This window comes from Microbacterium sp. JB110, from assembly GCF_003335195.1.
Lineage (GTDB): Bacteria > Actinomycetota > Actinomycetes > Actinomycetales > Microbacteriaceae > Microbacterium.
The window spans coordinates 115,344-173,014 of the sequence record NZ_QPGM01000003.1; the positions used below are offsets into that span (position 1 = coordinate 115,344).

Annotated in this window: 44 protein-coding genes and 2 pseudogenes (2 of these 46 cut by a window edge); 28 read left to right on the forward strand and 18 right to left on the reverse strand. The window is 66.0% G+C overall.

From position 1 onward, the window contains the following. Positions 1-2,993: the 3' portion of a hypothetical protein gene (locus tag CIK77_RS06800; RefSeq protein ID WP_087056638.1), read on the forward strand. Its footprint begins 124 nt before the window's first position; only the last 2,993 of its 3,117 coding nucleotides appear in the window; its start codon lies off the left edge, out of view; it ends in the stop codon at positions 2,991-2,993. Between the two features lie 112 nt (positions 2,994-3,105). After that, positions 3,106-3,987, forward strand: coding sequence for a hypothetical protein (locus tag CIK77_RS06805; protein WP_212647536.1), 882 nt, complete (start codon positions 3,106-3,108; stop codon positions 3,985-3,987). A gap of 310 nt (positions 3,988-4,297) precedes the next feature. On the opposite strand, the gene CIK77_RS06810 is transcribed toward CIK77_RS06805, so the two are convergent. The 11 genes and pseudogenes from CIK77_RS06810 to CIK77_RS06855 form a co-directional block, all read right to left on the reverse strand. Beyond that, positions 4,298-5,686, reverse strand: a complete 1,389-nt coding sequence (locus CIK77_RS06810; protein ID WP_101601280.1) for an FtsX-like permease family protein — start codon at positions 5,684-5,686, stop codon at positions 4,298-4,300. Next, complete coding sequence (locus CIK77_RS06815) at positions 5,683-6,456, reverse strand: ABC transporter ATP-binding protein (RefSeq protein WP_087054289.1); 774 nt, start codon at positions 6,454-6,456, stop codon at positions 5,683-5,685. Before CIK77_RS06815 ends, CIK77_RS06810 begins: the two co-directional genes overlap by 4 nt. A 277-nt stretch (positions 6,457-6,733) precedes the next feature. Then, the gene (locus CIK77_RS06820; RefSeq protein ID WP_181861403.1) at positions 6,734-10,465 is read right to left on the reverse strand and encodes a YobI family P-loop NTPase; all 3,732 of its coding nucleotides are present in this window, start codon (positions 10,463-10,465) and stop codon (positions 6,734-6,736) included. A gap of 149 nt (positions 10,466-10,614) precedes the next feature. Then, positions 10,615-11,928 carry a recombinase family protein gene (locus CIK77_RS06825; RefSeq protein ID WP_087054459.1) on the reverse strand — a complete coding sequence of 438 codons (1,314 nt, stop codon included), beginning with the start codon at positions 11,926-11,928 and terminating at the stop codon, positions 10,615-10,617. A 54-nt stretch (positions 11,929-11,982) separates the two neighbouring features. Then, a complete protein-coding gene (locus CIK77_RS06830) occupies positions 11,983-12,423 on the reverse strand; it encodes a hypothetical protein (RefSeq protein WP_249268523.1) in 441 nt (146 codons plus the stop codon). Positions 12,424-12,610: 187 nt separating this feature from the next. After that, positions 12,611-13,420, reverse strand: a pseudogene (locus tag CIK77_RS18335) (recombinase family protein); the annotation flags it as partial. Positions 13,421-13,695: 275 nt separating this feature from the next. Beyond that, positions 13,696-14,538: a 3'-5' exonuclease gene (locus CIK77_RS06840; protein ID WP_249268521.1), complete on the reverse strand. Its 843-nt coding sequence runs from the start codon at positions 14,536-14,538 to the stop codon at positions 13,696-13,698. Between the two features lie 87 nt (positions 14,539-14,625). Continuing rightward, positions 14,626-14,907: pseudogene (locus tag CIK77_RS18340) on the reverse strand (UvrD-helicase domain-containing protein); the annotation flags it as partial. A 49-nt stretch (positions 14,908-14,956) separates the two neighbouring features. Continuing rightward, complete coding sequence (locus tag CIK77_RS06845; RefSeq protein ID WP_087054455.1) at positions 14,957-15,361, reverse strand: UvrD-helicase domain-containing protein; 405 nt, start codon at positions 15,359-15,361, stop codon at positions 14,957-14,959. Continuing rightward, positions 15,358-15,906 (reverse strand): hypothetical protein, encoded by a 549-nt coding sequence (locus CIK77_RS06850; RefSeq protein WP_087054454.1) that lies wholly within the window; start codon positions 15,904-15,906, stop codon positions 15,358-15,360. The genes CIK77_RS06845 and CIK77_RS06850 overlap by 4 nt, the downstream gene beginning before the upstream one ends. A gap of 18 nt (positions 15,907-15,924) precedes the next feature. Further along, the gene (locus CIK77_RS06855; protein WP_140403508.1) at positions 15,925-16,917 is read right to left on the reverse strand and encodes an ABC transporter substrate-binding protein; all 993 of its coding nucleotides are present in this window, start codon (positions 16,915-16,917) and stop codon (positions 15,925-15,927) included. A 145-nt stretch (positions 16,918-17,062) separates the two neighbouring features. Between CIK77_RS06855 and CIK77_RS06860 the strand changes: the two genes are divergently transcribed. From CIK77_RS06860 to CIK77_RS06870, 3 genes are read left to right on the forward strand one after another with little or no spacing between them, the layout of a single operon-like run. Then, positions 17,063-18,016, forward strand: a complete 954-nt coding sequence (locus tag CIK77_RS06860) for a FecCD family ABC transporter permease (RefSeq protein WP_258861458.1) — start codon at positions 17,063-17,065, stop codon at positions 18,014-18,016. 14 nt (positions 18,017-18,030) lie between these two features. Next, positions 18,031-19,044: a FecCD family ABC transporter permease gene (locus tag CIK77_RS06865; protein ID WP_147271145.1), complete on the forward strand. Its 1,014-nt coding sequence runs from the start codon at positions 18,031-18,033 to the stop codon at positions 19,042-19,044. After that, a complete protein-coding gene (locus CIK77_RS06870; RefSeq protein WP_087054450.1) occupies positions 19,041-19,820 on the forward strand; it encodes an ABC transporter ATP-binding protein in 780 nt (259 codons plus the stop codon). Before CIK77_RS06865 ends, CIK77_RS06870 begins: the two co-directional genes overlap by 4 nt. Here the strand turns inward: CIK77_RS06870 and CIK77_RS06875 are convergent. Both CIK77_RS06875 and CIK77_RS06880 read right to left on the reverse strand, forming a co-directional pair. Continuing rightward, positions 19,804-21,540, reverse strand: a complete 1,737-nt coding sequence (locus tag CIK77_RS06875; protein ID WP_087054449.1) for an ABC transporter ATP-binding protein — start codon at positions 21,538-21,540, stop codon at positions 19,804-19,806. The two genes, CIK77_RS06870 and CIK77_RS06875, sit on opposite strands and share 17 nt — an antisense overlap. Next, entirely contained in the window at positions 21,537-23,249 is a 1,713-nt protein-coding gene (locus CIK77_RS06880) for an ABC transporter ATP-binding protein/permease (RefSeq protein ID WP_170934095.1), read from the reverse strand. Before CIK77_RS06880 ends, CIK77_RS06875 begins: the two co-directional genes overlap by 4 nt. A 339-nt stretch (positions 23,250-23,588) precedes the next feature. Here CIK77_RS06880 and CIK77_RS06885 point away from each other — a divergent pair, with 339 nt between their 5' ends. Continuing rightward, positions 23,589-24,401 carry a hypothetical protein gene (locus tag CIK77_RS06885; protein WP_147271147.1) on the forward strand — a complete coding sequence of 271 codons (813 nt, stop codon included), beginning with the start codon at positions 23,589-23,591 and terminating at the stop codon, positions 24,399-24,401. Positions 24,402-24,546: 145 nt separating this feature from the next. Here CIK77_RS06885 and CIK77_RS06890 read toward each other — a convergent pair whose 3' ends face one another. After that, a complete protein-coding gene (locus CIK77_RS06890) occupies positions 24,547-25,608 on the reverse strand; it encodes a hypothetical protein (protein ID WP_087054446.1) in 1,062 nt (353 codons plus the stop codon). A 324-nt stretch (positions 25,609-25,932) separates the two neighbouring features. On the opposite strand from CIK77_RS06890, the gene CIK77_RS06895 reads away from it, so the two are divergent. Genes CIK77_RS06895 through CIK77_RS06905 form a run of 3 tightly spaced genes read left to right on the forward strand, consistent with a single transcriptional unit; the run spans position 25,933 to position 27,705 of the window. Further along, positions 25,933-26,634, forward strand: a complete 702-nt coding sequence (locus CIK77_RS06895; RefSeq protein ID WP_249268529.1) for a siderophore-interacting protein — start codon at positions 25,933-25,935, stop codon at positions 26,632-26,634. Then, positions 26,612-27,193, forward strand: coding sequence for an ECF transporter S component (locus CIK77_RS06900; protein ID WP_087054444.1), 582 nt, complete (start codon positions 26,612-26,614; stop codon positions 27,191-27,193). Before CIK77_RS06895 ends, CIK77_RS06900 begins: the two co-directional genes overlap by 23 nt. Beyond that, positions 27,190-27,705 carry a DUF3995 domain-containing protein gene (locus CIK77_RS06905; protein WP_087054443.1) on the forward strand — a complete coding sequence of 172 codons (516 nt, stop codon included), beginning with the start codon at positions 27,190-27,192 and terminating at the stop codon, positions 27,703-27,705. Before CIK77_RS06900 ends, CIK77_RS06905 begins: the two co-directional genes overlap by 4 nt. A gap of 370 nt (positions 27,706-28,075) precedes the next feature. On the opposite strand, the gene CIK77_RS06910 is transcribed toward CIK77_RS06905, so the two are convergent. Both CIK77_RS06910 and CIK77_RS06915 read right to left on the reverse strand, forming a co-directional pair. After that, entirely contained in the window at positions 28,076-28,339 is a 264-nt protein-coding gene (locus CIK77_RS06910) for a hypothetical protein (protein ID WP_140403505.1), read from the reverse strand. A gap of 31 nt (positions 28,340-28,370) precedes the next feature. Continuing rightward, positions 28,371-29,894: an FAD-dependent oxidoreductase gene (locus CIK77_RS06915; RefSeq protein WP_087054441.1), complete on the reverse strand. Its 1,524-nt coding sequence runs from the start codon at positions 29,892-29,894 to the stop codon at positions 28,371-28,373. Between the two features lie 84 nt (positions 29,895-29,978). Here CIK77_RS06915 and CIK77_RS06920 point away from each other — a divergent pair, with 84 nt between their 5' ends. The 4 genes from CIK77_RS06920 (at position 29,979) to CIK77_RS06935 (ending at position 35,790) form a co-directional block, all read left to right on the forward strand. Then, positions 29,979-30,590 (forward strand): TetR/AcrR family transcriptional regulator, encoded by a 612-nt coding sequence (locus tag CIK77_RS06920; protein ID WP_087054440.1) that lies wholly within the window; start codon positions 29,979-29,981, stop codon positions 30,588-30,590. Between the two features lie 162 nt (positions 30,591-30,752). After that, positions 30,753-31,439: a TetR/AcrR family transcriptional regulator C-terminal domain-containing protein gene (locus tag CIK77_RS06925; RefSeq protein WP_114347229.1), complete on the forward strand. Its 687-nt coding sequence runs from the start codon at positions 30,753-30,755 to the stop codon at positions 31,437-31,439. Then, positions 31,439-34,051, forward strand: coding sequence for an ABC transporter ATP-binding protein/permease (locus CIK77_RS06930; RefSeq protein WP_170934093.1), 2,613 nt, complete (start codon positions 31,439-31,441; stop codon positions 34,049-34,051). The genes CIK77_RS06925 and CIK77_RS06930 overlap by 1 nt, the downstream gene beginning before the upstream one ends. Continuing rightward, on the forward strand, positions 34,048-35,790 hold the full coding sequence (locus tag CIK77_RS06935; protein ID WP_087054438.1) for an ABC transporter ATP-binding protein: 1,743 nt from the start codon (positions 34,048-34,050) through the stop codon (positions 35,788-35,790). Before CIK77_RS06930 ends, CIK77_RS06935 begins: the two co-directional genes overlap by 4 nt. A gap of 276 nt (positions 35,791-36,066) precedes the next feature. Here CIK77_RS06935 and CIK77_RS06940 read toward each other — a convergent pair whose 3' ends face one another. Further along, positions 36,067-37,503, reverse strand: a complete 1,437-nt coding sequence (locus CIK77_RS06940) for a DHA2 family efflux MFS transporter permease subunit (RefSeq protein WP_087054437.1) — start codon at positions 37,501-37,503, stop codon at positions 36,067-36,069. 55 nt (positions 37,504-37,558) lie between these two features. On the opposite strand from CIK77_RS06940, the gene CIK77_RS06945 reads away from it, so the two are divergent. Then, positions 37,559-38,347 (forward strand): helix-turn-helix transcriptional regulator, encoded by a 789-nt coding sequence (locus tag CIK77_RS06945; protein WP_087054475.1) that lies wholly within the window; start codon positions 37,559-37,561, stop codon positions 38,345-38,347. 160 nt (positions 38,348-38,507) lie between these two features. Here the strand turns inward: CIK77_RS06945 and CIK77_RS06950 are convergent, their stop codons facing one another. Next, positions 38,508-39,215: a TetR/AcrR family transcriptional regulator gene (locus CIK77_RS06950; protein ID WP_087054436.1), complete on the reverse strand. Its 708-nt coding sequence runs from the start codon at positions 39,213-39,215 to the stop codon at positions 38,508-38,510. A 164-nt stretch (positions 39,216-39,379) separates the two neighbouring features. Between CIK77_RS06950 and CIK77_RS06955 the strand changes: the two genes are divergently transcribed. The 14 genes from CIK77_RS06955 to CIK77_RS07025 all read left to right on the forward strand — a co-directional run. Then, positions 39,380-41,185, forward strand: a complete 1,806-nt coding sequence (locus CIK77_RS06955) for an ABC transporter ATP-binding protein (RefSeq protein ID WP_249268519.1) — start codon at positions 39,380-39,382, stop codon at positions 41,183-41,185. Beyond that, positions 41,182-42,915: an ABC transporter ATP-binding protein gene (locus tag CIK77_RS06960; RefSeq protein WP_087054435.1), complete on the forward strand. Its 1,734-nt coding sequence runs from the start codon at positions 41,182-41,184 to the stop codon at positions 42,913-42,915. The genes CIK77_RS06955 and CIK77_RS06960 overlap by 4 nt, the downstream gene beginning before the upstream one ends. A gap of 28 nt (positions 42,916-42,943) precedes the next feature. Then, positions 42,944-43,597 (forward strand): MptD family putative ECF transporter S component, encoded by a 654-nt coding sequence (locus CIK77_RS06965; RefSeq protein WP_087054434.1) that lies wholly within the window; start codon positions 42,944-42,946, stop codon positions 43,595-43,597. Continuing rightward, positions 43,594-44,226 (forward strand): MptD family putative ECF transporter S component, encoded by a 633-nt coding sequence (locus tag CIK77_RS06970; RefSeq protein ID WP_087054433.1) that lies wholly within the window; start codon positions 43,594-43,596, stop codon positions 44,224-44,226. The genes CIK77_RS06965 and CIK77_RS06970 overlap by 4 nt, the downstream gene beginning before the upstream one ends. Further along, positions 44,219-44,962: an energy-coupling factor transporter transmembrane component T family protein gene (locus CIK77_RS06975; RefSeq protein ID WP_258861453.1), complete on the forward strand. Its 744-nt coding sequence runs from the start codon at positions 44,219-44,221 to the stop codon at positions 44,960-44,962. Before CIK77_RS06970 ends, CIK77_RS06975 begins: the two co-directional genes overlap by 8 nt. Next, positions 44,959-46,449, forward strand: a complete 1,491-nt coding sequence (locus tag CIK77_RS06980; protein WP_087054431.1) for an ATP-binding cassette domain-containing protein — start codon at positions 44,959-44,961, stop codon at positions 46,447-46,449. Before CIK77_RS06975 ends, CIK77_RS06980 begins: the two co-directional genes overlap by 4 nt. Further along, the gene (locus CIK77_RS06985; RefSeq protein ID WP_087054430.1) at positions 46,446-47,699 is read left to right on the forward strand and encodes an MFS transporter; all 1,254 of its coding nucleotides are present in this window, start codon (positions 46,446-46,448) and stop codon (positions 47,697-47,699) included. Before CIK77_RS06980 ends, CIK77_RS06985 begins: the two co-directional genes overlap by 4 nt. A gap of 760 nt (positions 47,700-48,459) precedes the next feature. After that, complete coding sequence (locus CIK77_RS06995) at positions 48,460-49,674, forward strand: MFS transporter (RefSeq protein WP_170934092.1); 1,215 nt, start codon at positions 48,460-48,462, stop codon at positions 49,672-49,674. Positions 49,675-50,158: 484 nt separating this feature from the next. Next, on the forward strand, positions 50,159-50,593 hold the full coding sequence (locus CIK77_RS07000; protein WP_087054427.1) for a hypothetical protein: 435 nt from the start codon (positions 50,159-50,161) through the stop codon (positions 50,591-50,593). A 121-nt stretch (positions 50,594-50,714) separates the two neighbouring features. Beyond that, positions 50,715-53,681 (forward strand): choice-of-anchor M domain-containing protein, encoded by a 2,967-nt coding sequence (locus tag CIK77_RS07005; protein ID WP_087054426.1) that lies wholly within the window; start codon positions 50,715-50,717, stop codon positions 53,679-53,681. Between the two features lie 85 nt (positions 53,682-53,766). Continuing rightward, a complete protein-coding gene (locus CIK77_RS07010) occupies positions 53,767-55,353 on the forward strand; it encodes an anchored repeat ABC transporter, substrate-binding protein (RefSeq protein WP_249268518.1) in 1,587 nt (528 codons plus the stop codon). Further along, positions 55,350-56,327, forward strand: a complete 978-nt coding sequence (locus CIK77_RS07015) for a choice-of-anchor M domain-containing protein (protein WP_087054425.1) — start codon at positions 55,350-55,352, stop codon at positions 56,325-56,327. The genes CIK77_RS07010 and CIK77_RS07015 overlap by 4 nt, the downstream gene beginning before the upstream one ends. Next, positions 56,324-57,070: an anchored repeat-type ABC transporter ATP-binding subunit gene (locus CIK77_RS07020; RefSeq protein ID WP_087054424.1), complete on the forward strand. Its 747-nt coding sequence runs from the start codon at positions 56,324-56,326 to the stop codon at positions 57,068-57,070. The genes CIK77_RS07015 and CIK77_RS07020 overlap by 4 nt, the downstream gene beginning before the upstream one ends. Further along, positions 57,070-57,671 carry the 5' portion of an anchored repeat-type ABC transporter permease subunit gene (locus CIK77_RS07025; RefSeq protein ID WP_087054423.1) on the forward strand. Its footprint extends 355 nt past the window's final position, so the window shows 602 of its 957 coding nt (coding positions 1-602); its start codon is at positions 57,070-57,072; its stop codon lies off the right edge, out of view. Before CIK77_RS07020 ends, CIK77_RS07025 begins: the two co-directional genes overlap by 1 nt.

The following is a 57,671-nucleotide window of genomic DNA, read 5'->3' on the forward strand; positions in this document are numbered from 1 at the left end:
ACCTGCTTCCCGCGACCGGACCTGTGAGCGCAGGCGGTGACCAGGGTCGTGATGCCGAGAGCTTCTGGTCGAACATCGCGAACGAGGTCCCGGCGACATCGGTGCACGCCGCCACCGTGTCGGGCGAGCGCGTGGTTCTCGCCTGCACCATCCAGAAGACCGACATCCCGTCCAAGATCCGCTCCGACCTCAACAGCATCACGGGTCAAGGAACTCCCGTGGAGCGCGTCCTGTACTTCACGGTGGCGTCCGTGCCCGTTGCAAAACGGCACGAGCTCATCGCGCAAGCAAGGACGGACCGCGACGTCGAGCTCGAGATCTTCGACGGCCTGGCCCTCGCCGAACATCTCGCCGACCCGGACCTCTTCTGGATCGCGGCAGAATATCTGAAGCTACCGGCCTCACTGGCTCCCGAACGCGCCGACGAAGACGACCCCCTGCCGGACTGGTACGTCCGCGACCGCGACTACTGGCGGGCGCGGACAGAACCCGGGCGGACGATGGGCGACCTCGTGAGCCTGCGGGACGTCCTGCGCCACGCCACGTATCACGACCAAGCGCGCGGCGACTTGGGGGACTGGATCGCAAAGATGCGCGAGTTTCTCACCGGAGACGGGCCGGCCGAGGTCAAAATGCGAGCGCGATACGAGATCGCGGTGGCGACTCTCCGCGGCACCGGGGAGCTTCACGGGGCTGACCCGCTTGTCCGCGAGTTCTTCCAGTCCATCACTGGCATCGAGGATGATCTGCCGCTTCTTGAGGACGCGAGCGTCCTACTCCAGTACGGATATGGGTCTCGTCTCCGCGGACACACCAGCATCACCATGTCCGAGCTCGACGGCTACTACGAGACGCTGCGAGCACACGTTCAGACAGCGATAGCTGCCAGTCCCTACCCAAACGCGAAAGCACTGCTTCTCGCCATCGATGTGCGCCTCGCGTTCTTCCAGGCATACCCGGACGACCTCCCTGAACGGATCGAGGGGTTGCGTGATCCTCGTGACACTCTTCGGCTTGTTCTTGACGCCTATGACGCCGACGAGACCGTGCCCGCGCAGACAACCGCGCTTCCGCTTCGGGACCGCGACGGAGGCATGACCACACTCGGCGCACTCCTCGATACGTTGGCATCCGCTCCGCTGTTCCCGATCGAGCACACAGCAGAACTGTTCGAGATGCTCACCCTCTCCCTCGCCGACCACCCCGACTACGCAGCACTTCGCGATCGTCTCGACGAAGCGGTCGCCCGAGTCGGAGGGGACGCGAGTAAGGCAGAGCGTGCCCATGCCCGCGTGATCACCTTCGTCGGCGCCAACCAATTGCTCCGCGCTCTGGCAGAAGTGCACGAGGCGAAGATCGGATGGCGCCACGGCGAGACCATCGAGGACAGCATCCCCATGATGCTGCTCGCCGCTTCCATCTACGAGCATCTCGGTCTGTTCTTCGCAGCGAAACTGCACGCTGCCGCCGCCGCAGTAGCCGCCAACGGTGCTCAACAAACCGACGTACGTCGCTTCGTGCCACAGGCCATCGCCGCCGCGGCCATCAACGACTTCAAAGCGGGCAACTGGTGCTCGGCATCACGGCTCGTGCGCGTGACGATCCTTGCCCAGAACGCGTATGCAGAAGACCCCACGAACCTCGACCGGCATACCTACCTGGCCGACATACTTCAGCGGGAAGCATTCACCCTTCATGTCGCTCACAGGATCGCACCCGACTACGAAGCCTCGATTCGAGCAACAGCCCAAGAAATGGGCACCGAAACTCTGCTCGACGACCTGGCCTCCGAGCTCGCCAACGACGACTCCTGGACCATCGAGAACCTCGTTCGAGGGCTTGACCGACAGGGAGCTGGACGACCTTTCGCTGACGCTGGCGAGACCCGAGAAATGCACTGGACAGCTTTCGGCGCAACGTGGACCGTGCAGTGCCGAAATACGCGGCGCGACACACTCGCAGCGGAGCGCCTCATCTCCGGCATTCAGATCATCCAGGCGGAACTCGCCCTCGCCGATGCTGTCTGGCTCCCCGCACAAGTCCACGTCGAAGTGAAGACGGACCGAGATGAGAGACCGGCGGATGCCGAGAAGCTCGAGCGCATCCCTGATAACGACCTCAGCCGGTGGATTGTCCACCTTCAGCCAGGGGACAGTGTTCAGGAAGACCGTGCGCTCGTTGACCTTGTCACAGATGCTTCGCTGCTGCTCCTCGACAACTCCCTCCTCGACCGAGAGAAGTTCCTCGCCCTCGTCGACGACGCGTTCGCACGAGGCCTCGGGCACAAACTCTCAGGAGGACGACCCTACGACGAAGCAGCCGGCTTCCTCCGGGACGAAGACTACGAACGTATGGCGGCTCTTCCAGACGGACCACTCGGTGAGGGGATCGTGCGCGATGCGTTCCCCGAACACCCGGAACTTGCACTCCGAACCGATCTTTCGAAGTGGTACGACCACGATGAGACAGTCGCGAACATTGAGCGACGTTACGAGCGCATGATGCCGATCGGACGCGTGACCATTCCCCGGCTCGCCAGGACCGAGCCCACAGCCACCGTCCTCCACCAGCTCCGCGATGAGGGGTGGCTCGATTGGCAGCTGATGATGGCGATCACCAACATCATCGGCAACGCTCGCCCGGCCTGGGAGGGACTGCGAATCGCCGTCGACAGTCCGCCCGAAGCTCGAGCACGCGCGTCCGCGCTCCTACGGCGAGAGGAACTCGATACCGACCCTCAGCTCGGTAGCGACGCGTTCACGCGCGACAAGCTCCTTGCCGCCTTGGATTTCAGCGCCTTGCTCACACTTCCGTCCTATGGGCTACACCTGAACACCCCGACACCGAACGCAACGGCCGTACTGACCGTCCTCCGGGATCGATTCAACTTCGGGGTGGACGACGCGCAGCACGATGATCTCCTTGCGGTGCCGCCGGCGACGGGAACGCCACCCAGCGCGAGCGTGAGCCGGGGCTATGGAACGACCGATTGACTTCTCCCGCCAACGCCACATGCTGTGCGGAAGTTGCGGCCACCGGTGGGTTACCGACCTCAACTGGATCGATCGATGGGACCAGGCCCGTGAGAGGTGCCCAGGATGCGGTGTGACCTGCGAAGCGGAAGCCGCGCCGCGGGTCACCGTCGACCCGCATGATCTCGCCCTGAGCGATAGCAACGTCGCACAGCTCAACTGGTATCACACCAGCACTCAACCCGATTGGCCGACGCCCTACTTCGATCCCGCCGCGGAGTTGACCCAGGAGACTCGGCAGAGGATGGGCGGAGACAGTCATGTGATCCGGTGGGCCGAACGACAAAGAGCCAAGGCGCTGCATGTCGGCACCTATGAAGCAGCGATCCACAACATGCTCCGGCGAATCGACGATCAGGGCGATCGTGGCGCCCAGTTCTACCTCTACCGCGTGCGCCTCGTGCCCACCCTTTCCGTGCGGAAGGGTTGGCTCATCGACCCAAGTAACTTCGTCGGCGACGTCGTTCTCAACGAGGTCTGCTCACCGGGTACTGACGTCGCCCGCTACCTCAACTACCACGAGGACCCTGGAGCACTCTCGCTCGCGCTAGGCCGAACCGCAATCGACTCCACTCAGCGAGTTGCGATTCCATTGCCCTCTAAGGAGAAGCCTCCATGGGGGGTCGAAGCGATTGGCGAGCTCGACAGTGCGAGCGTGATCGCACCCGCTCCGACCGGATCCCGCCCGCTGGGAAGACGACGCATGCCCTCTCCTCGGACAAACAGAGCCCGCGAGCTCGCGGCATCCCTCGCCAGGGGGCTTCCAGTGAACTTGCGTTGGCAGTTCGAGTCAGCCGCGGTCTTTGGCGATGATCTCGTGCCCGCGGACTGGGCCTGCTACGTCCGTGGTGTAGTCGACCTCATTCTGGACCCCGCCCGAGTCTTGGGGGCGCTCGACGGCCAGCTCCTCCGTCAGCTTCGAGCTGGTCAAAGCGGCTCGGGAGAACACATCTAGCTAGCTGTCGGGGCCCTTCGCCAGTGCGGCATAAAGCCTGGTCAGACGATGTGTACCACCAAGAAGATGTAGGTGGGATTGCAGCGAATACCACATGCAATCTCTGACGCCACTACCGAGCATCAGCGACGGGGGAGTTGGACTGACCTCGACCCCATCGCGCCGCGATACCGGGGTGAGCGTTGTGCCGCATGAAATCAACGATCTAGGACATGTGACCTGTGGATAACTTCACCGCGATACCCTGACCTACAGGTTGCTTAGCGCTTTCGTTAGCACTTCTGGCGGCCGCACTGATTGCGTATGTGAGTTAATGGGCGAGGAGTGCGGGGATTGTGTGGCGTCGAGCCGTGAGTGCTGGGGTGATGGTCGCGATTCCGACGACGAGGAGTCCAGCGACGGCGACAAGACTAGAGATGCCGACCCCATACACCGGGGTGGCGGTGTCGCTGACCTGCATCAGTGCGGCCGTCGCGACGAGTCCGACCGCGCCGTAGACGAGTGCTCCGGTGAGGAACGCTGTGCCGACGTAGATGATGGTCTCGAAAGCTGCGCTGAGCGTCGTGGTAGCGAGGGTTCCGCCACCAGTTTCGATGAGCGCGTTGTTTCGGTCGCGGGTGCGTCCGGTCATGAAGATCACCGCTGCCGCGCCGAGCGCGGCGATCAGAAGTGCGGGGCCGATGATGGTGAAGATCGACGCATGGTTGATGGTCATGTTCTGGGTTCCGCCGCCTTCGAGCGTAGTTCCGGCGGTCATGAACAGCGTGTACAGGCTGCCGGTAAGGGCGATGCCGACCATGAGCGGGGTGACCGCTGCGGTGCTCTGCGTGAGGCGGTACCGGCATCCTGTGCGGGCGAGGAACCAGGCCGGTGACCAGGAGGCTGGGATGATCGCTGTCCAGGCGCGGAGGATGAGCGGGTAGACGAAGGGCCCGAGCGCGGCGATCAGGGCGGTGAGGGCGATGCTGAACAGTTGTGCCCCGCTGACGATGCCCGCGATGCCCATACTCCCATCAGGATCATCAGTCACCATCCTTGCGATCAGGGGGGCGGCGATCACGTTGATGCCGAGAATCACTGTGGCGAGCGTCGCCACTCCTACCCCGATCCAGCGCATCACGGCGAGGCGCGCGCGGGGCTCCTCGGGCTCTCTCACGGCTTCGATCGCGGGCACCCGTCCCGCGCGGAACGCACCGCGCAGTCCCGAGACGATCACGAGCGTCAGAGCAATCCCAACCGTCCATGCCACCGTGCTGGCACCGAACACAACGGGGAGGTTCCGCAGGGAAGCTTGCTGCCCAGCGAGGGAGAGGAACACTCCCGCCGTCAACCGTCCAAGGATCAGCCCGGCACCCGTACCGGTGAGGGCGAGCAGGCAAAGCTGGATCAGCACGACCAAGGTCACTTGACGCGGGAGGATTCCAGCCAGTTGCAGAAGCGCGTAGCCGCGCCTGCCCGAACTGATCGCAAGATTCGTCGTCGCTCCGGTGACCGCGACTGCGGCAAGCACCGTGAACAGGATCGTGCCCTGCGTCATCGACACCAGCGAATCACCATCGGCTGGGCTGAGGGTCGCCGCCGTCTCAAACTGGGATATGACAGCGGACAGCACCATCGTCGCCACGGCGATCATGAGAAGACCGCCGATCCAGAGTCTCCATTCCCGCACGAGTTCCTTGGCGGCGACGATCGCGATCATGCGGCCAGCGATTCCTCTCCTGCGGCGCGCACCGCGTCCAGCACTGCCTGCGCGCTCGGCTTATGAAGCTCCGCGTGGATGGAACCATCGCGCAGCACGAGCACCCGATCGGCGCGTGCGGCCGCTTCGAGGTCATGCGTGACCAGTACCACGCTGCGCGCTCCGGAAGCTGTCTCGCGCAACAGGGAAAGCACTTGCGCCCCGGTCGTAGTATCGAGCGCCCCGGTCGGCTCGTCAGCGAACACGAGCGAAGCGCCTGACGCGAGCACCCGTGCGATAGCGACACGCTGCTGCTGACCGCCAGAGAGCTTGCTCGGCAAGAACCCGGCTCGCTCCGTGAGCCCGACCGCGTCAACTGCGGCGCTTGCATCGGCTGCCGCGCCCCGCTTACGAGCGATCCGTGCAGGAAGTGCCGCGTTCTCCATCGCGGTGAGCGACGGCACCAGATTGTAGGACTGGAAGATGAACCCCACACGATCCCGACGCATCTTCGCCAAAGCGTTTCGGCTCAGCGCCGCGATGCTCTGCCCGAACATACTCACCCCGCCAGCCGATGCCGGTTCCAGCCCTGCCAGGCAGTACAGCAGCGTGGACTTCCCCGAACCTGATGGCCCCACGATCGCGACCATCTCACCGGGGTTCACTTGGAGCGATACGTTGCGCAGCACCGCCACGGGCGGCTGCCCCTTCACCGTCTCAAACGTCTTCTCAAGATTCACGCACGCGACCAGCGGCGATGCATCGGATGCATTCGGAACAGGAAGGCTCATACAGCAATCTAAGCCCATCCTTACCCGCGCCCGCTGAAAGCCCTCACGATTCTCCAGACAGCCCCCGCTTCCAACTACGGAAACCCCTACCCCCTCAAGCGATCAACCGGCTCACCCCGCTTGCACCCCTAACCCCTTCTGTTCTTCTGACTGCACGCAGGTTACGGCCGTAGAGATGGGCTTGCATCGAGGGGTGAAATTCCTGGTCAGGGTGGAGATCCTGGAGTGAAAATGTAGGTGGCATTGCAGCGAATACCACATGGGAAATCTGACGCCACTATGCCGGTGCAGAATCGTCACGTTTCTTGGGTGGGTGCCGTCGCCAGACCCGGGTAAAATCGTCCACACGCTTCCATGATGTGACAGCGCCAGCTCCGTCAGTCTCGAGTTTCTGGAGTGCGGTCTCGAAGTCGGGATCGGCTGGGAGGTCGACGACCGTGGTTCCGCGCTCGAGCAGGTCGCGATAGGGGCTCGGGAGTTGTTGAATGTACTCCACGAGCTCATCAGTCCCACACTCAGACGCGCTCAGGTTGAGCATCGCAGCCTTCAGCGGCGTCGCAACGCCGCTCTGCTGGACAAGCTGAGCTGTGTCGTGAGGCAGCGGCGTCGAGGTTGTGGTTGCCCACTCTGCGGCTGCTTCGAGGACTTCGTCGGTGGCGTTCTGCGGGGCCTGGGGCAGTCCGTTGACGATCAGCGTTTTGATCCCGTCTTTGACGTGATCATCGCGCAGGAAGAGAGCCAGGACCGCTGGCGTGAGAGTGAGCTGCGTGAAGTAGTTTTCCGCGTCCGTCGAGCTGATGATGAAGGCTACTTGTGCTCCCTGGGACTTACTCAGTGCGGCGAACGTGTCGGGGTCATCCACGAGCAGTCCAGCTTGCATCAGACCTGAAATGAGTTCTGGTTCTCGTGCAGAGATTTTGCTGATCGCGAGGGGTGCGCGTGTGATCGACTTGGCTAGGTTCACGCGGCTGGCTACGGTGAGCTTCTTGACGTTCAGGAGCTGGGACGCAAGCAGATCTTGTTGCTCAGCGCTCGCATCACTCGCGTCGATAGACGGTTGAGCTTCCAAGAAGTCGACCAGTGCTTCGTCGATGGTGCATGCCGCGATGTATGCGTTGACGTTGGAGAAGTTGAGCGCGAAACGCTGGGCTCGAGCGAGCAACGTCTTGAGGCTGTCGGGGACGGCCGTGAGGTCTTGGACTTTGGCGCCCTTGGGAAGACGGGTGAGCAGTTGCATCGACTCTCCCGGTTCGGATGCCTCGACGGCTGTCATGATCTCGATGAGGGAGTCCATATTGCGGAGGCTTGGCTCAGACGGATTCGTGCCGTCGAGCGCGGCGAGGTACTCGTCGAAGTGCGCCAGGACGTGATCGGATACGTCGTGTCCTGCTTCGAAGACCTTGTCGATGCCGATCTCGTCAGTTCCGTCAAGGACGATTCGAAGGTTTTCTTCGGTGACTCGGTATTGACGTGCCGCAATGATTTCTTGGAGTGCTGTGCGGGACAGGTCTCGAAGCGACGGTAGTCGGACTCCAAGATGTTGGAGGACTTCGACGGTCCGAGTAGGTTCACGGGCGTCGTCGGTGAGGCTTTGGATCTTGTTGTAGTTGGCGGCGATGCGCTCGCGCACGGGTTCCGGTACTGGATATTCGGTGGCGAGATCGACTCCGTCAAGCGCCGCGATCGCGAGCCGTGTGATTTCATCTTTGGCCTGTTCAGAAATGAACACGAATACCTCATCCCACAAGGGGGCGAGGCGTTCGAAGAGCTGCTCTTGATGCTTACCTTCTGCGATGTATGCCTCGATGAATTCAGCACCGGATGGTCGGACCCACGAAAGGAGCTTCAGGTTGCGTTCGAGCCGCGTGTCGGAAGATTGGAGGAGCGTGTCGTACACGGCGATGTTGAAGAGACCGGTCGAGTTGAAGACTCCTGGGCCTCCTTCGCGCAGGACGGCTCCAACTTCTTCAGGTTTCAGTGGGTAGCGGTACGAGGGCTGTTCAGCGCGTACATGCTGGATGAGGAAGCTCATCGCGTCCGCGGAGGCCACCTGGCCATGGAACTCGGACATGTAGAGGTGGTAGTTGCGATCGATGTGTCCGTCAAGGATGAGATCCTCGAGGAGGGGGTCGGCTAGTGCCTCGACGTACGTCGTCCGGAAGTCAACTTCCGTCTTGTCCTTGCGGTGCAATTCTCGTCTTGGATCGGTGAGGGCGTGGAAGTCCGCGGAGCGAAGCCACTGCTGGAGACCCCGAAGGCGCTGCAATTCCGCGGTGTGCGCTGCCCGCTTCTGGACAGACCAACGTTCCGGCACCATTGTTCCTAGCTCGGCTCGCAACCCGGCGGCATCAATCTTGAATACTTCGGTTGAAGAGGCCAACACTTCGACAACAGCTCCCTTGTCGACGACGCTTTCCCAGAATGCCGAGGTGCTGATCTCGGTGGTCGCTTGAACCTTGCCATTGATGAGGAACCGGAGACTCTGCGGCTGATGGTTGAGTCGGGGCAGCCAGCGTTCGGCGAGTGTCTGGAGTGCTGTCCCGAGCTGTTCCGCACGGGCGACGGTCTCGGCGACTGGATCAGCCTGTGTTTCAACGGTGGCAATCTCGTCGGCTACTTCTGCCAAACCCTCGTCGATGATCTCGCGAGAGACTCGATAGAGGCGATCGAGGGAGCTGTCTCCCACACGTATGAGTTCGAAGTCAGTGAGGCGTGTGTTCTTGAACGCGACCATCGCGAACAGCTTGCTCGGAGTGAGCCCGCGAAGCTTCTTCGGAACAAGGACGCGCGTCTGAAATACGCGGTACTCGTTGATGATATTCAACAGCAACCGCATGTCCGTGACATGTTTGGCGACGATGCTAAGCACTTCGATCGACACGGAAGAATCGACCTTCTTCATCTCCTTCACCAGAAGGTCGCGCGAGTTCTGATGGGTGATGAACGGAACGATCGGGACGACGAGATCGAAGAATTTGGTGCGCTGCGTCGGCGGATTGGATAGCAAGCTGTGCGCTTGCCAGACCCCGGACTTCTCTGCCGGGTCAGGCTGAGCTGGTTCCTTCTTCTGTGGGGGTCCAGCCGGTGGTGAAGGTGTCTTGGTCAGGTCTTCGAAGATGCTGTCCCGTACGGCGTAGATGAAGTGGACTGGGCGTCGATGCAGCTGCCGTGATGTGTTGAGGATGGTGTTGAGCGCTCGCAGAGAACCGTAGATGGCTGGATTTTCGAATCTGTCGAGGTCTTCGATGATGAGGATCGTCCGTCGGGTTTTTTCGAAGAAGTAAACGATCTCGTCAAGGTATTTGTCGAAGAACGATCCGTCCTCTCCCACACTGTCCGTTTTCAGGCTGACGGATGCCGAGGCTGTGCCCAGTTTGTCGACGCGGACACGGTTGTGGAGCACCGCTTGAAGAGCGAGGGCGAGGATCGCCACGCCGGCACCGATTGCGAGCAAAAGCAACGGTCGCTCGCTTTCTCGCTCAGGTGGGAGATCCAGCGGGGTGCCGAGGCCCGTGAGCCAAAGAACCCCGGCCGCGACCGCGCCGATCACCGCCGAGACGAGGACGGTCCGCCAGAGCGGGAGTCGGCTGATGCGACGGAATCGTGACCCGGGTAGCTTGCTCGTTCGTTCGCGGTAGAGGAGCTGCTTGACGATTTCCTTCTGGATCAGGTTGTTGGTCTCGTCTTCCTTGGCATCAGCTTGCACGCCGATGTCGCTGAGTGAGGAGAGGGAGATCTCGACGACTCTTCGCGGAAGCTCTGCACGGACCGAAGCGAGAACACTGCTCTTCCCGCTGCCGTAGCTGCCGGTCAAAGCGATGTTCCACACGTTGCGGCGACGCTTCCGGTCACGAAGGAGCGCGACGAGTTCCGTGCTGTACAGATCGTGCTGCTCTGCGACTGGTTCGGGAGTGAGCGCCCGAAGGCCTAGAGGTTGCGATGCTCGTGTCTGCCAGAACTGCCACCAGCGCTGCGGCTTCTCCCCCTCGGCAGTTTTTTCGACCGGCACTACTCCTCCTTTGGACGTGAGGCAGCACGGTGCGTGGTCGACAGTCTCCAGATTCCTTGAGGAATTGAGCCAGATCCTGGCCTCATGTTTGATGTTATCGGCAGGCACAGACATCGCCGTGCGCGACCGCATGGCTGGGCTACCAGGGCTCAGCTATGCAGTCGCATCCTTACTCGGGATGCAGGGTCGCCGGTCGTCGTCGGCGGGCACACCTCGAGGCGCGCCACATGAGTGTCGATGAGGGTTCGCTGCCGCGGCGTGGACAACCGCGCAAATGGTGCCGACATGTACATGTCGCGTGCTCGAACACGAAGGTGCCGGGTAAGTTCGGCGCTGGCGGAGACGAGCACGTCGATGCACGGCTTCCTCGCTTCGAGGAGCGCGTCCCGGGAAATCTCAGCTCTTGCGTACTGGCGTGCAAGATGACGTAAGTTCTCGCGGCCATTTTGGAGCCTGTCGAGTACGTCTTCCGGTCCCAGGCGGGGCGCTGTCAGAGACACAGGCTTCCTCATCTCCACCATGACGGCGTTCCGGACATACGCGTCGAGGCTTGCCTGGCGGATACGAACCGAGCGGCACGATGTTGGGTTGGGGAGGCATCGATAGATGCGGATCCCACGGTAGGTCGTGGCGCTGACGAGTCGGTTGCCGCAGACCCCGCAGCGGGCGATCGCGCTCAGAAGGGCCGCCGAGGAGCGGGTGGCATCTCGTCGGGGTGCAATCTGGATGGCACGGATGAGCGCGGACTCTTCAGGGGTCATCACGCGCTCCCATCTGCTCTCGTGGATGTCGTTGTGGTGGTGAAGGCGGCGGCTGTGCAGGATGGAGGCGATGGTCGTGCTGTTCCATCGGGCACCGCCGGCAGGGGCTGGGGTGCCGGTGAGGTCGCGAGCGATCGCGGAGACGGAGAGTCCGGTGAGGTAGTCCTCCGCGATGCGTCGAAGAACGGGTCCCTGCTCGGAGTGGAGGCGGCCATCGTCCAGGTAGCCGTAGTGGGCGCCGCCGTGCAGCAAACCGCGCTGTGCACGTTGGTGTTGGGCGCGGGCGACACGGGCACCTTTGTGGGCGGATTCGTAGTTCGCGAACGCGACGAGCTGCCGGGCGAAGAGGCGTCCTTCGTGAGCGTTGAGGTCGAAGGAGCCGCCCCGCGCTGATTCGATCCGAACCGGACGCGTATCGAGTAGATCGAGGAGTTGTTCGAGTTCGTTGGGGCGTCGGTAGAGCCGGTCGATGTGCCAGACGATGACCGTCGCGGGTACGTGATGGAGGTGTCCGAGGAGTTCTTGGTACGCGGGTCTTCGTCGGTCCTGGTAGGCGGAGACGGCTTCGTCGACGTACTCCAGGACGCGGGTGTATCCGAGACGGTGGGCGAGGGCATGGCAGTCGGCACGTTGCTGCTGGATGGAGGCGTGCTCGCTGGTTCGGTTCACGGAGATGCGGAGGTAGATCAGCGCGGTAGACATCCACTGTGTCTGTCACACCCTCACCCTCCCGACGGGCATATGCCAGGCGGTCGACTATTTGCGGTAGGTGATCTTTACGCGGGTGGGGTCAAAGCGGCGGCCACGCTTCCCGGGAAGGATGCGGAGCCGCCGGATGAGCGCGGTGATGACGTCGCGGCGTTCCGGAACGGTCAGGTGCTCCCACCAGGTGGTGAGGGCTGACTGGTCACCGATCGGGGCGTCGTACAGCAGGGGCGCGTCCGTGAGGGCGCTGAGTTTCCGGCCGACGGTGAGGAGGAGCTGTTCGGCGGCGAGGATTCCTGCGCCGGCCTCGGAGGCGCCGACCACGCGAGTGCGGACGTCATCGCGGAGGTCAGCGATGCGCCCATTGATCGCGACGACCTGCCCCAGCAACGCCGTCACGGTCTCGTCTCCTGCACCAGCATGAGGATGTGCGAGACGGTGCAGGACGCGTTCGGTGACGAGAGCATCGAGCTTGGCGGCATCGATGCTCAACCCGCCGCGTTCTGGCCGAGAAGGGTCCTTCCGGCATGTGTATCGCAGTGTTCCCGCCGCGTCGGGTTTTCTCGTGTGTCCGGCGATAGTTAGCCCGGCATCGCAGATCCCGCACCGCGCAATACCCCCCCAGCAGCGTCGGCACCGCGGGAGTGGTTCTGCGGCGTGCGGGGTCGGCGAGGATCTCCCGGATGCGAGCCGTCTCGGACGGGGCGATGATCGCCGTCCAGTTCCCGGGACCGAGGATCTCCCTCCCGGTCGCAGGATCAGAACGGGTGTCGGGAGAGTAGGCGCGTTGCCCCGAGATGCGCGCCGAAGTGAGGATGCTGCGCACTGTGTACGGGTACCAGATACCCGCTGTGCCTTCGCCGGCGTGCTGGGGTGGAATGCGTGACGTGTTCAACCATCGGGTGATCGAGCGCAACGATTCCCCGCCGAGAAACCGGTCGGCCATCTCCCGGATCACTACAGCCTCTGCCGGGACGAGGGCACCTCCGGGGCCGTACCCGTAACGGGCGGGACCATGCCATGCCCCCTGTTCGGCGAGACGCTGGTTGGCACGTTTGACCCGGTCGGATTTGTGCCCGGACTCGTACGCGGCGATCGCGACGAGCTGGCGGGCCATGAGGCGGCCCTCGTGCGTGTTCAGATCGAACCCGCCACCTTGAACAGTCTCGATCCGCACCGGGTTCTGCTCGACCAGGTCGATCATGTTCTCCAGCTCCCGTGGCTGCCGGTACAAGCGGTCCACATGCCACACGATGACGACCGTGACCCCGGTGCGGACATGCGATACCAGGCTGTCGTATCCAGGACGGCGGCCCCCATCGAACGCGGAGATGTCGTTGTCGATGAAGACCAGTGGATCCTCATACCCGAGCTGTGTGGCAAGAGCGAGGCAGTCCTCCTGCTGGCGTTGCACGCCGGCACGCTCACCCGCACGATCCTGCGAGATCCGCAGATACACCGCCGCGCCGGCTGCCGTCGCTTCTCGCATGAAACCCGCCCGCTCTCTCTCGGTGAGATCGTGTTATCGATCACCGTCGAATGGATCCACGACTGTGTGGACACCGTGGATGGGGCAGACAAACGAGATACGGACACCGTCCTTCGCTGTCTCGAACGGGACAGGCTCGCAGTCACGGCCGCACTCGGCGCAGGTTCGGTACTCCTCTGCTGCGTCTGGAACGAACACGACTCTTCCTTTCGACGGGTGCGGTGCTTCAATTCTCCCGGGTGGCATGGCTTCCGTCGAAAGCCTCGGTCTGTGCGCTAGGTCGTGGGCCGTAGGAACCCGGAAACATGGCGGGTCAACCCTTGCGGATCCATGTTGAGCCCGGTGCGGAGGGAGTCTCCCCAAGGGCTGGGAGTTGTGTTGTAGGGCTTGCCCTTCTTGGAGATGAGTGTTTCCGCACGGCTGATCACCACGCCATGCTTCGCGCGAGAGATCATGACGAGGAGCACACGCTTCTCTTCCTCGAGAGCCGCTTTTCCTCGGGCGAGGAAGCTGGGTACATTGCCCTTCTCTACGCCGGGGATGAAGACCCAGTCGAACTGTTGGCCCTTTCCCGTGTGAGCGTTTAGAAGATGGACACCATGTGTGATCGCTTCGTTAGCGTCGTCCCGTATCCGGAACTGTGCCAACGCCGCCGAGATCGAGCCTGCCTGCTCGGCGAGCTCCTCAAGTTGGGCGAGGGCATCGCGGATGTCTGATGCCGTATCGACGTCACTGGCGCCGACGGACTCAATGAGTTCCTTCTCCAACTCTGGACGCTTCGGAGCTCCGCCAAGCCGGGAGACTCCATTGGCGATGAGGTCGATGATCTGCGGGTTATCGACGGCGAGATCCCAGCATGTGCAGGGAGTACCGGATGACGCGAACTCCTCATCAACTGGTTTGCGTCGCCAACCGCTGCGACAGATGACCCCGATGGTCGAAGTCGGGTCTCGTCCAAGGATCGCTTGAGTCGTTTCGTGGATAAAGGTAGCTTCGTCGACGCCACTGGCAAAGGTGCCGCCTGCGGCAGCGCCGCCTTCGTGCCATCGCTCTGGCTCATGGGACGTGAGAGGTTGGCCGCCAAGTTCCTGGGAGATGATCCCGAGGAGATTGAGCACCTTCGGAGACGAGCGGAAGGAGACGCCCAGACCGAGCGGCTCCCCTCCGATTCTGCGGAGGACACGTTCCACCTGGATGGGACGAGCGCCCGCCCATGAATATATGCCTTGTAGCGGGTCGCCGACAAATGTTCTACTGGCGTCGCAGCTGCGTAAGGCGATGTCGAGCTGCTGCGGTGAGAGGTCTTGGAACTCATCGACGAGGATGGCGGCGTAGTGCGCGCGGTACAGTCTCGCGACTCCTGGAACATGAAGAAGTCGTTCAGCGTGTCGGAGTAGGTCATCGTAGAAGAGAGCACCATCTCGTTGCCGCTGAGCTTCCACTTCCTTGGTACGGGGCTCGCTGCTCGTGTTGAGCCGGCGAATCACTTCCTCATCGGTGAACGGACCCTGTTTGCTTCTCGAAGCTGGTCGCCGATCAGGGCCCGCATCTCGTGCCCTTCGTTCTCACAAGAAGCCCCTCGAGGTACGGGTCGATCGTGTTGTCTTGAGTGCGCTTGTCGGGCATTTCTACGTCTGTGGGGATACCGAGGACGCGCCCGTGCGATCGGATCACCTCGGCCGCGTGACCATGGAAGTTGTGGACCGCGACGAACTTCCGTTTGCGTTCCGCGCCAAGAACACCGACCAGTCGCTCATTCAAGTTCGCTTTGGCCTTATTCGAGAACGTCAAGGCGAGGATGCGCTGGCCTGGTTGTAGCTTGCTGATGAGGAACTCCGCGCGCCGGGCCAGAAGCTCCGTCTTGCCACATCCGGGCGGCGCGATGACCAGCAGGTTGCGAGCCTCGGACTCCGGATCGGCGCTGATGCTCTCTGAACTCACGCCTGGATCCGCTTCTCTAGCTCGGTCAGGAGCGCATCAATGCTTGCGATCTTGGAAGCGTCCTCAGCGGTCATGGTCTTAGCGATTACAAGCGCTGCCGGCACTTTTCGGCTCCCTCGGCCTTTGCCCAAAGAAGCGCGGCAGAAGGCAGCCAAACGCAGCGGGTCGGCTTCAGCGAGCGAGGTCGCTTCGCACGAATCCAGGATCGCCCGCTCATCGCGGGCGTCCTTCGCTGCGATCAGACGCTGCCCGACCTCTTCCGCACCGATACCTCGGCAGTACTCGTCTTCAAGGTCGGTCACGGAAGCAAAGATGCTGCAGCCGAGAACGTCCTTCGGGCGTCCTCCGACGGCACCAAGCCACGGGTTCTTCTCCGCCTCATCGACAAGACCGAGCACCTGGATATCGAATCCCTTCGGTCCTAGCAGCTTGTACACCTCGGGGAACTTGTCGGCGCCCCCAAGCTCGAAAACGACGGCGCCGATCCGGTCCAACGAAATACCACGGGCGCGCGCCGCGGCCTCAACGATGAGCCGATCCGCCACGCCTGCAGTGGACGCGCATCAGGATCCGTAGAGCGCTTTCGCAGCCTGTTCGACGACCAGGGTGAGGCTGATCGGTCCGCGGCCGGTGGCCCAGATGGTGGTGGGGACTTCGACGATGTGATCGTTCTTCACGGCGTCCAGGCGTGCCCAGACCGGGTTGGCGGCGAGCTGTTCGGACACGGATGGCATGTCCTCGGGTCCGTAGGAGAAGGTCTGCACGAAGATCACGGTCGGGTCGTTCTGCAGGATCTTCTCCAGGGAGAAGGTGCCTGCCCCGGGCTGGTGTCCCTGGCCGCCGTCGGTGGGAGTCGGCCAGGGATAGTCACTGATCTCGTTGAGGATGGAGCCGAGGAGGGAGTCTTCGGTCTCGACGGAGAAGTTTGTGTCGGTGCCGAAGATCGCGAGGCTGGAGACCCCGTCGGTGCGGTGTTCGCGGGCGTCGTCGAGCGCAGTGTTGAATTTCGCGACAGCCGCGCCTGCTTCGTCAGCATGGTCGGTGACCTGGCCGACCCACGTGGTGAAGTCCGCCATCTCCTGGTAATTGCCGATCTGGACCAGATATGTGGGTATCTCGGTCTTGATGGACTCGGCGATACGGTCGTGCACGCCGGCGAGGCCGATGACGAGGTCCGGCTCTGCTTTGATGATGTCTTCGATGTTTTCCTCGCCGAAGGCGCCGCCGATGAGGGGGATCGTCGAGGCCTCTTCGGGGCCGAGGTAGTTCGGATCGGCGAGCAGACCGTCCTCTCCGGCAGCCGTCGACGCCGTCGGGACAAGGCCGAGCGACACGAGGACGTCATCGCAGGCGCCGGTGAGGCAGACGATGTTCTGGACGGGGTCATCGATGACGACTTCCGCGCCGGTGCCGTCCGTGACGGTGACCGGGAGGAACCCTTCGCCCGGAGCGCCCGAGGGAGAGCCTCCCTGGTCCGCGGAACCACAGCCCGTCAATGCGGCTGCGGATACCACGAGTGCACCGATCATCCCGAACCATGCTCGTCTGTTCTTCACCGTTCAACTCCCTGACTGCCGTCTGACTACAATGAGAACCAACATAGCGTAATGATAATCATTCTCGATAGGTGGATGTGTGAGCGGTGGCTGCACGAGGACGGCTCGAACACGCATCGTGGCCGTTGCAGTGCTCGTGGCGCTTATGGTCGCAGGCGTTGGTCTGGGAAGCCCGATGCTTGGCCCCGGGCAGTTGGTTGAGGCTCTCGGCGATCCTGAGTCGTTGACGCGGACGATCATTTTGGATGTGCGGTTGCCGCGAATCGTGCTCGCCGTTCTCGTGGGTGCTGGCCTCGCCGTCTCCGGGCTGTTGCTGCAGGACGGCCTGCGCAACGATCTCGCCGGTCCCGAACTGCTGGGGGCATCTTCGGGGGCTGCGTTAGCGATGGCCATCCTGACGATGTTCGCCATCCCCGTGCCGTGGGTGCTGCATCCAATGATCGCCCTCCTCGGCGCGCTCGCGGGCGGGGCACTGGTGCTGTCCCTGGTGGGGACGGTGTCCACACCGGAGAGGGTCGCGGTGCTGGGGGCTGCGGTGTCCAGCGTCCTCGGAGCGTCGGTCACCGCGGTGATCGGACTGGGAGGAGATACGGCTCGCGTCAACCTGCTCTTCAGCTATCTGCTCGGAAACCTCTCCGCACGGAACTGGTCGCACGTCGGCATGGTTGCCCCGGCGGTGCTGATCATGCTGGCAGGCGCGGTGCTTCTGGGACGAAGCGTCGCGCTCATCAAGGTGGGGGAGTCGCCTGCCCGTGCGCTGGGCGTGCGCGTCACCGCGATCAGGGTGGCCGTCCTCCTGCTCGCGGCGATCGTCTCCGCGACGGTGACCGCGGCATGCGGGCCGGTGGCTTTCATCGCGTTGCTGGCACCGCACCTGGCCCGGCGCGTCACCGGCGAGAGCCGCACCGCGCCGCTCATCGGGATCGTTGGCGTTCTCGGGGCTCTGCTGCTGCTCGTCGCCGACCAGGCGGCGCAACTGGTGGTCTATCCGGCGGAGATTCCCGTTGGGGTGATGACGACGGTGTTCGGCGTCCCCGTGATGCTGATCCTGTTACGACGACGCCACCTCGCTCGTTCCCGTCCGGCAGGCATGCAGTGATCCCGCGCTCGAACGTGGTCCGGGGAACTGCGGCGGGCAGCATCCTGCTCCTGCTGGCAGTGGTGGCGTTCCTCCTGGAGCTCGCGCTGGGAAGAGGAGGGATGCCGGTAAACCATGTGCTTCCCGCGCTCGTGGGCGACCCTGTCAGATCGTTCGAGACGTTGATTCTCGACCTGCGGCTCAGCCGCGCGGTCGGAGCCGCTTTCGCCGGCGGCGGGATGGCGATCGCCGGAGCTCTCTTGCAGTCCGCGACCCGCAACCCCTTGGCCGAGCCCGGCATTCTCGGGATATCCGGAGGGGCGGTGCTGGGGGTGGTCCTGGCGTTGTGGGCTGGAGTCCGCCTTCCCGGCGGTGCACCCACCACCGCCCTCATCGGCGCTGCTCTCGCACCGGTGCTCATCGCCGCCGTCCTCGGCCGCCGCTGGAACAGTCCCAGGGACCTCGCGTTGACGGGCGTTCTGGTCGGACTTCTCCTGTCTGCTGCGGCATCCGGCGTCCTCGTCACCAGCGGGCAGACCCTCGGAGTGGTTCTGCGGTGGACGATCGGTTCCCTCAACGCCGTGAACTGGTCTGATCTGACCCTGATGTGGCCGGCCACAGTCGTGGGTCTCGTACTGATCGCCATCATCATCAGACCGCTGGGGGCTCTGGCACTCGGGGATCATGTGGCCGTGTCGATCGGCGCCCGCCCGACAGCGGTCCGAGCCGTCGCGCTGGTCGCGGCGGTGCTGCTGACCTGCGGCGCCGTGACCGTCGGCGGTGCACTTCCGTTCCTCGGGCTCGCCGCACCGCATATCGCGCGTCGCCTGGTCGGATCGGCCCCAGCGATCCTGTTACCGGTGTCCGCGTTGATGGGCACAGCGATCCTGCTGTGCGCGGATCTGCTCGCGATCTCCATCTCGGTGGACCTCCGCGGCATCGGGACGGTGACCGGCCTGCCCGTGGGGGCAGTGATCGCACCGCTGGCAGGCCCCTACTTGCTGGTGCTGCTGCGCAACAAGACCCGCCTGAAAGGAGGCATCAGGTGAACAATATTGAATGCGTCTCACTGTCTGTCGGGTTCGACCGGACCCGGCACGTGCTGGAGGAGTTCGACCTGCGACTTCACCCGGGCGAGGTCACCGCGCTGCTCGGCCCGAACGGTTCCGGGAAGTCCACCCTGCTGTCCACGATCGCGAGAATCCACCGACCCGAGTCTGGCACCGTCAGTCTGGATGGGAAGAACATTCATCGGATGCCCACACGCGAGGTCGCACGCCGGCTCGCCCTGCTCCCGCAGGGAACCAGCACACCAGAGGACCTGCGTGTGCGCGACCTCGTCGCCTATGGGCGCTACCCCTACCTGCACCGCCTCACCGGGCTCTCGTCCGAGGATCATGCCATCATCGAGAAAGCGATTACTCGGACGGCGCTTACCTCTCTTGCGGACCGACCCGTCGATTCCCTCTCCGGTGGTGAGCGCCAACGTGCGTGGATCGCCTGTGCTCTCGCTCAGCAGACCCCGTGGCTGCTGCTGGACGAACCAACGACATTCCTGGATCTGGGCCATCAGGTCTCGCTGATGAGACTGCTCCGCACGTTGCACGACGAGGACGGGCTCTCTCTCGTGATGGTTCTGCACGATCTGGCCCAGGCAGCGACCTACGCCGACCGGGTCATCGTTCTCCAAGACGGCAGGATCGCCGCTGACGGTACCCCTGAGCAGGTCATTACCCCGAAGATTCTCCGCGAAGTCTTCGAAACAGACGCAGAAGTCATCCCGCACCCGTCGAGCGGCCGCCCCCTCGTCATCCCGGTTCCATAGCGCCTCGTTGGAGGAGCGTGCTGAGTCGGGAACGGTTGTCTGCGAGCAGTGCTCGAGGAGCACCTTCTTCCACGATGCGTCCGCCGTCGAGGACGAGGACGCGGTCGCAGGCGAGGATCGTCCGGGTGCGGTGTGCGATGACGAGTGTCGTGAGTTCGGCGTGGGTACGAAGTGCCCGGGTGAGGTCGTCTTCGCTGTGCGGGTCCAGGTGAGCGGCGGCCTCGTCGAGGACGAGGATGTCGGCGCCGGTGAGGAGTGCACGGGCGAACGATACGCGTGCGCGCTGTCCGCCGGAGAGGCCATCGCCTCTTTCGCCGACGGGGGTGTCCAGCCCTTCGGGTAGGCCAGAGCGCGGGTCCCGCAGCAGTGCGGCGTCTGCGGCTTGTTCGACCTGCGCGTCTGACGCGTCCGGGCGGGCGAGTAGCAGATTTGTTCGCACAGTGCCGCGCATCAGGTGGGCTTCCTGGGGGACGGCAGTCACGGCCCGGCGCAGCAGGGGGTCCTCAATGCGATCTGCCGGCGCGCCTCCGATGCGCACTTGCCCGGTGTCGGGGTCCCAGGTTCGCAGCGCGAGCGCGGCGATGGTGCTTTTGCCCGCGCCCGACGGTCCGGCGAGGGCGACGCTCTCCCCGGGCCGGATGCGAAAGCTGATGGAGTGCAGGACGGGGCTGTCGGGGTTGTAACCGAAGCTCACGTCGACGAACTCGAGCGACCCCGCCTGCGTTGGGTCGATGTCGTGCACGGGCGAGTCGGGAGCAGGGGCCGCGTCGGGGGCGGTGAACACGGTGTGCAGTCTGTTCGTGGAGGCGATGAGCGTTCCGAAGTTCTTCAGCAGGCCGGCGATCTGTGCTGCAGGTCCCAGCGTTCCCATCGCGAGGACCATTGCGACGGCGACCAACTCGGGTGGGGTGCGTCCGTCGCGGACCGTGGCCCCCATGAGGAGGATTGCGAGGATGCCGGCGCCGGCGACGATGGTTTCGCTCAGTGCGCCTTCCAGTGATGCGCGGGTGCCCGAGCGCAGCTGCCATCGTGCGAGCTCCTGGTCTGCTTTTTCCACTCGTCGCAGACGCTGGGGAAGCTCGCCGGCCGCGGTGAGGTCGCCGATGCCCTGGATGGTTTCGACGAACAGTGAGTGCACGTGGACGGCGGACGACCGCGTCTTGCGACCTTGGGCCAGGCCCCACCTGCTGAGTGCCCAGGGCAGGGCGAAGAGCAGCACTGCTGCTGCGGCCCACACTCCGATGAGCTGCGGCGAGATGAGTGCAGACAACGTGCCGCCGGCTCCGAGCACGACGATGGAGGTGAGCATCTGGGCGATGGTGTGAGCGAAGAGCCATTCCAGTGTCTCCACGTCCCCCATGACGGAGGCCGTGTCGTCGGACCCGGACCTTGCTCCTGTTCGCGCGGGGGAGGAGCGCGCCAACTCGGTGAAGGCAGTGGAGCGCAGCACGGCGAGCAGGGCGTAGGCGAGGTCGTGGGAGATGTAGGACTCCCACCAGGCGAGGACGGCGACCGCGAGCGCCAGGGCCGCGATCACCGTGGCGAGCATCCGCCACTCATCGGGGAAGCTCGCCGAGAACAGCGCGTGTCCGAGGAACAGAGCCGAGGTTGCGGACAGGGCCAGGATTCCCAGTTGATGGAGCAGGCTGGACGCGATCGTGCCGAAGAACGCCACCCGCCGTTGGGAGATTAGAGGCAGAACCCATCGCAGTGCGTTCATCGCGCAGCCTCCTCGAGCCGGTGATATGCATCAGATGCGCGCAAATGCTCGTACGGACCTTGCTGCGCGACCCGTCCGTGTTCGAGGAGGATGATCGCGTCCGCGTCCTGCACGCTCTCCAGGCGGTGAGTGATGATGATCGTGGTCCGGCCTTCCCGGGATGACAGTCGACGGGTGATCGCGGCCTCTGTGCGCACATCCAGATGGGCGGTCGCCTCGTCGAGCACCAGCAGTGGGCGGTCCTGCAGTACGGCCCGTGCGATGGCGAGTCGCTGTCGCTGCCCGCCCGAAAGACCCGCACCGAACTCACCCAGCACCGTGTCGTACCCGTCGGGCAGGGTGCGGATGAACTCGTCGGCCTCCGCGAATACCGCCGCCTGCTCGATCTGCGCCTTGGTGGCATCGGGGCGTCCGAGGGAGATGTTCTCTGCGATCGTGCCGGCGAACACCATGGAGTGCTGCGAGACGACGGCCATCGAATCGATAAGCGCATCCCGGGTGAACGAGGAAAGGGGGCGGCCGTCGAGCAGAATCCTTCCGTCGACGGGATCGTCCATGCGCTGCAGCAGTCTGATCGTCGTCGTCTTGCCCGAACCGGACGCGCCGACGATCGCCACCGTCGCGCCTCCGGGTATTTCCAGATCGACGTTGCGCAGGACCCACCGCTCATCGCCCGCGGTGCGGTAGCGGTAATTGATCTTCTCGAAATGCACCGCGCTGCCCTGCCGGGCGGGAGCGCCATCGTCGCCGTCGAAGACGACGGTGGACTGGGTTTGCAGGAACTCGTCGATCCCATCGGCAGCAGTCAGCCCGAGGTAACCGGCATGCCACGCCGCTCCGAGGTCGTTCACCGGGCGGAACACCTCTCGTGAGAGCAGCAGCACGACGAATGCCTCGCCCGCGGTGATCTCTCCACGCCACGCGCCCAGTCCCGCGATCACCGTTGCTGTGGCCGCACCCCCGTACACCGCGAACCCGGTAACGCCGCTCTCCACGAGCGAAACCCGCAGCTGTGCCACCGTCGCGCGGTAGAAGCCCCAGGCTCGGTCACTCAGCGCCGCGCCCACCGTGCTTGTGGCGCCGAGGATCCGGAGCGTCGGAATCGCCTGGATCCCGTCCAGGAAGTCCGCACTCAACCGCTGCTGCTGCGCCCACCGCTCGCGTCCCCGGCGCAACAGCGTCGCGTCCAGGAATCGCCCCGGCACCGTGGCGATGACCGCCGCCAGGAGAAGCACGATTCCCGAGGCCGGAGAAATGGTCCACAGGTAGGCGACCACCGTGATCGGAAGCAGAATGGTGACGATCAGGCTGGGAAGGTAGCGCGAATAATACGGGTCCAGCGACTCCACACCATCCACGATCGTCGCCGCCAACTCACCCGAACGCTTCCTCGTGAGCACCTCGGGCCCCAGCACGCCCAGATGAGCGAGCAGTACGCCCCGCAGTCGCCGACGGATCCGGATACCCACCCACACCACGACAGTGTCACGCAGCCACGCGGCCACCGCTCGGAACACCAGCACCGCCAGAGTGAACATCGCCGCTCGCGCCAGACCGGGCGCATCAGAGGCCACCGCGGCGGCCAGCAGCGATGCGATCGAGAATCCGAGCGCAATCGACAGGCCAGACGCCAAGAGCATCACGAGAACACTCACACCGATCCAGCCCAGCACAGGGCCCGCGAGAACTAACAGTCTGCGATGGAGCATCATTGGGCCCTTCGACAAGATGATTACGTTGCGTCCACGCTACCTTATTGAGGATCATTCTCAATAAGTGGCATAGGGCAGGGGCCATTGTGAGCCGGGTGCCCTGGCACATTGCTCAGCGGTGCTCATTACTGCTCAAGACGTCGAACGCCCGTGACTCAAGCGAGAGCATGACTCTCAACTAGGTTCCGGCATCGACGGTCGCCCCCGAACAGGATTCCGAGGTGATGAGTGAACCGGTCGCCGAGCGCTCTGGAGAGCGAGTGTGGGAGGACGGAAACACCAAGTCGGAGGGTCGATCTGACCGAAAAATATAGGCGGGATTGCAGCGAATACCACATGCAATCAATGACCCCAGTATCTCAACGCGCCATCGACGCGGTTGCCCGCAGCGCCACAGAGGGCTTGCGCCTGACGCTTCGCAACAGGCTCGAACGACAACGTCGGCGGCATCCTCCCAGAGTGACACCGCTTCGATGCCACTCTGGGGAGATGAGTAGACCCAACCTCGGCCCAAGTGACTCTCCACCCAACGCCGATAGCGTCGCCGGATTCGATCGCACCATACCGCTCGCCGTTGAGGCTCTAGAGCACCGGGCACGCGACGTCGAGAGCGTTGCCGGTGCGGGCGACGACACGGCCGTGCTGAAGGCATACGCGGCCGCAAGATTCTTCATCGTCCAGATCGATGTCGATATGCGAGTTCTATTGCGCGCGATGGCAGCCGATCCGACGGCGCGGGTCACGACCGAAAAGCTCCTCGCCCTCGTCCTCCGGGAGAGCATCGAGGGCGTCTACCGGGTACTGGGGGACCTGCAACGCACTGCGCGCACCCAGGCCGGACGATTTGCCGACTTCGTAGAGGTGGACCAGCTCACGGCTGCGCAGGATGCCTACAAGAGAAATATCCGAGACATCGCCGAGGACCGACCCTTCAAGGAGACGCTCGTGAAGATCCGCAACGAGGTCGCCGCCCACATGTTCAGCGACGAGGTCGGCATCGAGTCAGCGGCCGCCTGGGTCGTGTCTCGCTCCGTCATGCCGAAAACCGATGACGCAATGTTCAACAGCCTGATCTTCAGCCGCTCGATCCAGGTTCTTCGCGCGCTCCACACGCTCGATGAGGCGCTTGCCAGCATCCGTCGGATGTAATCGGCGGCGACCATCGACGCGTTTCATGACTCGGGGCGACGGGGGACCGGTCCGCTGGTAGCCGAGGCATTGAGAGACTCCGTCGCGGTGGCTGGGGATGGGTGTGCGCCGAATTTCTACTCGCGGTTGCTAGTCCGGGCGCGGGCTAGCGCGGCGGCACCTGGGCATACAGCCGGAACGCCCGGCGTTGCTCGTACGAAACGTAGTCCGGGAAGCAGCCCTGATGTTCGACAGACACGATGTGCCGCCAACTGTCTGGGTCAAAGCCCGTCATCCAGTCTGCTCCGTACCGAGCCTGGGCGAGCGGGGTGGCCCAGGTCGCCGGATCCATTGGGCTGTAGAGGACGGCACCTCCTGGGGGCATGGAAAACTTGTGGGTGACGTTCTCGACGTTGGCGGCTACGTCGCCCTGGAGGTAGGTGAACCCTGCGGCGATGTCGCGGTCGACCTGTTCGGACATTTCGACGAACGGGGAGAAGGAGAGCTGGTCGGCGAAGGTGAACCCGACAAGGTAGGGCGTTTCCTCCCTGGTGAGTTGACCGATGACGACTCGCAGGTCGCCGTTCGGGCGGCGCCTGTTGAGCCAGGCGCTCGCGGCCACGATGTCGCCGACCGGCTCCTCGGGATGCAGAGGGTCACCGACCGCCGGCTGGCTCTTGAGCGGGAAGCCGGTCCACTCACCGCGGTGATCTCGGTGCACGATCCGTGGCGCGATGTCGGCGAAGAACCGGAGCACAGCGAGCATCGTGCTTGTCAGCTCCTTGCCTTCCAGGTTCGCCTGATACGCGGGTTGTAAGCGTTGCGTCCTCTTCTCCAGCTCGGCATGTGTTGCGGCGGGGATGGGGCGCCAGCAGCCGTAAGTCCGCAAGCCGTGGGTACCGCCGATGAGGACGTCCTCGCTCGGTGAGACCTCGAACATCAGGTGTTGGTCTACGTTGCGGGCGTATTTGACTGCGTTGATGAGCTCGGCCCCGGGCGTGGGCGTCGGCGTGAACAGCGCCAGGTAGGTGGCGTTGTCGTCAATCTGTTTCGTTAGCAGGTCGTTGAGGTTCTGCACCCGGCCGAGCCAGTTGCGGGCGTGCACGCCGAGGTCACCGCCCCGGGCGGTCTCGGCGTAGTACGCGGCGACGTCGTTCTGGATGTCCTTCATGACCTGGCGCAGGCGCGGCTCTTCAGCCGGCGTGATGGTCAGGGGCGAGGTGCTCATCGTTCGTGTCCTCGGTTCTTGGGCGGGTTCGTTAATGCTCCCAGAGGTTGCCGGTCTGGCGGAGGGGGTTTCCTCGGAGCCTCCAGCCCAAGCCGGAAATGTGAACCCTGGAACTGCGAGCCGACGTGTGAGACCAACCCTCAACTGAGCCGCCGACCGATCACGCCGCGAGCCTCAATAATGGCCGGTCAACGGTCACATTTCGGAGCAAAAATGTAGGGATTGCAGCGAATACCACATGGAATCTCTGACTCTGGTACTAGAGAGCCGCCTTATCAGTGTATTGAGTCCGACAATGGTGGGATCGGCGGTGTCTTGAGCGAGGTGACCGACCCCGCCCAGTGGGCGACACCGAACACGACGGTTCGCCTGTCTGTTCCCGTCCCCGACGATGAGCCCGTGTCGCGCGTGTACACGATCCGACGCTTCGATCCCTCCTCGAATCGGGTGGACATCGATTTCGTCGTTCATCCGGAGCCGAGCCCGGTCATGCGCTGGCTCGCGGTCGTCGCACCCGGTGACAAGATCGCAGTGGCAGGGCCACGACAGCATCAACTTCCACTGTTCGCTCCCGCCAAGCGGGTGCTGCTCCTCGCGGATTCATCGGCGGTCCCCGCGCTCGCCTCGATCCTCGCGCACTGGCCACCAGGGGTACCGGCGTCCGTGCACGCCACTGTCGCGCGCGAGGACGAGCTTGCCGAACTGCCGCCAGTCGAGGGTGTCGACGTGGAGGCGATCACGGCGGCGCCTGGGGGCGCGACTCTGCTGTTGCAGGTGGCCGAGAGGACATCGGCGGTCCCCGAGTTCTCGGTATGGGCCGCCGGTGAGCGCGACGAGATGAAGGCCATACGCTCCCACTTCCGACACGCGATCGGACTCCCGAAAGAGGCCGTCCAGGTCTTCGGCTACTGGAAGCATGGCGTCTCCAACACCACCCTCGACATTCATCGCATCCTGCACCTGAAGACGCTCCTCGACCAAGGAAAGGGGATGGCCGAGTTCGATGAATTCGACATCAACGCCTGAACCCACTCCCGAGCGCGCCGTGGCCGCAACGACGGCGAGACTCTTCTCGACACGGACTCTCCTCGTGTGCGCGGCCCTCGCTGTCGTTGCCGGGGTGATCGCACAGCTCTCCCGTGTGCTCGGTGTCGCCATCCAAGCGATCGTGCCGTGGTTGAGCTTCCCCGCACCCCTGCCCTGGTTCCTCGGCATCATGGTCGCCGTCGCCCTGTTCCGCCGCCCCGGCGTCGCCCTGATTACCGGGTTCCTCGGCATGGTCGCCTCCGCAGGAGGACTGGTGCTCGTCGGCGGGGTCATCATTGAGCTTGTCTTCCTCGCCGGCCGCTACCGTCGTTGGAGTCCTGCCCGCTACTACTTGGCTGCTGGCCTCATCGCCGTCGTGAACTTCGGGTTCATGTACCTCTACGCCGAGTTCACCACGTTGCCAATACTCGTCCAGATCCTCGCCTTCCTGATCAGGCTCGGTCTCTACCTCGGCTACGCCTGGCTCGCGCTCTGGACCACCGCCCAGCTCGAAAGAGCCGGCATCCATGGTGTCAGCAAGGCCCGGAGCGCATCATGAGCGCACCAATACCGACCCAGACTGCTCGCCGAACCGCACCCGGAACACCCAGGAGAAGGATCGCGCTCCTCGTCGTCGCGGCCGCCGGTCTGATCCACACCAGCTTCAGCCTCCTGTGGGCCGCAGGCGGCACCCTCCTCCTAGACACCGTTGGCCCCTGGGCCAGCACTCTCGCCGCCGCGGACCCCACCCGTCTTCAGCTCACGTTCGCGATCCTCGCCCTGGTTAAAGCCTCAGCCGCCCTCATCCCATTGCTGCTCCTGCTCCCGCACCCGCCATTGCAGCGCACGATCACTGCCATCTCCTGGATCGGCGGCATCACGCTGTTGGCAGTCTCTGCATGGCGCATCATCGGCAACCTCGCCATCCTGGCTCAGGGGGCACCCTATCCAGCGGAGACCGATCATCTTTCACTCCTGTGGAACACCGCTCTCTGGCAACCGCTGTTCTTCATCTGGGGCGCGGCGCTGATTATCGCTCTGATCCCCCTGAAGTCGAAGCGGGAGCCTTGAGCCGACCTGGCCAGTTCGCCGCGGGTGCGGTTTACCGTGCCTCGTGCGGGCTGCGTGGCCGGGCGTCGTGGTGGAGTATCTCGCCGCGGGTGAGAGGCCCATTTCTGTGGGTACCGGTGAATCATTGGGACCAGCGGACGACGGTGGTGCCGAACGCTTGGGGGACGTGAACCGATCCGTTCCCCTTCGCGCACTCAGCCCTCAATCGGCGCTCAGCCGAATGATTGCGTAGTTGAAGCGGAGCCTGCCTGGGGATAACTCCACCGCGATACGCACGCCAGCAACGCCGGTTGCACATGAGTTAGCACGTAGAAACGCAGCAGCCGATCATGCCGGAGGCCCGGAAACAAGCGTCCTCAACCCCAGGCCTTCAACCCCTCCACGAGCTCAGCTCAGAACTGAGCCTGTTCGCGTCCGCGCGGCGGCGCTTACCCGTCCCGGCCAGGATCACGGTGGCGAGCCATTCCCCGTCCGGCCCCACCTGGGACGCGGTATCGATCTTGATGGTATCCCACCCGATCAGCGATCCGTCGAGCGCCTGGACGACGATCTTATGGTCACCAAACACCGCATCCGCGGGGATCGTCACCACGGTGTCGCCTGCAGCGTCCAGGGTGACGATACCGAGCAGCACCGGAGTGGAGTGGAGCCACACGCCGCCGGATCTAGTGGATTCTTGCCAGGTAGTCGGCGACGGCGTGCGTGTCGCCGGTATCGGTGATGAGGGCGATGTAGCCGTCTGGTCGGATGAGCACGAGCGAGCGGGGGGTCGCGTGGTACGCCTGAGCCAGATGGCCTCCGACGTCCGCGATCTCGTCGGGCCGGGTCGGGTGCTCGACGATGTGCAGCGTCCTGAGATCGGAGCCGGCAGCGTCGACCGTGGTGGTTCCCGTGAAGTCCAGGAGTGTGAAGCGTCCGCCGCTGGTCAGATCGAACAGCCGATGCTCGGCATCCGCATCGGCGAGCCGGGTCGCGTCGGGGGCGCGGTCTCCGGCGTGCAGCTCGGCGGCATCTCCTCGGTCGTCCTGCGCCAGGGCGGAGCCGCGGTAGCCGACGTCGAGCTGGATCGTGCTCGCGTCGCGGCGGGTCGATGGGCCCTGCTGCTCGAGGGCCTGCGCGAGGCGGGCGTCCGAGAACTCGAGCACGTCCGCGGCGATCGGCCGCCGCTCGGCCTCATAGCTGTCCAGCAGCGCGTCCGGGGCGCCGGCGGCGACGGCGGCGAGCTTCCAGCCGAGGTTGTGCGCGTCCTGGATGCCGGTGTTCATGCCCTGTCCGCCGGCCGGGGAGTGGACGTGTGCCGCGTCCCCGGCGAGGAGCACGCGCCCGGCACGGTAGCGGTCGGCGAGGCGGACGTTGGCGCGCCAGAGCGTGGACCACTCGGGTTCGTTCAGGCGGATGTCGGTGCGACTGCTGCGCCGCTCCAGGATCGCCTGAAGGTTCTCCAGAGCGGTCTCCGCGTTCTGCCCGGGCGTGATGCTGGCCTGGTACTGGAACAGGGCGGTGGAGGGGAGTGGGCACAGGCTGACGGCGCCTTCGGGATGCCGCCACATGTGCCAGGCGTCCCGGTCCAGTCCCTCGACGGCGAGATCGGCGACAAGCATCCGCACGCCCTCGCGCGTCTCTCCCTCGAACGCGATCCCGGACTGCTTGCGGACGATGCTGTGCCCGCCGTCGCAGCCGACGAGCCATCGCGCGATGATCGTGGCCTTCTCCCCGGCTGTGACGATCGTCGCCGACACCGCATCGTCGGACTGCTCCAGGCGCTCCAGCGTCGTGCCGAACTCGACGTCGCCGCCGAGTTCGGCCAGCCGTGACCGGAGGGCCTGCTCTACCCGCCACTGGGGCGTGATGAGGCTCGTCGTGTAGGGGATGTCCGGCCGGTTTCTCAGCGACTCCGGCTCGGCGCCGCCGAGCGTCACCGCGCCGTCGGGTCCGGTCGACTGCATCGGCATCGCCATCCGGCCGTGAGAGAGCACGCGGTCGATGATGCCGAGATCCTCGAACACCTCCAGGGTGCGCGGCTGCACGCCCTTGCCGCGAGATCCGGGCTGCGGGCCGGCGCCTGCTTCGATCAGGCGGAAGGGGATGCCCTTCCGGGCAAGCTCGCAGGCCAGAGTAAGACCGGTGGGACCGGCCCCGACGATCAGCACCATGGTCTCCGCTGGCGTCGGCGATGTCGCGTCGCTCATCTTCCATCCTCCTTTAAGAAAGTAAAACCTTTCTATAGGGTAGGCCTGGTTGCTGAGAAAGTAAAGACTGTCTATCGTCGAACCATGCCCACCGTGTCCACCGAGCCGTCGCGTCGACGTCGGCATGGCAAGCAGCTTGAGGCGGAGCTGCTTGCAGCGGCGTGGGAGGAGCTGGTCGAGGCCGGTTACGGCCGGCTCACGATGGATTCGGTGGCCCGGCGCGCGCGCACGAGTGAGCCGGTGCTGTACCGCCGGTGGGCCAACAAGGACGAGCTGGTCCTTGCCGCGATCGAGCGCCATAGAGACGCCAACCCCGTTGCGGTCCCGGACACCGGCTCCCTGCGCGGTGATCTGATCGCCTACCTGACGGCGATGAGCGAGGCGCGCGCGACCTTCTTCGCCGTCGCGGTGGCCGCCGCCTTCTCGGGCCTGCTCGCCGAGACTGGCCTGACCCCCGCCCAGGTCCGCGAAAGGGTCATGTCCGTCGAGGCGCTCCCCACCAGCCGTGACATCTACCGGCGCGCTCGCGATCGCGGCGAACTCGACCTCGGACGCATCTCGGCCGCGGTGCTGAACATGCCGTTCGAACTGGTGCGGCACGACTTGATCATGGACCTCCGGCCCCTGAAGCGCTCCCGCATCCGGGCCATCGTCGACGAACTCTTCCTGCCTCTCATCGGACTCGACGGGCGGTGAGGGCCCGCATGCTCCAACCGGAAGCATTGGAGCGCTGCTGAAATCAGCACCGAGTTCCCGACCGACGCCCTCCGTCGTTCTTCGGGAGATGAATTGCGGATTCTCGATCTCAATGGTTAGGCTAGCCTTAGTTATTGGTGGTAACTTTCCGGAGAGGCCGATATGAGACGAATCGGGGGGCGTCCCCGTCAGATCGAGATGGGGGACATCGTCCGTGTCGGCCGGGAGATCGGACTGCATCAGCTCAGCCTGAACGCCGTCGCCGCTCGGCTGGGCGTGTCCTCGACTGCCCTGTATCGGCATGTGGACGGACGGTGGGGCTTGGAGAGCCTGGTAGGTGAGAACATCCTCGCGGATCTGCAGTTGCCGGATGAGCCCTCCCAGGAGACGGCGCAGCATCTTCTGTCGTTGGGGCTTCGGCTGCGCTCGTTCATCCTGAAGCATCCGGGGTTGGCGGCGTATGTGCAGACGCTGTTCCCGCGCGGTGACAGCGGTCGGCGGCTGCTCGCTGCCGAGGTCGAGGCGCTGGGTCGGCGTGGCTACGCGGCGGATGCGGCGGTCGTGCTGTCGTCGGCGGTTGCGTCGGTCGCGATCGGCTATGCAGCCGCGGAGGACCTCCAACGGCAACGAGCCGAGGGGCGTGCGCGGCAGGAGGAGAACGCCTTGGCTGCGATGGGGGACGATCCTCGGCTGGGAAAGGCCTATTGGGGGCTCCCGGACGTGGGTGCCGACGAGTATGTGCGGCTGTGGCTGGGTGCGGCGGTGCGGGCGTTCGTGGCTGCGGCGCCTCCCGGGCGCTCTCCCGAGCAGATCAGGGCGGCACTGGATGCCGCAGGAAAGGGGCTGTGATGGCCAAGCGAGGATTCGGCGGCGTGGTGATGCGCGCCTATGGGGCGCGTGATCACGAGGCGACGGTCACAGCCACCGAGCTGATCTCACCGGGGCTTCTGCGGGTGCGCATGCACTCGGCGACGTTGCTGCGAGGCGATGTGCTGGCCCCGACCGCGGCCGTGCGGTTCTGGTTCCCCGATCATGAGGGGAAGGACTTCGAGCATCAGCGCGGGTACACCCTCTCCGAGGGTGATGAGGCTACCGGGGACTTCGCGGTCGACTTCGTGCTGCACGAGCCGGCTGGTCCCGCGTCGGCGTGGGCGAAGCGCGCCCAGCCCGGGATGACGGTGCAGGTGACGCCTTTCGGTAGCACCCGTTTCGATCTTCCTGCAGACCTGCCTGCCGGGTACCTGCTGATCGGGGATGCCGCGTCGATCCCGGCGATCAACGGGATCCTGGGGGTGGTGCCGGCAGAGGTGCCGGTTGAGGTCTACTTGGAGGAACACCAGGACACCGACCGCCTCATCCCGCTTGCCCCGCACCCGCGGGCCGCCGTGTACTGGGTGCCGCGTCGCGGGGAGGCCTCGCTCGCGGCGGCGATCGAGGCCCGCGATTGGTCGGACTGGTATGCGTGGGCAGCTCCGGAGTCGGGGTCGCTCAAGCAGCTGCGCGCTCGGCTGCGCGAGGAGCTCGGGTTCCCGCGCAGCGAGACCCATGCCCAGGCGTACTGGTATTACGGTCGCCCATTCGGATCGAATCGCTCCAAAGCCGCCCCGGAGCCGGCGCCCGTGGAACTTCCCCTCGGGCAGGCCGCCGGCGAGCCGGCCGCCGCGGAAGAGTCCACCGTCTCGAGCATGATGGCGCCGGGGGCGCGTCGAGGCTCCTGGCGGGCGCAGGCAGGCGGCCGGCTGATCTCCCCGCTTCGCGCGACCCTCGTTGTCGGCGGCGTCCTGCAGACGATCGTCACTCTCACCCAGCTCGCTCCCTTCGTGCTGTTGGTCGAATTGGCCCGCGTGCTGCTGACGGGAGCCGACAGCGGGGCCCTGTGGTCCCTCGGGATCTGGGCGGCCGTGCTCATGGGCGCGGGGGTGCTGCTGTCGTCTGCGCTGATGCTCTGGATGCATGCGGTCGACGCGCGCTTCGCCCGCGACTTGCGCGCACGGCTGCTCGCGAAGCTCGCACGGGTGCCGTTGGGCTGGTTCGACGCGCGCGGTTCGGGGCAAGTCAAGCAGCTGGTGCAGGATGACACGCTGGCGTTGCACTACCTCGTCACCCATGCCGTGCCGGACGCGGTCGCGGCGGTGGTCGCGCCGGTCTCGGTGCTGGTGTACCTGTTCGTCGTGGACTGGCGGATCGCGCTGGCTCTGCTGCTGCCGGTGCTGGCGTACGTACTCGGGATGGCGGTGATGTTGGCCCAGTCGGGGCCGAAGACGTCGCTGGCGATGAAATGGGCGGAGCGGACGAACGTCGAAGCCGGGGCGTACCTGGAGGGGCAGCCCGTGATCCGAGTCTTCGGCGGCGCTGCCGCCTCCACTTTCCGTGCACGCCTCGGGGAGTACATCGATTTCCTGCGCGACTGGCAGCAGCCGATGATCGGGCAGCGCACCTTCATCGACCTCGTCACCCGTCCCGGGACGTTCCTGCTGCTCATCGGCGCGCTCGGCACGCTGCTTGTCACGACCGGGGGCATGGATCCGGTCGCTCTTCTTCCGTTCCTGCTGCTGGGCACCACGTTCGGGGCGCGGCTGCTGGGGATCGGCTACGGCCTGGGCGGGCTGCGTACGGGGCTGATCGCGGCCCGCGATATCCAGCTCGCGCTCGACGAGCCCGAACTGGACAGCGGCCCGGGAGCGACGGGCGGTGCGCAGGAGCCGGCCGGCCGTGTCGAGTTCGACCGGGTCGGCTTTTCCTACCGGCCCGGGGTTCCGGTGCTGCAGGATGTCGACCTCATCCTGGAGCCGGGCACCGTCACAGCGCTGGTCGGACCATCCGGCTCGGGCAAGTCCACCCTCGCCGCGCTGCTGGCTCGCTTCCACGACGTCCAGACCGGAGCGATCCGTGTCGGCGGGCGGGATCTTCGCGAGCTGACCGCCGACGAACTCTACGCCAGGGTCGGGTTCGTATTCCAGCAGACGCAGCTGGTGCAGGGGACCGTGCATGAGAACATCGCCCTCGCCGACCCCGGCGCGAGCCGGGAGCAGGTGGAGGAAGCAGCACGCGCGGCACAGCTCCATGAGCGGATCATGCGGATGCCGGACGGATACGACACGGTTCTCGGTACGGATGCGGCGTTGTCGGGCGGGGAGCGTCAGCGGCTCACGATTGCACGCGCTCTCCTCGCAGACGCCCCTGTGCTCGTGCTCGATGAGGCGACCGCGTTCGCCGACCCCGAGTCCGAGTACCTGGTGCAGCGGGCGCTGAACCGGCTGACCGCCGAGCGCACTGTGCTTGTGATCGCGCACCGGCTGCACACGATCACCGGCGTGGACCGGGTCGTCGTGCTGGACCACGGCCGGATCGCCGAGGTCGGCACGCACGAGGAGCTGCTGGCACGCGACGGCCGTTACCGGCGGCTCTGGGACGCTGGCCGACCTGCGTCCGCCGTCAGCGGGAAGGAAGAACTCCGATGATCCGCTCGATGCTCGCACTATTGCCCGCAGGCAGCGCCGGTCGGGTCGCCCGGCACCTTGTGCTGACCACACTCGGCGTCATCCTGAGAGCGGCCGGGGTGGTGCTGCTCATCCCGCTGATCGCCGCACTGTTCAGCGAGGATCCCGCCGTCGCCTGGCCGTGGGCAGGGCTGCTGGCCGTGGTGACCGTCGCCGGCTGGTTCGTCGACTGGGCCGCGGCGCAGCTCGCCTATCGTCTGGGCTTCGGGATCCTCGACAATGGCCAGCGCACCCTCGCGGACCGGATCATCGGGATCCGCCTGAACTGGTTCACGGCCGAGCACACCGCCACGACTCGGCAGGCCGTGGCCACCACCGGCCCCGATCTCGTCGGCGTCATCGTCTACTTCGTCACCCCGCTGCTCAGCGCGATCCTGCTCCCGCTGGTCATCGCCCTCGTGCTGGTGCCCATCGCCTGGCAGCTCGGCGTGGCGGCCCTGGTCGGGATCGTCGTGCTGTTCGCGGCGTTCTGGGTCTCGGGACGGCTCGGGCGCGCCGCCGACCGGGCGGCCGAGCGCGCCAACACCAGCCTGACCGAGCGGGTGCTGGAGTTCGCCCGCACCCAGCAGGCGCTCCGTGCCGCGCGGCGGGTCGAACCGGCCCGCAGCCACGCCGGTGCGGCTCTGGCCACCGCGCACAACGCCACGATGAAGACGCTGCTCCTGCAGATCCCCGGTCAGCTGCTCTTCGGTCTCGCCAGCCAGCTCGCCCTCCTCGCACTCGCCGGCACAGCCGTGATACTGACCATCCAGGGTGCCCTCAGCATCCCCCAGGCGATCGCGCTCATCGTCGTGATCGTCCGCTACCTGGAATCCTTCACCGTGTTCGCAGAGCTCTCCCCCGGGCTCGAGACGGTCACCGGCACGCTGCGCCGCATCCGCGAAGTTCTCGACGCCCCGCGGGAGCCCGCGGGCGAGGCCCAGGTGGAGATCGCCGGTGCACCGCGGATCGAACTGCGCAACATCGACTTCCGGTATGGCGGCGACGCGGCCGACGGACCACGCGTGCTCGACGATCTCGATCTCGTTTTCGAGCCCGGCACGACGACCGCGATCGTCGGTCCATCCGGGTCGGGCAAGAGCACCGTTCTCGCCCTCATTGCCGGACTGCATCACCCCGACGCCGGGGCCGTGCTCGTGAACGGGCAGGAACTGCGGAGCCTCGACGTCGACGCGCGCCGTGACCTGGTCAGCGTGGTGTTCCAGCACCCCTACCTGTTCGACGGCAGCATCCGCGACAACGTGCTCGTCGGAGACGCGGACGCCGACGAGCAGCGACTGGGCGAGGCCGCCGCCCTGGCCCGGGTTGATCGTCTCGTGAGCCGGATGCCGGACGGATGGGACAGCCGGGTCGGCGAAGCCGGCGGCAGCCTCTCGGGCGGCGAACGCCAGCGCGTCTCCATCGCCCGCGCGCTCCTCAAGCCAGCACCGGTCCTGCTCGTGGACGAGGCCACGAGCGCCCTCGACACCGAGAACGAGACCGCGGTCGCCGCCGCGTTGAGCAACGACCCCATCCCGCGCACCCGCGTGATCGTCGCGCACCGACTCAGCAGCATCCGCTCCGCCGACCGCGTCGTGTTCCTGGAAGACGGCCGCGTCGTCGAAGACGGCGCCCTCCCCGAACTGCTCGCCGCCGGCGGCCGCTTCGCCGAGTTCTGGCAGCAGCAAGACGCCGCAAGCGCCTGGCGGCTCGGAACCTGACCCGCGTGCCCAACAACGCGAACATCGGGCGGCGACCACCAATGGCCCCGGCGCACTCAAATCCCGTGAACACGGGTGAAGAAATGGACGCTATCCGCCACGCGAGCGGCGACGGCCAGCCGACGGCCAGCGGCCAGGCAACAACGCTGTGTGCTGCCCCCGGCATCTGCATCCTCGCTGACACGCTGTCCTGGTTCCTACCCGCCCGCCCGACACGGACGACGACCGAGGCGCCGAACGACGAGTGTGCGCCACCTTGACCGGCGCCCTCACCGATTATCGGCGGCCTCCTCGAGCCCGGCCACGGTTGCCACGTTGGCGGGCGCTGCGTTCGGTGTAGGCGAGCAGGAGAGTCGGAATGGTTGCGATGATGGTGATCGCGAGGACCCACCAGAATGTGGTGGAGAATCCGTCAGCCTCCTCGGCCGGCGTGGTGCCGTGGTGGAGTTGACCGGTGAGGACGACGGCGAGCACGGCGGTGCCGATCGCGCCGCCGACGCGCTGGAGGATGTTGAGCTGCGGTGTCGCGTCGGGGATCTGCTCCGGCCGCAGGGCCTGGTACGCCGCGGTCATCGTCGGGAGGATCGACAGGCCGAATCCGACGCCGCGGACGACCATGACGACGCAGAGCAGCCAGTACGAGGTGCTGGTGGTCAGGAACAGGAACGGGATGGTCGCGACCGTCAGGATCGCGGCGCCCGTGAACGAGGTGATCCCGGGACCGAAGCGGTCGGTGAACGGTGCGGAGAGCAGCGCGCCGATCGCGGTCGGTGCGACCAGCAGCCCGGCGATGATCACATCCTCACCCCGGACGGTCTGGAGATACAACGGCATCAGGATCATGCCCCCGTAGTTCGCCGCACCGAGAGCGAACGTGGCGATCATTGCCGCGGTGAACTCCCGATTGGCGTACAGCCGGACATCCAGCAGCGGATGCTTCGACCGGAGGGCGTGCAGGACGAAGCCGGTCAGGGCGAGCACCCCGACCAGGAGCCCGGCGACAGCATTCGTGTCCAGGCCTCCCGCGACACCGATCTCGGCCAGGCCGTAGGTGATGCCCACGATCCCGAGGGACGCCAGGATCAGACCGAGCAGATCGAACCGTCCCGCGTCTGCGCCCTTGTCCATCGGCAGGAGTCGAAGGGCGAGCACGATGCCCACGATGCCGATGGGGACGTTGAGCCAGAAGATCGCCTGCCACCCGAGCCCGGAAATGAGCAGACCCCCGACGACAGGCCCGATTGCCGGGGCGAAGATGATCGGGATCGCCAGCAACGCGATCACCTTGCCCATCTGGCTCTTGGCGGCGTGCGCGGTCCAGATTATCGTCCCGACGGGCATGATCATCCCGCCCCCGACGCCCTGCAGCGCCCGGGCAGCGATCAGCATCTCCAGGCTCTGCGAGAACGCGCACCACACCGAACCGATGGTGAACACGACCAGCGCGGCGACATACAGCCGCGCGGCCCCGAGCCGGCGTGCCGCCCACCCCGTCACCGGGATGACGGCCGCGAGCGCGAGCAGGTAGGCGGTGATCGCCCACTGCACCGAGTCCAGCCCCGCGTGCAGGCCGCCTGCGAGGCTGTGCACGGCGACGTTGACGATCGTCGTGTCCAGGAACGACAGCGAGGCGCCGATCATCACCACGCCGATCGCGCGGCGCAGTGCCGGCGAGAACCGCTCGTTCGCGGTCTCCGTCATCCCATCGGTCATCAGCGCGCTCCTCAGGTCGGTTCACATTCGGCATTTCCAAACTAGAATGGCCGTCATGCACGTAGAGGCCAACCAGTACCCCGAAACGGCCAACCTGGTGGAGCCGGTGCTCTCGCCCGTCCTGAGCATCGACCGCGATACCGCGCAGGACCATGAGCTCCTGCATCTGCACGCACACCCGGAGCCGATGCTGACGTGGAGCTCGACCGCGACGCTGATCGGCAGCGTCGCCGGGCGTGACTGGCTGATCCCGCCCGGCTACGGTCTCTGGGTTCCCGGCGGCATCGAGCACTCCGGTGCGGTGCTGCACGCCGGCGAGATGACGACGATCACCTTCGCTCCCGACGGCAGCCCTCTCGCCTGGACCGAGCCCACCAGCTTCGCCGTCGGGTCGTTGCTAGGCGAGATCATCACCCATCTGCATCGCATCGCTCCCGACGATCCCAGCCGTTCGCCCGCGGAGGCACTCATGTTCCAGCTGCTCACCCCGCTGCCCGCGCAACATATCCACGTCACCATGCCCGCCGACCCGCGAGCTCGCGCGATCGCCGAGCTGCTCTTCGCCCACCCAGACGATCAGCGCGAGCTCACCGCCTGGGCCGACCACGTCCATGCCAGCGTCCGAACCCTGTCCCGGCTGTTCCGCGCCGAGACCGGGCTGAGCTTCGCCAGCTGGCGTACCCAGGTCCGCATCCGCGCCGCCATCCCGATGCTCGCAGACGGCACACCGGTGGCCGCCGCCGCCCGAGCAGTCGGCTACCGCAAACCCAGCGCGTTCATTGCCGCGTTCCACCGGACCACCGGTCAGACCCCTGGAACCTACCTGCCTCAGACGCGGCGGTGATCGACCCCGCATCGCCAACGGATTCGAGTGACCGCGTCCCACCGCTTTACGCGGCTCTCACCGCGCCATGCCGGACAGCTTCGCTCAGCGGTCGCTGTGGTGACTCGTTCGCGCCGGCCACCGAGTCTGAAGCGGTGACCCCTCAGCCCTCCGCACGACGTCAGCTCGTCCGGGCGGCATCCGACGAGGGGTTCATGGCCGCGAGGCCGGCGAGCGTGTTCTCCACGATGAAGCGGTAGTAGGTCTCGCGCTGGCGCGCGGCAGGTTCGCCGCCGCGGGCGAAGGGCGTGATGAAGCCCTCGGCGAGGCGCGCCAGCCCGGGGCTTGCTTCGGCTGTTCGGCGGAATTCCGCCATCATGGTCGTGTGGTCGCGGGGCCCGTCGTCCTCGTGGATGAGGCGGTCGTCGCCGATCGTGATGGTGAGCATGGCGTTATTCAGCAGCGCCGCGTAGGCCAGGCTCGCGTGGTCGCCGAATCCGCCGCGGATCAGCGCCGCGATCCCCGTGTCGACGATCGGGAGGGCCGAGGGGAAGGTCGGTCCGTGCATGAGCAGCCACTTGGCCACGCCGGGATAGGGGGCGATCACCGCGTAGCCGGATAGCAGCAGGGCCCGGAACCATTCCTCCCACTCGAGTTCGGGTGGCGGAGGAATGAGGCGGGTGAGGACGCGCTCGACGACGCCGCGGGCGATGAGATCTTTGCCTCCGACATGGTGGTAGACGACCGACGGCGCGACATTCAGGCGACGCGCGAGATCCCTGATCGACCAGCCGAGGAGGTGCGACTCCGCGGTGAGATCGGTCGCCGCATCCACGACCCGCTCCGGAGTCAGCCCGACATGAAACGGGGCTGCAACGGTCTCCGCCATGAGGACGCTCCTTTCTCACCCCGTCCAGTGTGCCGGATAAGCGACCCACCCACGTATAGAGGTTAGGGTTACCTAACCTCTAGGATGGTCGCTATCGATTAGAACACCGTTCAGTGTACACTCGATAATGATTCTCAATAAGGACCGGAAGAAAGGCGGAACACATGGCAGCGACCAACGCGGCGATGATGCCGAATATGACGGCCGGCGATCATGCGGCGGTGGAGGAGAGCTTCTTGGTCGCGGTCAAGGGCAGTCTCGCCGCCATCATCGCATTGGCCGTCCTCGGTGCGGCGAGCAGCGTGATCCCGTTCATCGCGATCGTGGAACTGGCCCGCACCCTGCTCCCGGCGATCGACGGAGCATCCGTCGACGCGGGCCGGGTCTGGGCGATCGTGCTCGTCGCAGTGGTCGCGTTGGTGGTGAGTTTCGGTGCAGCCTTCCTCTCCGGCGTCGTCGGTCACTTCGCCGATGCTGAGTTGCAGCATTCGCTGCGCCGGAGGATCATCCGCCACCTCCAGCGTCTCCCGCTGGGCTGGTTCGATCGCCGCAGCTCCGGCTCGGTGCGCAAGCTCGTCGAGAACGATGTGGTCGCGCTGCACCAACTGGTCGCGCACTCCATCCAGGACGTCCTCACCGCGATCACGGTGCCGGCGATCAGTATCGTCTACCTCTTTGTCGTGGACTGGCGGATGGCGCTGGCTGCGCTCGTCCCGCTGGTCCTGATCTTCCTTCTCTACCCGCTGATGATGCGAGGTGCCGGAGAAAAGTACATCCAGTACGACGCGGCCACGCAGGCGCTATCCGGAGCGACCGTCGAGTTCGTGCAGGGCATCGCCGTCGTCAAGCGCTTCGGACAGGTGGGGCGCAGCCACCGCCGGTATCGCGATGCGACCGGTGAGTACTCGAGGTTCGTCGGCGAGTGGACGCGCGAGACCGCAGTCGTGTTCACGATCGTGGAACTGATCGCCTCGCCGATCGTCGTCCTGGCCTGGCTTCTCGTCGCCGGTGTGTGGCTGGTCGCCAATGCCGGCGCCTCCCCGGTGGACGTGCTTCCTGGGCTTCTTCTGGGCCTGGGGCTGACCGCGCCGCTGATGAAGCTGGGCGCGTCGGGTCAGTTCCTGCGCAACGCGACGAAGGCTCAGCAGTCCCTGACCGAGTTCTTCGCCCTACCCTCCGTGACCCCGCCCGATGCGCCACAGACGCCGCAGGGCCACGATGTCGACTTCGAGGACGCCGCGTTCAGCTATGACGGGGAGCACCGCGTGCTCCACGAGGTCGCAGCGTCCTGCGCTCCCGGAACCGTCACCGCGCTCGTGGGCGCTTCCGGGTCGGGGAAGTCGACGCTCGCGAAGCTCGTCCCACGGTTCTATGACGTCGACGCCGGTGAGGTCGGGATCGGGGGCGCCGATGTGCGCCAGGTCGCGTCCGCCGAGCTCTACCGTCAAGTCGGCTTCGTCTTTCAGGACGTGCAGCTTCTGCGCGCGAGCCTGCGTGACAATATCCGTCTTACACGGCCCGATGCCTCCGATGAAGAGGTCGAGGCTGCCGCGCGCGCAGCCCAGATCCATGACCGGATCGTGCGCTTCGAGCATGGCTACGACGCGGTGGTCGGCGAGGACGCGAATCTCTCCGGCGGTGAGGCACAGCGGGTCACGATCGCCCGGGCGTTGCTCGCCGATGCGCCGATTCTCGTGCTGGACGAGGCGACCGCGTTCGCCGATCCGGACTCGGAAGCGGCGATCCAGTTGGCGCTGAGCACTCTCGCGGCTGATCGCACCGTGCTCGTGATCGCTCACCGGCTGCACACGATCGCAGGTGCCGACCAGATCCTCGTCCTCGACGCCGGTCGCATCATCGAGCGCGGCACGCATGCTGAGCTCCTCGCCGGGGGAGGCCGCTTCGCCCAGATGTGGGCCGACTACCAAGCCAACCATGCCCGCTCCCTCCCGGAAGGAGTCCAGTCGTGATCCGTCGCCTGCTGCGCTACTGCTCGCCCCGTGCCCGTCGTCTGGTGATCGCGGAGCTGAGCTTCGTGGTGGTCGCCGCTCTCCTGCAGGGCATCGCCTTTCTCCTGCTCGTGCCATTGCTGCGGGCACTGTTCCTCGGTGACCTGGAGGCGGCGTGGGGCTGGGTGGGGGCTGTCGCCGTTGCTGCCGTCGGCTACGTGCTCGCGTCGTGGTTCGCGAGCCAGATCGGGATGAAGGCCTCCACCGCCGTGCTCGACTCACTGCTGGAGCAACTCGGCGACAGTGTGGTGTCGTTGCCGGTGAGCTGGTTCTCGTCCGATCGGACGGGCCTGGTCACCGGATTGGCCACGCAGGGCGCGATGTTCGTCTCGACGATGCCCTATGCCATCCTTCGGCAGATCCTCGCCGGCTTCATCGCCCCCGGCACCGTGCTGGTCGGGATGTACTTCTTCGACTGGCGACTGGCGCTGGCGATGACCGTGATGGTGCCGATCATCGCGATCGGCTACCGCTGGCTGAGCCGCCGGATCGGCCGCGGCGACAAGGAGCATTCGGTCGCCGTCGCTGAGACCTCAAATCGGGTCGTCGAGTTCGCCCGCGCCCAGCCCGCGTTGCGCACCGCGGGCGAGGGCTCGATCGCCGACCGGCTCGTCGACCAGGCGCTCGAGAACCAGCACAAGGAGTACCGGGGCCTGCTGGTCACCGGAGGCGCAGCGATCGCGCTGTTCGCGGGGCTCGTGCAACTATCGGTCACGGTCGTTCTCGTCCTCGGAGCTTTCCTCGCCGTCGGTGGATCGATCGACATCGCAACCCTGATCGCGCTGCTCGTCCTCGGAGTGCGATTCAACGAGCCGATCGTCACCGCCGGCGACCTCGGCGGCGGCATCGCCGTCGCGAAGACCACGATCGACCGTCTCGACGAGTTCGCGGGGATCGCGCGGCTTCCCGAGCCCGAGCATCCGGCCGTACCTTCCGATTTCGGCGTCGAGTTCCAGGACGTCACTTTCGGCTACGGTGGCGACCCCGTACTGAGGGATCTCTCGTTCTCCGCTCCCGGCGGCGGGATGACGGCGATCGTGGGCCCGTCGGGTTCGGGCAAGACGACGATCACCAAGCTCATCGCCCGCTTCTACGACCCCGAGGTCGGCACCGTGCTCATCGGCGGCGTGCCGCTGCCGGAGCTCGGGACCGACGTCGTGGAGGCCGCGGTCGCTCCGGTCTTCCAGGACGTCTACCTGTTCGACGACACCATCCTGAACAACGTCTGGATCGGCAACCCCGATCTGTCCCGCGAGGAGGTCATCGCCGCCGCCACCCGCGCGCGCGTCGACGAGATCATCACGCGCCTCCCTGGCGGGTGGGATGCGCGCGTCGGGGAGGGCGGGTCGAACCTGTCGGGCGGCGAACGGCAACGGGTGTCCATCGCCCGTGCCCTGCTGAAGGATGCCCCGATCGTGCTGCTCGATGAAGCCACCAGCGCCCTCGACATCGGCAACGAGATCGCGATCGGTGACGCGATCGACTCCATCCGCTCCGGTCGCACCCTCATTGTCGTCGCCCACCGGTTGCAGACGATCATGACCGCTGACCGGATCATCATGCTCGACGGCGAAGGCAGTATCCGCGAATCCGGCGGCCACGCCGAGCTCTTGGCCCACGGCGGCGCGTACGCGCGCTACTGGAACGAGCGGGTCGACGCGGCCGGCTGGCAGCTCACCCACCACGACTGAACCACCCGACCCTTCGAAAGGACCAGACATGACCGACGACACCCTCTCGGCAGCCACCCCGGTGGCGACTGCGACTGCGGCAGAGCGTCCCCGCTTCTCGCTGACGTTCCGTGCCCGCGACTTCCTGACTATCGCGATCTTCGCTGTCATCTACATCGTGGTGATCTTCGCCGTCGCGATGGTCGGCATCATCAGCCCGCTCGTGATGGTGATCACTCTTCCCCTCGCCCCGCTGGTCGCCGGCATCCCCTACATGCTGTTCCTCAGCCGAGTGCGGCACGGCGGCATGGTCACGCTGTTCGGCATCGTGTTCGGGCTCGCCTCGATGGGCTGGGGGCACCCGTGGCAGAGCGTTCTGGTCATCGTCGGGGTCTCCCTGATCGCGGAGATCGTGCTCTTCGCCGGCCGGTACCGGTCGAGGTGGGCAGCGATCTGGGCCTACACGATCTTCTCGGCCTGGATGATCGGGCCCTGGATCCCCATGTTCCTCGACCGCGACGCCTACCTCGCTTCCCAGGGGTCGGAGTCGATGGGCAGCGAGTACGCCGCGCAGATGGACGCCCTGCTGTCCGCTCCGGTCATCCTCGGGGTGTGGGCTGCGGGGATCGTCTTCGGCTTCCTCGGCGGCTTGCTCGGCTCCGCGGTCCTGCGCAAGCACTTCGTCAAGGCGGGTCTCGCATGACAGACACGACTCTGCCCGCTGAGACCGGTACCGGTCGGCGCCTCTCGTTGCGGTTCACAGCACGCGACCTGACGGGCATAGCGATCTTCGCGGTCATCATGATCGTCGTCACCTACGCGATCGGAATGCTGGGTATCTTCTCGCCGCTGGTCTGGCTGACGATCGTCCCCATCTCGGTGCTCGTCAACGGGATCGTGTTCATGCTCTTCCTCACGCGAGTGAAACACGCCGGGATGGTGACGCTGCTCGGCATCGTCGTCGCGCTGTTCTACCTGCTGACCGGCAACACGATCTTCAGCACGATCGGGATCATCATGCTCGCAATCCTTGCCGAGGTCGTTCTCTGGGTCGGCGGCTACCGTTCTCGGTGGGCGGCGATCTGGGCCTACACGATCTTCGCGCTGAGCTTCTTCACCCCGTTCCTGCCGCTGGTCTTCGACCGGGAGAACTACCTCCGTAGCCCCAGCTTCACCACAATGGGGGAGGAATACGTCACGGGCGCCGATGCGCTCACCACGCTGCCCGTGCTGGGAGTGCTCGCGATCGGGGTCGCGGTCGCCGGGTTCCTGGGCGGGCTGCTCGGCTCCGCGGTACTCCGCAAGCATTTTGTCCGCGCCGGCCTTGCCTGAGGTCGCGGTCCCCGCCGTCGCGGTCGCACGGCGGGGACTCGATCCACGCAGCAAGATCCTTCTCGTGCTGCTCGTCAGCCTCGCCGTGATGAGCCCCGGCGGGTTGGTGTTCGTCCCGGCGGGCATCCTACTGGCGACCGTGCTCGCCATCTCGGAGCGAGCCTGGGCGCGCGTCGTGATCATCCCCGTCGCGGCGGCCGTCCTGTACGTACTCGGCTGGGTGCTACCCCAGCTCTGGGCCCATCCACTGCTCACGGTCCTCGCGATCGGCAGCGGGTACCTCATCCGCTTCGTCGCCGCGTTCGGCGCCGGCGCCCACCTCATCGCAACGACCTCGCCCACACGGCTGAGCGCGGCACTGCGCGCCTGGCATCTGCCTCGTGCGCTCTCGGTAACCCTCGCCGTGATGCTCCGGTTCTTCCCCGTGGTCGCTGCGGAATCCGCCGCGGTGCTCGATGCCATGCGGCTGCGCGGCCTCGCCGGAGCAACGGGCCTTGCCCGGCATCCGATCCTCAGCATGGAACGGTTCACCGTGCCGATGATCGCCGCGAGCCTGCGCGCCAGCGAAGACCTGTCGGCATCGGCGATCCTGCGCGGACTCGGCTCACGCCGCGTCCCGGTGTCGCTCGATCCGCCGCAGTTCGGCCGGTCCGACCTCGCCCTGGCCGTCGCCCTTTCCATCCTCGCGGCCGTGAGCCTCCTGCTCCCCAACCCCCTGACGATGGTGATCGCATGATCGAGATATCGAGCGTCTCCTGGACCTACCCCCACGCCGAGACCCCCGCGCTGCGCGACCTCGACCTCACGGTCGCCTCCGGAGAGTTCCTCGTCCTGTGCGGCGCCTCCGGATCCGGCAAGTCGACGGCCCTGCGACTCATGAACGGCCTCGTGCCGCAGTTCCACGACGACGGGATCCTCACCGGCACCGTCACCGTCGAGGGGATGATCACCACCGGTGTCGAGCTCGACGCCCTCGGCCTGGTCACCGGCACTGTGCTGCAGCATCCCCGTCGGCAGTTCTTCACCGACTCCGCACGTGAGGAGACGGCGTTCGCAATGGAGAACTTCGGCTTTCCCCGTGAGCACATCCGCACCCGCGTCCAGGAGAAGGTCACCGAGCTCGCGCGATGGGTGCCGGTGAGCCAGCGGCTCCGGGGGCTGTCCGGCGGGCAGCAGCAGCAGGTCGCGATCGCCGCCGCCACCGCCCACGATCCGCGCATCCTCCTGCTGGACGAGCCGAGCTCCAACCTGTCCGCCGACGCCGTGCACCGACTCGCCGGCACCCTCGCGGGACTCAAGACCGCCGGGGTGACGATCGTCGTCGCCGAACACCGGCTGCGCTATCTGCAGGACCTCTTCGATCGTGTCGTGGTCATGCGGGACGGCACCATCGACAAGGAATGGACCGCAGCACAGTTCCGCGCCGTCCCTGACGATCTGCTCGCGGACGAGGGCCTGCGCGGGGACATCCGGCCGCCCGTCATTCCCATCCTTGCCGCCGCCGGCGGCAGCATCGCGCACTCCGTCCCGAACGAGCAGGCCCCCACCGCGACGCTGCACCTGGACGGCATCCGCTGCCGGCTCGGCGGCCGCAGCGTTCTCGACATCGACAAGGTGGCATTCACCGCGGGCGAGGTCACCGCGATCCGCGGCGTCAACGGCGCAGGCAAGTCCACCCTCGCCCGCATCGTCACCGGCCTGCAGACATCCGCCGGCACCATCCAGCTCGACGGGCGGACGCTGACCCGCCGTGCACGGCAACGGGCGAGCGCGATCGTGATGCAGGACGTGCAACGACAACTGTTCACCGACAGTGTCCAGGCCGAGATCGACCTCGCGTCCACAGACGCCCCCGGATCGCCCGATACCGCCGCGGTACTCGAGGCTCTCGACCTCGCCCCTCTGGCCGAACGGCACCCGCTGGCGTTGTCTGGTGGGCAGCAGCAGCGGGTCGTCGTCGCCGCCGCCCGCGTCGCCGGGCGCCGCATCGTCATCTTCGACGAGCCCAGCTCCGGCGTCGACCGTCGACATCTGCAGTCCATCTCCGACCAGATCCGGCAGGTCGCCGCGGACGGCGCCGTCGTGCTGCTCATCAGCCACGACGACGACCTGCTGGCCCTTGCCGCCGATCGACAACTCACCCTCACTCCCGTGGCCCAGGAGCACGGCGCGAGCACCGTCCCCGCTGCTGCCATGACACGATCGCTCAAGGAGACCGGATGACCGCCCCAACCCCACTTCCCACGTCGGAGACCGTCGTGTCCCGCCCGCAGACCCCGCTGCTGCTGGGCGCGGTGCTGCTCGTCTACCTGGGACAGATGACCCTCAACCCGATCATCGCACCCCTGTCCCGAGAGGTCGGACTGGCCGAATGGCAGATCGGGGTCACCATCAGCTCCGCCGCGCTCATGCTCGTACTCACCAGCCAGTTCTGGGGCCGCCGCTCCCAGTCCTGGGGGCGCAAGCCCGTCCTCGTCGCCGCCTTCGCCCTGGCCACGGTCACGATGATCCTGTTCGCCCTGGTGGCCTGGGCCGGCATGACCGGTCTCGTCACAGGGGTTGCACTGTTCGTGCTGTTCGTCCTGTTCCGCGGGATTGGCTTCGGCGCCGCGATCGCCGCTGTGCCACCGACCGCCCAGGCGTACATCGCCGACGTCACGACCGACGAAACCGCCAGGGTGAAGGGCATGGCCGGCGTCGGCGCGGTACAGGGCATCGCGATGGTCGGCGGCTCCGTCATCGGCGGCCTGCTGTCCGCCTTCGGCCTCCTCACCCCGCTCATCGCCGTGCCCGTGCTCCTGGTGGCCGGGCTCGTCCTCATCACGGTGCGTCTGCGCCGTGAGCAGCGCCACGAACTCATCGCAGAACCTGCGCGGGTGCGCCCGTTCGACCCACGCGTGTGGCCGTTCCTGCTGGCCGGGTTCGGCATGTTCACCGCCCTCGGATTCATCCAAGTCATCACCGGGTTCATCGTCCAGGACCGCCTCGGACTCGACGCCCAGACCACCGGCCTGGTCACCGGCGGTGCTCTCCTCGCGGCAGGCGTCGGGATGATCCTCGCCCAGGCCGTCATCGTGCCCCGCAGCGGCTGGACCCCGCCCACCCTGCTCCGCGTCGGCGGGACCATCGCACTGGCAGGTTTCCTCCTGCTCATCATGGACGCCGGCCCCGTCCCGCTGTTCAGTTCGATCCTGATCATCGGCCTGGGCCTGGGGATCGCAATGCCCGGCTACACCGCCGGGCCCACACTCCTGGTGAACCGTGAGGAACAGGGCGGGCTGGCCGGGTTGATCAGCGCAACCACCGGGCTCACCTTCGTCATCGCCCCCACCGCCGGCACCGCCCTCTACGGGACATGGGCGCTCCTGCCGATCATCGTCGGCGCCGCCATCATGGCGATCATCGTCCTCTTCGTGTTTCTCCATCCACGGTTCCGGCGCATGCCCGCCGACCCGGACCCGGAGAAGCGGTAGCAGCCGATTGGCGAGAGGCTCTCACTCCACTCGCCCGCGCGGGCTGTTGATGCGAACTGGTTCAGCGTGTATCCGCCGACAGCACCAGAAGGCGACCTGAGCCCTGCCCGAACTGTGAGGCACCTGCGGTTCGTGCTGCTGGAGCTCTATCTGCAGGCGATCAAAGTGTTCCCGAACTGCAGCACTATGCGGCCACAGCAGTCATGGGTGCCGCGTCGACACCAGCTGTGGGATATCGGCTGAAGTCCCGCAGGATCGAAGCCGTCTTCCGTCGCGCTGGTCGCCGCAACGATCCTGCTCTGCTTGAGCGGATACGCGCCGATCTCCGCGCACCCGCACCACGACAGAGCAGGAGGGTCGAAACTGTCCTGGGCACCGTCGGCACGGGGCTGCTGAGAATCCTTGAAGCGATGCGCGACACCGTCGAAGGACTCGAACGGGCTCTCACCGCGGAGCTCGCGCAACATCCCCTCGCACCCATCCATCCGCACCCGGTATCGGTGCCGTGCCTGTAGCGCGGATCCTCGCGGAGATCGGCGATGGCACCGACCGGTTCACCACGACCGCGGTAATGAGAGTGGAGCACGATTTGCGGGACCGCGGGTCTTGTCCGGACGGCGAAGGGTGCTGTTGTGACGCGCCAGCCCTCGGCAGGGGGAGCCATGCGCAACCTCGCGGACTCAACTCGCACACACGATGCGGTTGCAAGTTGACGAATCTACACATGATCACCCGGTTGATAATGAGTATCATTCTCAATATGTCTACTGTGATGGCTCGCCTCCAGTTCCGCACGTTGCTCATGGCGCGCGCCAGCATCTGGATCGCCGGGGCGATCACCGCTGTCGCGCTGCCCATGGCGGTCTATCAGCGCACGGGGCGAGCGGACCTGGCCGCCCTGCTGGCCGGCTTCATCGTGACGCCTTACATCGTCGTGGGGCTGTTTGCTGGAGCGCTGGCTGACCGCCACCGGATACGGAGCGTTGCCTTGCTGACGACGTCGGCATGCGCGCTGGCGTTCGGATCGATCCCCGTCGCTCAGATGCTCGGTGTATTGACGACGCCGCATCTGTTCGTATCGGCGCTCGTAGCGAACACCGCGCTGGTGTTCTTCGACGCGGCGATGTTCGCAGCTCTCCCGGCCATCGTCGGACGGGACCGGATTGCCGAGGCGTTCGCTTCGATGACGGCCGTCTCGACGGTGATCGGGCTGGGAGGGCCGGCATTGGGCGGGCTGATCGCCGGCTGGTGGTCGCCGGAGTACACGTTGACGATCTCGGCTGTGATGTTCGTCGTTTCCGCCGTGGTCTTCCTGATCCTCGACGAGCCCGTGCGGGAGCTGTCGCATCGTGAGACGACAATCCTTCGCGATATCGGCGCGGGACTCGGATTCATCGTCCGGAACCGGATCGTGCGCTCTCTGACCTTGCTGGGATTGGGGAACTCGATCGCCGAAGGCGTATTGAGCGGGCTGGTGGTCGTCACGGTCTCGGAGTGGTTCGGCATGACGTTGGACGGGCCGTATCTGGGATTCGCGTACTCGGCGATGACGGTCGGCGGGTTCCTCGGCGCGCTGATTCTCCCGCGTCTGGGCCGTCGTGTGCGTATCGGCACCATCACGACGCTCGGGCTGATCGTCGCGGCGGGCGGCCTGGCTGCGTGGAGCCAGCAGCCGTTGTACTGGATCGGTTTGGTCGCGCTCGTGGTCTATCAGATCGGTGCGACGGTCGTCATCCTCAACGGCGTGACCGAGCGTGCGCGGGTTACGCCGGACTATCTGCAGGGGCGAGTCAACACCACAGCCCGGATGTTCGCATGGGGAGGGCAGCCCGTGGGCGCCTATCTCGCTGCGGCCCTCGTCGGCACGATCGGTATCGCCGGCACCCAGCGGGTGGGCATCGTCATCCTCATCGTCACTGCGGGCATCGCCGCTTTCGCGCTCCGCGGTCTGCGACGAGAAGAGCCGTCGAACTGACTCATCAGCGGGCGGACCGCATGGAAGGAGAGGGAATGAATGCTCCCAGCATCGCCGACGTGCCGGCACCGTGGCGAGCACTGGTGCAGGAAGTGCCGCCTGCGTCACGGTGGACGGAGATCGCCGAATCATCCCGCGGGTCGCCGGCGCGCTCGGCGTACGAGGTGGCGGCCCCAGCGCAGGCGCTGATCGCGAACCTCGATGACCGTGCTGCGCTGGAGGACTGTATCGACGTGATGGCGCTGCCCGCGGGAGCACGGGTCCTCGACGCGGCCTGTGGCCCCGGGGTCTCGAGCGCGCTGCTTGCGGGTCGCGGACACAAGGTCGTCGCGGTCGACCGCGACCAGCGGATGGCCGCGTTGGCCTGCGAAGTAGGGCAGAGCGGGGCGTCAGCGTCATCGCCGCAGACCTGTCGGAACCGCTGCCTTTCGCTTCGGCGGAGTTCGATGCCGCCGTACTCGGAGACTGCTGGGACACCCGTTTCATGCCTGAGCTCACGCGCGTCGTGCGCACCGGGGGTTCGATCTGGGTGCGCCTGAGCAACATTCTCGCCCCCATCGGCTCCGGGGAGGATCTTGCTTGGGAGGCACGGTCATGGTCGGCGCTGAACGCCGGCTACCGGCGGGCCTTCGGTCCCGACAGCGCCCGATTCCTCTCTACGCTTCTGGCCGAGGGCTTCGATACCGCCGGAACCGTTCTGCGCCAGTCGACAGGCCGCCCCGGGGCCCTCACTGGCCTGCGACGCGCCCTGGACTTCGTGCTCTGGGAATCCCGCTTTCTTCAAGACGAACTCGACCCGGGGGAGTGGCGCCGGGTGCTCGAGGACTGGGACCCGGCTTCCGCTTCCCCGTGGTGGAGCAGGGATCACCCCCTCACGGTGCGAGCCTTCACCCTCTGGCGGCACACGGTCCGGCGGTGACGCCACTGCTCACAAGGCCGTTCAGTTGTGAGGCGAGGAATCTCTCCCCTAAGATAAAGATAATCATTCTCAATAAGCGGATGTCTGCTTGCCTCTACCCGAACTGGAAAGGTCCATACATATGCTCACTTCGACCCGTCTGCGAGGTGGCGCCCTGGTGGGTGTCCTCGCGCTTGCGGGTGGTTTGGCTCTCCCGACGGCTGCTTTCGCCGCCGAGGCTCCTGATGTCAAGGATGATCCGATCCACCTCGATACCGGGCATATCGATGCCTTCAACCTCGTCCTGAACGAGGACGACACTGCCCGTCTCGTCCTCAAGGAGGACGTGACCGGGTCGCATGTGCTGCGCACGCCGGAGTCGGTGACGCTCGCGGTGAAGAGCCAGGCCTTCTCGACCAACCTCCCCAGCGCAGGGGTGCCCGAGGGTGCACCGACGGAGCTGTACCACCTTCCGCTGACGCAGGACCATGAGCTCATCTGGCCGGGCTGGGACAGCCAGTCGGTCGGATCGGTCTACGGCAGCCAGGCGAAGGTCGACATCGACGTGACAGCCGTGGACGGCCCGGGTGAGGTGTTCCTGTGGACGACCGGTCAGTGGGGCGGCGTGGCACCGCTGCTGACCGAGGGGTGGACGTTCCCGGGAACCATCCACCAGGACTTCCTGGCGCATGTGCACGCCAACTGGGGCTTCACCCAGCCCGGCACCTACACGCTGACGGCGCACGCTGACGTCACCAGCGCCGACGGCACCCAGACGTCGACGAGCAACGAGGCGACCTACACCTTCGTCGTGGCTCCGGTCCCGACGGCGCTGTCCGTCTCCGGCGCCGAGGACGAGGTCGCACCGGGCGCCGAGGTCACGCTCACGGCCGCCTCGTCGCCCGCTGAGTCGACGTTCTCGACCTACGCCTGGCAGACGCGCGCATCGGCAGAAGCCGAGTGGACGACCGTGGACGGGGCAGCGACGTCGACGCTGACGGTCGACGCCGTCGCCGGTGCCCAGTACCGCGCGACGGTCTCCGGTGGGAAGGACTACGCCAGCGGCTCCGCTCAGCCGATCGTCGTGGAATCGGATCCGGTCACCATCTCCACCACAGGAGAGGATCCGGTGGAACAGACGATCTCCATCGCCCCGCTCGCCGACCACTATCACAGCGGCTCGCCGATCGATCTTCAGATCGTCGCCGGCCCGGCCGTGGAGGACGGCGCCTACCGCTGGTACCTGCAGCGCGTCGATCAGGACCAGCCGGTCCTGATCGACGGCGCAACCGGCGACAGCCACCGTATCCCTGCTGCCGAACAGGCGTTGAACGGCGCCACGGTCACCGCGCAGCTCGTCGGTGAGGATGGCACGGCGCTGGCCACGTCCGAGGCCGTCACCATCGAGGTCGACGATCACGGCGCCGCACCGCTGCAGAAGGTCTCCGTCGGCGGCATCGCCGACCATTACCACACCGGCGACACGGCGACGCTGACCGCGTCGGTCACTCCGACCTCCGTGCTGAGCCGCTTCGAGTGGTACGTGCAGAAGGAGGGCGAGACCGCGCCGGTCCTCGTCGAGGGCGAGAACGACGCGACCTACTCCTTCTCCGTCACCGAGGACCTCGCCGGAGCGGCAGTGATCGCCACACTCACCTACGACAACGGTAACAGCTACGTGGAATCCGCCCCCGTCATCGTGAAGCTCGACGATCACGGGCACGAGGTGCCGGACACCGACCTGACGATCTCGACGAACCGCGATGCGGACGACTACTGGGTCGGGCAGACGGCGACGCTGACGGCAGAGCAGTCCACCCCGACGGGCCTGACCGAGCACCAGTGGCTCGTGAAGCTTCCCGGCGCTGACGGCTTCGCCGCCGTGGATGGCCAGACCGCCGCCGAGTACTCGTTCAAGCCCACGCTCCCCAACAGCGGCGTTCAGGTGAAGGTCCAGCTCCTGCACGACGGTGAGGTGCACGCCGAGTCGGCGCCGATCACCATCACGACGCAGCAGCGTGAGCCCGTCACGACTCTCACGGTGACCGCCGACAAGGAGTCGTACGCTGCCGGTGAGACCGCTCAGCTGACGAGCACGCAGAACCCGCAGACGGACGAGTCCCACTACCACTGGTATGTGAAGCGCACAGGCGCCTCGGACTTCGTCTGGGTCGACCAGTCCCGCGACAAGGATCTCGCCTACCCGGTCACCGCCGAGGACGACGGCGCGCAGCTCGTGCTGCGCCTGTTCGACGACACCCACGCGATGATCGCCGAATCCGAGCCGCACACACTGGCCGTCGCCACCGGCGGCACGCACCCGCAGCCGATCACCGAGCTGAGCATCGATGGTCTTGCCGCCGGCTACCACGTCGGTGAGACCGCGACGCTCACGGCGGTGCAGAACCCGGCGACGGACGAGGACCACTACCACTGGTTCATCCAGCGCTCGGGCGATGCGGACTTCTCCGTGATCTCCGGTGCCGGCGAGGCGACGCTCACCCATGAGGTCGCCGAGGCGGATGCCGGCGCGCAGATCGTCGCGAAGCTGTACGACCATGACCACACTCTGGTCGCGGAGTCCGCTCCGGTGACGCTGACCGTGCTTCCGGGCGACCCCAAGCCCGCCACGGCGCCGTCCGCGCAGACGGAGGATGCGCTCGACGGCGTGGATGAGGGCGGCATCACCGCGTCCACGACCACTCCCACGGCCGGGCAGGTCATCACCGTCCAGGTCGGGGAGGGAGCGGAGCACGCAGGCGAGTGGGTGGCTGCATGGCTGTTCTCCGACCCGGTGCTGCTGGGCGGCGACTGGGTCCAGGTCGGCGCGGACGGCACGATCGCGGTCACGATCCCGGCGGACACGACCGCGGAGGCTCACCGGCTCGCCGTGTTCGACGCGGACGGTCAGCTGATCGGCTGGCAGCAGTTGCAGGTCGCCGCCGCCACCAGCGACCCCGGTACCGGTGCGGGACCGGCCGGTCTGCCCAGTACGGGTGGGGAGATCAACGGCATCGTGCTCGGCACGGCCGGCATGCTCCTGGTCGCCGGCATGATCCTGCTCCTGGCGCGTCGCCGCCGCGGAGCAGACGGGATCGTCTCCGAGTAGGGATCCCGGGGCGGTGACGGGAGGGCTTCCCCGTCACCGCCCCCTCTTGTCTGCATGCGATGCCTCGGCATCCGGAAAGGAACACGTGTCGCCCCCTCGCACCGTCGGCATCGCCGTCTCGATCGTCCTGGCGATGGCCGCGTCGGGATGCGCCAGTGCCTCCCCGGCAGAACCGGACGACGGTCGTGTCCGCGTCGTGACCACGACAGGTATCCTCGCCGACCTCGCACAGCACGTCGCCGGGGATCGGGCAGAGGTGATCTCGCTCGTGCCGGAGGGCGGAGACCCGCACAGCTACGAGCCGTCGCTGCGCGACGTGCGCGATATCGTCTACGCCGATGTGGCCTTCTCCAACTACCTGATGCTCGAGGAGCAGAACCTCATCAAGGCGCTGGACACGAACCTGCCCGACGGGGTCCCGAACATCTCCCTGGCCGAGGAGGCCGTCAAATACGCCGCGGAGATCATCCCCCTCGTCGAGGACGTGTCCCTGGACACGATCTGGCTCGGCCTGCGGGTGAAAGGAGACGGTGCCGAGCTGGGCGCGACCCGCTCCTCCGACATCCTGCTCTCCGCCACCGGCATGGAAGGGCCGGGAGATCTGATCGCCTACCTCACCGGAAGCTTCGGCGACGTCGACGTCTACTTCGACTCCTCCGACGGCTTCGACGCCGCCGGAGGGTACCGCGACGACACGGTGATCCTTCCCCCCGACGCGCACACGCACCTGAGCTGGGCGTTCACACAGCCGGGAATCTACACACTGGACCTGCAGGCGAAACTGCAGGTCGCTCTGGACCAGCAGCCCCTCGACATCGCCACCGGGAAGGTCACCTTCGCCGTCGGCGTCGACCCGTACACGGTGCCGGGCACATCCGATCCCACAGTGCTGAACGGCGGCCACTCCGACATCACGCTCGACCTGGACGAGGCAGGGTTCGAGGTCCTGCTGGATCACGAGCACGGCTCCGCAGACGTGCACCAGGAATTCTTCCCCCTCGATGATGTGGTCGTGGAGGTGCCCAACAAGGCCCTGCACGAGATCCCCGGTGATCCCGCCTACCGGTTCCTGGGACGTGCAGGAGAGGCGATCTACCAGCTTCCGCAGGCGGTGCTCGGCAAGCACGTGCACGGGGAGATTGACCCGCACCTGTGGCAGAACGTCCGCAACGCCATGTCCTACACCGAGATCATCCGCGACACCCTCATCGAGGTCGATCCGGCCGGCGCCGCCGACTACACGAAGAACGCCGCAGCCTACCTCCAGGAGCTCAGCGCACTGGACACCGAGGTGCGCGACACGATCGCCGAGATCCCTCGATCGCAGCGCACGCTCGTGACCACGCACGATGCGTTCGGCTACCTCGCGCAGGCCTACGACCTCGATATCTCCGGCTTCGTCACCCCGAACCCCGCGGTCGAGCCGTCGCTGGCCGAGCGGAAACGTCTGACCGAGACCATCCGCAACCTGCACGTCCCCGCCGTGTTCCTCGAACCCAACCTCGCCGCACGCTCCTCCACACTCGTCGAAGTGGCGAAGGACCAGGGGGTCGAGGTCTGCACCATCTACGGCGATGCCTTCAGCGAGACCGTGACCACCTATATCGACATGATGCGCTTCAACGCACGATCCATCCGCGACTGCCTGGGCACGCCCGAAGGAGAACAATGACCACCCGCAGCATCCGCCGCCCGCTCACCATGGCCTCCGCACTCATCCTGGCCGGACTCGCCGTGCTCGCGCCCGTGGCCGCCTCGGCAGAAGGCGACGACGATCTCGATCAGACGATCGACCCGAACCAGACGCAGGGGACAGGACAGGTCGTGCTCGACCAGGGGCACGTGGACTTCGGCCCCACGCTGAGCACGGGGGAGTGGATCGTCCAGATCCACGACGACACCGCACGACCCTCCTATTGGCGCCATCTCGACGACGTGGTCCTCAAGGTCGCCGACGCGGCCATCCTCCCCATCCCCGACGCAGAGGCGTACCGCTTCCTCGGACAGGAACCCGGCACCGAGGTGTGGGTGGTGCCGCAGACCCAGAATCCCGACGTCGTCTGGGCGGGGTGGAACACCCAGGAACCGAACGTGATCGAGTCACTGAACCTGGGGACGACCCTCAGCGTCCTGGGGATGGAAGGACCGGGCGATGTCGTGGTCTACCTGCAGAGCGGGAACTTCGGCGACCCGCAACCGCTGTGGTCGTCATTGGAGCCCTTCCCGCAGCAGTCGTGGATCGAGGTGAACCAGCACACCCACGCCAACTGGGTCTTCAGCGAACCGGGGATCTACCTCGTCGAACTCCAGTTCGATGCGGAGCTGAACATCGGCGAGTCCGTCTCCGCACGCGACACCCTGCGCTTCGCCGTCGGCGACGCCACGGATGCCGAGGAGGCATTCGGCATGGAGTTCGACCAGTCCGTCATCGCAGAGACCGCCGCCCCGGATTCGTCCGATGACACCGCCGGTCCGGCCGCAGACGGCGATCAGGACGGCGACGGCACGTTCGCCACTCTCATCTGGGGTGTGGTCGGAGTGGTCGCTGTCGTGCTCGTGATGGCGATCATCGTGGTCGTCACCGCATCTCGTCGGGCGAAGGCCCGCGCCCTCGCCGCCCGAAATGTGAAGGAACCGACCGAATGAGTGCCCTCGACGTCACCGACCTGACCGTCCACCTGGGCGGCAGGCGCGTCCTGCACGACATCGACCTGAGCGTCGAGACCGGTGAGTTCGTCGGTCTGATCGGACCGAACGGGGCAGGCAAGACCACTCTGCTGCGCTCTATCCTCGGCTTGATCCGCACCGAGAACGGCCGCGTCGACGTCGATGGCAGCACCGGCGCACAGGCGCGCTCCAGGATCGGCTACGTACCGCAGCGTCACGAGTTCGCCTGGGACTTCCCCATCAGCGTCGAGGATGCCGTGATGACCGGCCGGATCCGGCGGATCGGATGGCTGCGCCGGCCCGGGGTAGCGGACTTCGACGCCGTGGCCGAGGCCCTCGAACGTGTCCACATGGACCACCTCAGAGCGCGGCCGGTCGGCGAGCTCTCCGGCGGACAGCGCCAACGCGTCCTCGTCGCCCGCGCACTCGCGCTGCGTCCACGGCTGCTGCTGCTGGACGAGCCGTTCACCGGTCTCGACATGCCCACCCAGGAGCTGCTCATCGAGCTCTTCCGAGACCTCGCCGCCGAGGACAAGGCCGTGCTGATGACGACCCACGACCTGGTCGGCGCCCTGCACGAATGCTCCCGCCTGTGCCTGATCAACCGCACCATCATCGCCGACGGCACAGCGTCGACCCTCAACGACCCCGAGATCTGGATGCGCGCCTTCGACGTGAAAGCCACCAACCCGCTGCTGAAGACCCTGGGGGTGTCGGCCTGATGCTCTCTCCCATTGACTTCATCCAGGACCTGCTCAACCCCGACCTGGGCTTCCTTCCCAAGGCACTGATCATCGCCGTGATGTCCAGCATCGTCTGCGGAGTGATCGGATGCTACGTGGTGCTGCGCGGTATGGCGTTCATCGGCGACGCCGTCGCCCATGCCGTCTTCCCCGGGCTCGCCGTCGCCTTCGTCATCCAGGGCAACCTGGTCCTCGGCGGCGCCGTCGCCGGCGTCCTGACGGCGATCCTCGTCGCCGTGTTCTCTCAGAACCGGCGCATCAAGGAGGACTCCATCATCGGGGTCTTCTTCGTCGCCGCCTTCGCTCTCGGCATCGTCGTCATCTCCCAGGCACCCGGATACGCCGGCTCTCTGCAGCAGTTCCTCTTCGGCTCCATCACCGGCATCCCCGACGAGGACATCTACACCGTCGCGATCACCGGCATCCTCCTGCTGCTGACGGTTTTCCTGTTCCACAAGGAGTTCGTCGCGGTCACCCTCGACCGCGAGATGGCACGCTCCACCGGCATCCCCGTCTTCGTCCTGGACCTCGTGCTCTACGTCATGGTCGCGATCGCGATCGTCATCTCCATCCAGACCAT

Coding starts and splice junctions, on each gene's coding strand:
- CIK77_RS06810 (WP_101601280.1), bottom strand. CDS start 5,686: ATGATCGCGATCGTCGCCGCCAAGGAACTCGTGCGGGAATGGAGACTC.
- CIK77_RS06815 (WP_087054289.1), bottom strand. CDS start 6,456: ATGAGCCTTCCTGTTCCGAATGCATCCGATGCATCGCCGCTGGTCGCG.
- CIK77_RS06825 (WP_087054459.1), bottom strand. CDS start 11,928: ATGTCTACCGCGCTGATCTACCTCCGCATCTCCGTGAACCGAACCAGC.
- CIK77_RS06860 (WP_258861458.1), top strand. CDS start 17,063: ATGGTCGCAGGCGTTGGTCTGGGAAGCCCGATGCTTGGCCCCGGGCAG.
- CIK77_RS06875 (WP_087054449.1), bottom strand. CDS start 21,540: ATGAACGCACTGCGATGGGTTCTGCCTCTAATCTCCCAACGGCGGGTG.
- CIK77_RS06880 (WP_170934095.1), bottom strand. CDS start 23,249: ATGCTCCATCGCAGACTGTTAGTTCTCGCGGGCCCTGTGCTGGGCTGG.
- CIK77_RS06885 (WP_147271147.1), top strand. CDS start 23,589: ATGCAATCAATGACCCCAGTATCTCAACGCGCCATCGACGCGGTTGCC.
- CIK77_RS06890 (WP_087054446.1), bottom strand. CDS start 25,608: ATGAGCACCTCGCCCCTGACCATCACGCCGGCTGAAGAGCCGCGCCTG.
- CIK77_RS06900 (WP_087054444.1), top strand. CDS start 26,612: ATGAATTCGACATCAACGCCTGAACCCACTCCCGAGCGCGCCGTGGCC.
- CIK77_RS06905 (WP_087054443.1), top strand. CDS start 27,190: ATGAGCGCACCAATACCGACCCAGACTGCTCGCCGAACCGCACCCGGA.
- CIK77_RS06915 (WP_087054441.1), bottom strand. CDS start 29,894: ATGAGCGACGCGACATCGCCGACGCCAGCGGAGACCATGGTGCTGATC.
- CIK77_RS06920 (WP_087054440.1), top strand. CDS start 29,979: ATGCCCACCGTGTCCACCGAGCCGTCGCGTCGACGTCGGCATGGCAAG.
- CIK77_RS06925 (WP_114347229.1), top strand. CDS start 30,753: ATGAGACGAATCGGGGGGCGTCCCCGTCAGATCGAGATGGGGGACATC.
- CIK77_RS06930 (WP_170934093.1), top strand. CDS start 31,439: ATGGCCAAGCGAGGATTCGGCGGCGTGGTGATGCGCGCCTATGGGGCG.
- CIK77_RS06935 (WP_087054438.1), top strand. CDS start 34,048: ATGATCCGCTCGATGCTCGCACTATTGCCCGCAGGCAGCGCCGGTCGG.
- CIK77_RS06940 (WP_087054437.1), bottom strand. CDS start 37,503: ATGACCGATGGGATGACGGAGACCGCGAACGAGCGGTTCTCGCCGGCA.
- CIK77_RS06945 (WP_087054475.1), top strand. CDS start 37,559: ATGCACGTAGAGGCCAACCAGTACCCCGAAACGGCCAACCTGGTGGAG.
- CIK77_RS06950 (WP_087054436.1), bottom strand. CDS start 39,215: ATGGCGGAGACCGTTGCAGCCCCGTTTCATGTCGGGCTGACTCCGGAG.
- CIK77_RS06955 (WP_249268519.1), top strand. CDS start 39,380: ATGGCAGCGACCAACGCGGCGATGATGCCGAATATGACGGCCGGCGAT.
- CIK77_RS06965 (WP_087054434.1), top strand. CDS start 42,944: ATGACCGACGACACCCTCTCGGCAGCCACCCCGGTGGCGACTGCGACT.
- CIK77_RS06970 (WP_087054433.1), top strand. CDS start 43,594: ATGACAGACACGACTCTGCCCGCTGAGACCGGTACCGGTCGGCGCCTC.
- CIK77_RS06980 (WP_087054431.1), top strand. CDS start 44,959: ATGATCGAGATATCGAGCGTCTCCTGGACCTACCCCCACGCCGAGACC.
- CIK77_RS06985 (WP_087054430.1), top strand. CDS start 46,446: ATGACCGCCCCAACCCCACTTCCCACGTCGGAGACCGTCGTGTCCCGC.
- CIK77_RS06995 (WP_170934092.1), top strand. CDS start 48,460: ATGTCTACTGTGATGGCTCGCCTCCAGTTCCGCACGTTGCTCATGGCG.
- CIK77_RS07000 (WP_087054427.1), top strand. CDS start 50,159: ATGCCTGAGCTCACGCGCGTCGTGCGCACCGGGGGTTCGATCTGGGTG.
- CIK77_RS07005 (WP_087054426.1), top strand. CDS start 50,715: ATGCTCACTTCGACCCGTCTGCGAGGTGGCGCCCTGGTGGGTGTCCTC.
- CIK77_RS07015 (WP_087054425.1), top strand. CDS start 55,350: ATGACCACCCGCAGCATCCGCCGCCCGCTCACCATGGCCTCCGCACTC.
- CIK77_RS07020 (WP_087054424.1), top strand. CDS start 56,324: ATGAGTGCCCTCGACGTCACCGACCTGACCGTCCACCTGGGCGGCAGG.